This is a genomic window from Candidatus Caccoplasma merdavium (genome assembly GCA_018715595.1).
In the GTDB taxonomy this organism is placed as follows: Bacteria; Bacteroidota; Bacteroidia; order Bacteroidales; family UBA11471; genus Caccoplasma; species Caccoplasma merdavium.
The window spans coordinates 1-57,671 of sequence record DVLI01000022.1 but is presented as its reverse complement, the minus strand read 5'-3'; the positions used below and the strand labels follow the sequence as shown (position 1 = coordinate 57,671).

The following is a 57,671-nucleotide window of genomic DNA, read 5'->3' as shown; positions in this document are numbered from 1 at the left end:
GGTTTTAGATTTCGCGTAAACGATAAACGATTACCAGGGAAACCGGATATACTGTTACCTAAATATAAATCCGTTATTTTTGTTAATGGATGTTTCTGGCATGGACATGAGAATTGTAAAGCTGCTACTCTTCCAAGTTCAAATGTTGATTATTGGAGAAATAAAATATCGTCAAATGTTGAACGAGATAAAAAACAGCAAATGCAATTAGAACAAATGGGATATAAAGTGTTTGTTATATGGCAATGTCAATTAAATTCAAAAGAGCAAGAAGATACTCTGCAAAATTTAGTAGAAGAATTAACAGTTAAAGATTGTATTTCCCACCAATAATAGATAATTTTGTAGTGTAAAGAGTTATTTGATAGTTATACACGGCAAATCACAGAATTTCGCTTGATTTCCAAATCGTTACCACTGTTTATCGAATACTCCGTTAAATGTTTATTCTTCAAACGATTGTGTCAAACCGTTGAAAATCTAAAATAAAAAGGAAAGGGAGACTAAATAAAACCGCTGAACCAATGCACGCACACGATGAAGTTACCGCAGCAGGGCGCCTTTCCCCGCAACGCAACCTTGGTGCTGTATGTAACAAATAATTGGTTCATGTGCATTCTGATTGACGGGGCAAAGATAGAACAGTTTTGTATATTTTGCAAATAAATATTCATAAAAACCTCTAAAAGGCGGTAGCTGAAACCGTGAGGCTAAACAGTTTTGGACATAAAGAGAATTTTTCGCGGGTCACCGAGATAAAAAAGGAGAAAAAAACTTCGGACTTTTCAAAACTCAGGAAGAGGGGAAACGAGCACCGCACAAACAAAAGCGAAAATCCACGAAACTTGCAGCTGTTCTGCCAAACGACATGCACCCATCGATGGAGTCCATAGAAAAAGAGGATTACCGGCGCATGGCACGCTCCCGCTTGTCATGCGAAAAAGAAAAAGGCTCGCCTCTTTGGAAGCGAGCCTTGCGATTAGAGCGGAAGGAGGGGGATTCGAACCCCCGGTACCCATTCGGGTACGTCAGTTTAGCAAACTGGTGGTTTCAGCCACTCACCCATCCTTCCCTTCGGATTACTCTGTGAGGAGCTTCCCTGCCGTAATCGGTGTGCAAATGTACGCCACAAATTTGTTTTCTGCAAATATTTTCGCGACAAAATATTGCCGAATGGCGTTTTCGCGATAAAAATAATTATCTTTGCCTTTGAGAATTTTCTTAATTCAAGCAACACCATGACAATAACCCGTTCAAAAAAAGGGACTTTACGTCTTTACCTCGCCATCGCGCTGCTCGTCATCATCAACATAGGCATTATCGCCGGCTGCATCGTCATAAAACGCTACCGTTTCGACTCTTTCTCCCCAAAAGAGATTACCGTATATGTCGGGAATGAATTTACCCTCGACTCGATTGTCGCCCAAATCCAAGACAAGGTACCCCAGTCGAGCATCGACCGACTGCGCCGTCTCTCGCGCACCAAGGGTTTCCCGCCCTATGTCTTTACCGGTGCTTACCGCATTCCCGAAGACTTGAACGTCGTGGAGGTCTATGACCTGCTCATCGCCGGCAATGCCTCTCCGGTGCGCATCACCTTTCATAACCTGCGCACGAAGGAAGACTTCGCACGCGTGATGTCGCGCCAACTCATGCTATCGGCCGACGAGCTGCTGGCGGTCATGAACGACGAAGCCTATTGCTCCGAAAAGGGTTTTACGCCCGACAACATTCCCGCCATGCTCCTGCCCGACACCTATGATGTGTATTGGAACATTTCGGCCAAGAGTCTGCTCGACCGCATGGAACGCGAATATGAACGGTATTGGACCGACGAACGTCGCGAGAAAGCGCGTAAAGCGGGCCTCAGCCCCATAGAGGTCGCCACACTCGCCTCGATTGTCGAAGAGGAGACCAATATCGCCGACGAGATGCCTATCATTGCGGGGCTCTACATCAACCGGTTGAGAAAGCGCATTCCCCTGCAAGCCGACCCTACCATCAAATTTGCCATCGGTGACTTCGGCATCAAACGCATACTCAGGAAGCACCTGCGCATCGACTCGCCCTACAACACCTACAAAAACTACGGCCTCCCTCCTGGCCCCATACGCATTGCCTCGAAACGAGCCATTGAAGCGGTCCTCAACTACGACAAGAACAACTACATCTACATGTGTGCCAAAGAAGACATGTCGGGGCGCCACAACTTTGCCGCCACGCTGGCCGAGCACAACTACAACGCCCGCCTCTACCACAAGGCGTTGAACGAATTGAGAATCATGAAATAAATTCCGACCTGCACCCTACTCCCTCATAGCCATCTTGCAACGGTGAGGGAAAAGGCAAGCATTGCGTTGCCATTCTTCGCGAAAGTCCGGAAAAAACGACACCGCACAATCTCAAAAAAACGACTCTTACCGGGCAAGAGGAGTTCACGATTCAACAATGTAAACACCTCAAAAACTTGGGCTTGGGAGCCATTTTACAAAACAGGGGAAATCGGTTTTTCAAAAATGGAGCAAAAAAAAAATTGATTGTCTCACGACAACCAATCTTTGTTAACCTTAAATTTAATACCATGAAAAACACGAAGCAAATATAGCAACTATTTTTCAATCGTGTTCATTCGCGGCATAAATTCGTTTCTTATTTTTACTTAATTAAGAAATTAACTTAATCAAAACTTGAAATTCAACATTTCTTAACCAATACCTCTCCGTAAAAAGGCACTTTCTTCCAGAAAAACGGCGCAGTAAGCATCACGCCATGCGATGCTTGTAATCTTCATAGGTATATTCGCGCCATATCGTGAGCTTGTCGTCGGCGCCCCAAAGAGCCAGGGACGGGTGCGAGATGCCGTTGAACATCGTCGTCTTCACAATCGTATAGTGTATCATGTCTTCAAAGACTATGCGCTCACCCACCTGCAACTCGTGGTCGAACGACCAATCGCCCATATAATCGCCACTGAGGCAGGAATTTCCGCCCAAGCGGTAAGTCGGTTTGCCGGGAGTGGGTTCGAGAGCCCCGCGCACGACAGGTTTGTAAGGCATTTCGAGACAGTCGGGCATGTGACAGGTAAACGACACATCGAGAATAGCGGTGCGAATGCCTGCATTCTCGACAATATCGAGGACCGTTGCCACCAGCACGCCCGTCTGCCAGGCAAACGCGCTGCCGGGTTCGAGAATGATGTCGAGGTGAGGATAGCGACGCTTGAAGTCGCGCAACAGCGACACCAAGTGCTCCACGTCATACCCCTGCCGGGTCATAAGGTGACCGCCGCCCATGTTGAGCCACTTCAAACGGGGAAAGAGATGCCCGAAACGCTGCTCGACCCGCTGCAAGGTTTTTTCCAAGTCATACGATGACGATTCGCACAGCGTATGGAAATGGAGACCTTCGATGCCCTCGGGCAAGGTATCGCCCAGGAGTGCAGCCGTCACGCCGAGTCGGCTTCCGGGAGCACAAGGGTTGTAAAGGGCGGTTTCGACATCGGAATACTCGGGATTGATGCGCAATCCGCAAGAGACCTTGTGCGCCGAAGCCTGCACCGCGGGATAATGGTGGTGGAACTGCGACAGCGAATTGAAGGTGATGTGGCTGCTGTACGAGAGTATTTCGGGAAATTCCTTGTCGCTGTATGCCGGGGCATAGGTATGTGCCGGCGACCCCATCTCTTCGTAGGCAAGGCGAGCCTCAAAGAGCGAACTGGCCGTGGAGGAAGGGATATACTCCCGTACTATGGGGAATGCCTTCCACAAAGCAAAAGCCTTGAATGCCAAAATAATATCGACGCCGGCGCGGTCTTTGACCGAACGGATAAGAGAAAGGTTGCGACGGAACAACTGTTCGTCGAGGACATAGCAGGGTGAGGGTACTTGGTGAATATCCATCATAGCCGTGAGATTATTTGAGTATGGTAAATTTGGCAAATTTCAACAGGAGATGTTTCTGTCCCACATGGTCGAAATCGACCGTGATTTTGCGATTGTCGCCTTCGCCCGAGATGGCCGAGACTTGCCCTTCGCCGAAACGGTCGTGACGAATGCGCACCCCCACGGCCAAGCCGTCGGGGTCGCCGGCCGCGCTTGTCGCCGACGGAGCGACCGATGGTGCGGCCGAAGTCTCGATGCGCACCCACTTCGACGCAGCCGGCGGTGACGATGGCGTCATCGTCACGGTGGGGTTTGTGGGTCGGGAGTCGGCAGCGGCGTATGACGGTGTGACGCGCGAAGAGGCATATCCGTATTCACGGGTCGACGAACTGTGGGCTGCGCCATCGGGCAGAATGAGATAGGCCGGATCGATGTCGCGGATAAACCGGCTGGGAGGCGATGCCGTAGGCTTGCCGTTGCGGTAACGCGAGGCGGCATAGGAGAGCAGGCAGGTCTCTTCGGCCCGCGTGATGGCCACATAGAGCAGGCGGCGTTCCTCTTCGAGCTCACGGGCAGTGCCCATCGCCATGGCGGCCGGGAACAACTCCTCTTCGAGGCCGACGACAAAGACATGTCGGAACTCCAAACCCTTGGAGGCATGCACGGTCATCAACGTCACCCGATTGTCGTCGCCCGAATCGTCACTATCCTGGTCGGTTGCCAGCGACACTTCGGCCAGGAAGTCGGTAAGAGAGGCCGACTCACGCCCCTCTTCACGCCGGGAGGAGCAAAAATCCTGTATGCCGTTGAGGAGCTCTTGCACATTTTCCTGACGGCTCACGTTCTCGGGCGAATGGTCGGCATAGATATCGGCCATGATTCCCGAACGACGCACCACGGCATCGGCCAGGTCATAGGCTGTGGAGGTCTCGTTGAGCGCCACGAAAGAGCGTATCAGCTCGGCAAAAGCCATCAACTTGTTCTGTGTCGAGGCATTCACGGCAAGAGCATACTCTACGGGGCGGCTCACGACGTCCCACAACGACACCGCGTGCGTCTCGGCACAAGCCATGATTTTTGCCACCGTGGTATTGCCTATGCCTCGGGCCGGATAGTTGATGACCCGTTTGAGAGCCTCCTCGTCGGCCGGATTCACCGTCAGGCGGAAATAGGCCACGACATCTTTTATCTCCTTGCGTTGGTAGAACGACTGGCCACCGTAGATGCGGTAAGGGATATTCCGCTTGCGCAACGCCTCCTCGAAGATGCGCGACTGGGAATTGGTGCGATAAAGTATGGCAAAGTCGGAGTAATCCGATGCCGTAGCCACCCGCATCGTGGCAATGCGGTTGGCGATGAGGTAGCCCTCCTCGAAGTCGGAATAGGCGCTGAGAACGGGTATCTTGGTCCCGACGGCGTTGTGCGAAAAAATATGTTTGGGTATCTGCTCCTTGTTCTTGGCGATGAGGCTGTTGGCAGCGGCGACAATCGTCTGGGTGGAGCGATAGTTCTGTTCGAGCTTGAAGATTCTGAAATCGGGATACTCCTTTTGCAGATTGAGAATGTTGCTGATGTTGGCCCCGCGAAAAGAGTAGATGCTCTGCGCATCGTCACCCACGACACAGAGGTGGTGATGACTCTTCACCAACTGGTTGACAATAAGGTGCTGGGCAAAGTTGGTATCTTGGTACTCGTCGACCAGGACATATCCGAACTGGTTCTGATAAAATTCCAGCACGTCGGGATTGTCGCGGAAAAGGATATTGGTATAGAGCAACAGGTCGTCGAAGTCCATGGCGCCGGCCCGGGCACAACGGTTCCAATAGGTCTTGTAGATGTCGCGAATGAGCGGGCGTTTCGATCGCACGTCGGCCTCATACAAGGCGGCGTTGGCAGCATAAGCCGAGGGGGTCACCAGCGCATTCTTGGCATTGGAGATAATGGCCTGCACGGTCGATGGCTTGTATATTTTATCATCGAGCATCATCTCCTTGATGATGGTCTTGATGAGGCTGCGGGAGTCGGCCTGGTCATATATCGTGAAATCGCGATTGAAGCCGATGCGCTCGGCATGGGTGCGCAGAATGCGGGAAAATATCGAGTGAAAGGTGCCCATCCACAACCGGGCGGCGGTAGCTCCGCCTACGACGGAGGCAATGCGCTCCTTCATCTCACGAGCCGCCTTGTTGGTAAACGTGAGGGCCAATATCTGATAAGGGCTGTAATTGCCCGAAGCCAACAAATAGGCTATTTTGTAGGTCAGCACACGGGTCTTGCCCGACCCTGCACCGGCAATGACCAACGAGGGGCCGTCGTTGTAAAGGACCGCTTCGCGCTGCTGGTCGTTGAGTTCCTGCAAAAAATTTTCTTCCACGCCTCTGTCTTTCGTTTGTTTCCCGACAAAGGTAAGGAGAATGGGCGAAAAAAACTATTCCGGCCGAGAACTTTCTTCTTCTCCGGGAGTTTTATCCATTGAAAAGTTTTTCCCGGAAAAAATGAATCTCCTGCGAACTTTTTCATGCCGAGTGATGTTTTACTCATGAAGCAAGACAAACAGAGATTTAAGGTATAGTGGCGCGTGAGCGTAGCTTCTCTAGCACTTAATAAGCATAATGTGATGAATTCAGAGTCGGGAGTCTGCGCGAGCAGATTCCCGATTCGCCTTTTATCCCCCCACGCCGGCCGAACCGGAAACAAATGCCGTCGCAGAAAAGAGCGGTGGCAAAAGATATTTCCCGATTTCAATTTCTCTACAAAATTTATTCGTTACATTTGTATGAACCGGTGTGTCGGCTTGTTGCGTCCCGCACGCCAATCACCCCTGACAACTACACGATTATGAAGATATTGATTATCGAAGACGAACCTTCCCTGCGCGAAATCATGACACGCGCCCTGCGGGAAGAAGGGTATGTGGTAGAATGCGCACCGACCTATTTCGAGGCCGATGCAAAAATTGCCGGATACAGCTACGACTGCATCTTGCTCGACATCATGCTGCCCGACGGTAACGGATTGAAACTGCTCGAACAACTGAAAGCCTTGCGCAAGCGCGACAACGTGATTATCATTTCGGCCCGCGACTCCCTCGACGACAAAATTCTCGGGCTCGAACTCGGTGCCGACGATTACCTGCCGAAACCATTCCACACGGCCGAGCTCAAAGCCCGTATCAAGAGCGTCGTGCGCCGCAGCCGCAACGATGGCCGTCTCGAAATAACCTTGGGCAACGTCGTGCTCGACCCCGAGAGTTGCCGCGTGAGAATCGACGGGAAAGAAGTGGAACTCTTGAAGAAAGAGTTCGACATATTGCGATTCTTCATGCAACGGCCCAACCATGTGGTAGACAAGTCGATTCTCGCCGAAGCCGTGTGGGGCGACCACGCCGACCAGGCCGACAACTTCCACTTCGTCTACGCCCAGATGAAAAACCTCCGCCGCAAACTCTCGGAAGCAGGTGCCGACATCGAAATAAAATCGGTCTACGGATTCGGCTACAAACTCACGCCCCCCGAAACAGCATAAACTCCCCTTCCCCGCCATGAAACTAATCTACCGCGTCGCACTGCGACTTTCGATTTTCCTGCTTCCCCTGATGGCCTTATGGGCCGTACTGTTTTATATCACGATGGTCGACGAAATCAACGACGAAGCCGACGACACTCTCGAAGACTACTCCGAGATGATTATCATACGCATGCTGGCCGGCCGAGAACTTCCGCCACTCAACAGCGGGTCGAACAACAGCTACTCGATTGTGCCCGTCGATGAATTTTATGTCGACACCCACCCCCGCATCAACTATTACGACGCCGAAGTGTATATTCCCGAAAAGGAAGAGACCGAACCGGCACGCATTCTCACGACCATTTTCCAAGATGCCGGCGGGAACTATTACGAACTGAAAGTGGCCACGCCCACTTTTGAAAAAGAAGATTTGCTCCGTGCCATTTTTTTCTGGGTCGTAATTCTCTATCTGTTGCTGCTCACCACCACGCTTATACTTACGATGTGGGTCTTCCATCGCAGTATGCGACCCTTGTATGAACTCTTGCAATGGCTCGACCACTACCGGCCGGGACAGAAAAACAGCCGGGTCCCCAACAATACCCGAATCAAGGAATTTTCGAAACTCAATACCGCAGCGCAGGAGGCCGTAGACCGGGTCGAAAATGTCGTCGAGCAACAGAAACAATTCATCGGCAACGCCTCGCATGAGTTGCAGACCCCGCTCGCCGTTCTCGGTTCTCGCATCGAATGGATGCTCGACAAAACCGAACCCAACGAGATGCAAGCCGAAGAATTGCTCAAAATGCAACGTTCGCTCAGCCACATCGTGCGCCTGAACAAGACGCTGCTACTGCTCACCAAAATCGAAAACGGGCAATTTCCCGAAAGCCGCCCCATTGCTTTGGGCTCTTTCATCGAAGAGCAAGCCGAACTATATAATGAGATATATGCCGACCGCGGACTTTCCTGCGAAACGGACATTCAGGAAGATTTCACGGTGGAAATGAATGAATCACTGGCATCGACACTCACCAACAACCTGTTGAAGAACGCCTTCGTGCACTCCGAGCCCGGCAGCAAAATCGCCATCATCGTACGGCCGCGCAAACTCTCGGTCAGCAACGACGGGTCCCAACCGCTCGACGCCGACCGCATCTTCGACCGTTTCTTCCAAGGGGAAAAGAAAGAAGGATCGACCGGCCTCGGTCTCGCGCTTGTAAAGGCAGTCTGCAAATATTACCATCTGGGACTCGAATACCGATTCGACAACGGCCGCCACTGTTTTTCGGTAACTTGGCCATAAACCGAAAAAAAAATTTCGATTTTTTCTCGAAAAAGTCGATTATTTCAAATTCATTTCAAAATCGGGTTAGACATTTGTATCAGAAAACAACAAGAACACATGTCCAACCTCTTAAAACCAACCATTATGAAAAAGTTAATGATTCTTGCCGCCATCTTGTTCTCTTTGGGTACAATCACCGCCAAAGCCGACAACGACCGCATGATTACCGTCAACCAACTGCCGCAAAATGCACAGACCTTCATCAAGCAACACTTCCCCAATGAAAAAGTGGCCTACGCCAAATACGAACGGGAATTCCTCGAAAGCACCTATGAAGTGGTCTTCACCAGCAGCGCAAAAATCGAATTCTACAAAAACGGCGACTGGAAAGAAATCGATTGCAAGTACAGCACCGTTCCCGCCGCCATCGTTCCTGCCCAGATTGCCTCCTATGTAAAACAAAACTGGCCCGAAGCCTCGATTGTGAAAATAGACCGCGACAAACGCGACTATGAAGTGAAACTGACCAACCGTCTCGAACTGACGTTCGACCTCAACTTCAACCTTATCGAAATCGACGACTAACCACCACCTAATCCCCCAAGCCATGAAACCCCTCCTTTACATCACCTTTGCCCTCTGCACCTTGCCGATACTTTGCAGTTGCGACAAGGAAGAGAACGGCCAACTCACCACCGACGAAGCAAGAAACACGCTGAAAAGCATGTATCCATCGGCCAAAAGCATCTCCTGGGAGATAAAAAACGGCTACATTGTTGCCGACTTCAATGCCCCCTCATCGGGGAGAGAGGTTGAACACTCAGCCTGGTTCGACCGCAGCGGACGATGGTACATGACCGAGACCGACATACCCTTCTCGTCTTTGCCCGAAGCCGTAAAAACGGCCTATCAACAAAGTGCTTATGCCGAATGGGTGGTCGATGACGTCGACATGATAGAACGGGAAAACTACGAGACCCTCTATGTCATCGAAGCCGAGAGCCGCTCCGCGGGAAACGACACCGATGTCGACCTCTACTATTCGGCCGACGGTATCCTCATCAAGGCACTGACCGATGCCGACAATGACAACGACTACGGCGACCTCATCACGTCATCGCTCAACGAGAGCCTCAGAGCCTTTATCGAAAACCGCTACCCGGGAGCCCGCATTCTCGAAATCGATGTCGAAAGCCGACGGACCGAGGTCGAAATCATCGACGGGAATGTGTGTCGCGAAGTGATATTCGACACCTCGAACGTGTGGATACGCACCGAGACCGAAACGACGTTGCGAAATATCCCCGCAACCGTGCAACAAGCCCTCGACAATTCAATATACGCCGGCTATCTCATCGATGACGTTTACCACATCGAAACCGAAAGTGGGGAGCATTACCTCTTCGAACTCGAAAACAACGGTCGTGAAATAAATGTCGGCATCGATATGCGAGGAAACATTCTTTGAGTATCGCATCTCATTCACCGCAAAGAGACCCGCCAATCGTGGCGGGTCTCTTTTTCCTGCATACCGTCAGCGCGGGAAAAAGAGCGACAACTTGTTTTTTGGGAACACGGATTGGGGGTTTCAAAACAAAAAGCATTATCTTTGAAAGATTTAATTTTACTCCGACATGAAAAAATGGATTGCACTGGGCGTTGTCGCCGTATTGGCATTGACGCTGATTCTCAGTTGTCCCTCGACCGAAGACCACCGCGAGGCGATGAAAGAGATACTCAAAGAGTCGCTCAACCAAAGCGACAACCTGCTCATCTCGATGCTGGGCGGCTATGTGCTCGATGCCGTGGCCGACGAGGTGGTATCGGGCAAAAATTTCTTCTTCGCTTCGGCCGGATACATCGAGTACGAAGGGGAGAAACAGTTGGCCAGCATCGGCTTGCTGGGGCATGTGTTTGTACTCTTCGACCAGGAAGACATCGATAAACTGCTCGAAGAGTTGTAACCTCATGGAAGGAGGAAAAATCATCGACGTGTATCGCGGCGACTTGTGGGAATGCCAACTGCTCGAATCGATACTGCTCGATGCCGGTATCGACTGCTTCCCACGCAACAACGCACACACCCCTTACGGCCCCATAACCTCGAAGGAGGCCGCCGTCATCGTGATGACAAAACAAGAATACGAAACCCGCGCCGATGCCTTATTGCAAAAACACGGATACATCAAATAATCCCTTGCCCCTATACCGGCAACGCCGTTTCCCTGTCGGAGAAACGGCGTTGCTATTTTTACAGAATCCGTCCGGTGTAGCTTACTCCATGAGTTTGCGATAACGGGGACGATGCGGCTCAACGTCGCCGAGACGCTTGCGCTTGTTCTCTTCGTATTCGGTATAGGAACCCTCGAAGAAGAAAACCTCGGAATTCCCTTCGAAAGCCAGAATGTGGGTGCAGATGCGGTCGAGGAACCAACGGTCGTGCGATACGACGACGGCACAGCCGGCGAAGTTTTCAAGACCCTCTTCCAGGGCACGCAGGGTATTGACGTCGATATCGTTGGTCGGCTCGTCGAGCAACAGCACATTCCCTTCTTCTTTGAGCGCCAGGGCCAGATGCAGGCGGTTGCGCTCTCCGCCCGAAAGGACGCCGCACTTCTTTTCCTGGTCGGCTCCGGTGAAGTTGAACCGCGAGAGATAAGCGCGGGCATTCATCTCTCGACCGCCCATGCGGAAGGTTTCCTGGCCGCCCGAAACGACCTGGTAGACCGACTTCTCGGGGTCGATGGCCTTGTGGGTCTGGTCGACATAGGCAATCTTCACGGTCTCGCCCACCTCGAAAGTTCCTTTGTCGGCCTTCTCCTGTCCCATGATGAGGCGGAAGAGGGTAGTTTTCCCGGCACCGTTGGGACCTATCACGCCGACAATGCCGTTGGGGGGCAACATGAAATTGAGGTTGTCGAAGAGAAGTTTGTCGCCATAGGCTTTGGCCACGCCTTTGGCCTCGATGACTTTGTTGCCCAATCGCGGGCCGTTGGGAATATAGATTTCGAGTTTTTCCTCACGCGCCTTCTGGTCTTCGTTCAAGAGTTTGTCGTAGGAATTGAGACGAGCCTTTCCTTTGGCCTGACGGGCCTTGGGAGCCATGCGCACCCACTCCAATTCGCGTTCGAGTGTTTTGCGACGCTTGCTGGCCTGTTTCTCTTCCATCTCCATGCGTTTGGTCTTCTGTTCGAGCCACGAGGTGTAGTTGCCCTTCCAGGGAATACCCTCTCCGCGATCGAGTTCGAGAATCCAGCCGGCCACATGGTCGAGGAAGTATCGGTCGTGGGTGATGGCGATGACCGTCCCGGCGTATTGCTGCAAGTGCTGTTCGAGCCAATCGATCGACTCGGCATCGAGGTGGTTGGTGGGCTCGTCGAGCAGCAAGATGTCGGGTTGCTGCAAGAGCAGGCGGCAAAGGGCCACGCGGCGGCGTTCGCCACCGGAGAGGAATTTGATTTGCTGCTCTTCGGGCGGACAGCGCAAGGCGTCCATGGCCCGTTCGAGCTTGTTGTCGATGTTCCAGGCATCCCAGGCGTCGATTTTGTCTTGAAGCTCGGCCTGACGCGCCATGAGGGCGTCCATCTTATCGGGGTCGTCGAGCACTTCGGGGTCGCCGAATTTCATGTTCACCGCTTCATACTCGGCCAAGAGGTCGAGCACAGGCTGTACGCCTTCTTGCACCACCTCCTTGACGGTTTTCTCGGGGTCGAGTTTCGGGTCTTGTTCGAGATAGCCCACACTGTAACCGGGAGAGAAAACGACTTCGCCCTGATAGGAGTTGTCGAGACCGGCGATGATTTTGAGCAAAGTCGACTTTCCGGCTCCGTTGAGACCGATGATACCTATTTTTGCTCCGTAAAAGAACGAGAGGTAGATGTCTTTCAATACCTGTTTCTGAGGGGGATAGATTTTGCTTACCCCCACCATCGAGAAGATAATTTTCTTGTCGTCTGCCATAAATGTGGTTCTTGTTTCGTATCGGAGTTTTCAGCGTTTGGAGCTGACAGCTTTGGTGCGATAGTCGCAATAGGCTTTTCCCCGAATGATGTTATTGAGTTTCGATTTGATGAGTTGCTTGCGAATCGGCGAGAGATAGTCGATGAAGAGTTTGCCGTCGAGATGGTCATACTCGTGCTGGATAACGCGGGCCACATAGCCTTCAAAGACTTCGGTATGCTCGACAAAGTTCTCGTCGCAATAGCGTATGGAGAGTTTTTCCTGACGCACGACCGGCTCATGGATTCCGGGCAGGCTCAGGCAACCTTCTTCGCGGGAGATGGTCTCGCCTTCGGTGGCTATGATGTGGGCATTGATCATCGCCTTGCGGTAGTTCTTGTATTCGGGCCATGTATCGGACAGGGGGTCGAGGTTGATGACCAGCACCCGTATGTCGAGGCCGATTTGCGGAGCGGCCAGTCCTACACCTTCGGCACTGTCCATCGTCTCGAACATGTCGTCGACAAGTTTTTTCAGGCCGGGATAATCGGGCGTGATGTCGGTGGCAACCTTACGCAACACCGGCTGCCCGTAGAGGTAAATAGGTAATATCATAATTTGTCTTTAAAAGATTTACTTTCCATATAATCTTGCAAGATTATGGTCGCACTGATTTCATCGACCAAAGCCTTGTCGCGACGAGCCTTCTGCTTCAATCCGCCGTCGATCATGGCCCGATGCGCCAATGCCGAAGTGAAGCGCTCGTCGAAAAACTCGATGGGCATCTCGGGCAGGGCCTTGTGCAACTTGGCCACGAAAGGCTTGATGTAAGTCATGCTTTCCGACGGCGTGTTGTCGAGCCGCCGAGGCAACCCCACGACAATGCGCTCGACCGGCTCCCGCCGCACATAATCGAGAATAAACGATAATGCTTCGTGGGTTGCTACCGTACATAATCCGTTAGCAATCAACTGCAAGGTATCGGTGACAGCTATGCCCGTGCGCTTGCGTCCGAAATCTATCGACATGATGCGAGCCATAATGAGGGACAAAGATAAGAATTTTTGCAACAACCTTGTATTCTGAGGGTCGGGAATATGGTTTATCGCCGAAAACCAAAGACTTCGACAATCGGTCAAGAAACAAAAAAGACAGTAACAGTATCAAAAATTTCAGCCACCGAACTACCAGCATCTTATATCTTTGCAGCGTAAAAACATTTTGCCATGAAAAAATACTACATCTTCCTGTATTTGTGCATGCTATCGTTGTCGATTCCTACTTGGGGAACGGCACAAGTGGCACAGACCGAGAAACTCGGACGTGGTGTCGTAGCTGTGAACATGTCGACGAGCGAAGGCCAGAAAAAGGCCGGCATCTTCCTCAGCTGGCGTTTCCTCGACACCGATGACAAAACCACCGCATTCAACGTCTATCGTGACGGGACGCTCCTTACCCCCACTCCTCTCACCACGGTGACCAACTTCACCGATACCGAGGGCACCACCTCTTCGAAATACGTTGTCGAGACACTGGTCAACGGACAAGTTGCCGAGAGCAACACGGTCGAAGAGATTTGGCCCACCATCTACAAGGAGATACCCCTCGACCGTCCTGCTGCCGGAGTAACGCCACCTTATACCTGTACCCGCAACAAAGAAACCGTAAGTTTCCCCAACGGTGAAAACTACACCTACTCTCCCAACGATTGCAGCGCCGGTGATGTCGACGGCGACGGCGAATATGAAATCATCGTGAAGTGGGACCCCTCGAACTCACAAGACAACTCCATAGCCGGTTACACAGGTAATGTAATCCTCGATTGCTATAAACTCGACGGGACCAAACTGTGGCGCATCGATTTGGGTCAAAATATCCGCGCCGGAGCCCACTATACCCAATTCATGGTCTATGACCTCGACGGTGACGGCAAGGCCGAGGTAGCCTGCAAGACAGCCCCCGGCACCATCGACGGAACAGGCAAACATGTGCTCATGGGCAACGACGACCCCGGCAAAGACTATCGCAACTCGTCGGGATATATCCTTTCAGGCCCGGAATACCTCACCGTGTTCAACGGTGAAACGGGAGCCGAAATGGCTACCGTCTCTTACAACCCTCCCCGCGGAAGCGTAAGCTCGTGGGGCGACAGTTACGGCAACCGGGTAGACCGTTTCCTGGCCTGCATCGCTTACCTCGACGGCATTCACCCGAGCCTCGTCATGTGCCGCGGATATTACACCCGCGCCGTACTCGTAGCTTATGACTTCGACGGCACCAACCTCACCCAACGCTGGATACACGACTCGGCGACCAACGGAAAAGGTGCCTACGGACAGGGCAACCACAACCTCTCGGTGGGTGATGTCGATGACGACGGGTACGACGAAATCGTCTACGGTGCTTGTGCCATCGACCACGACGGAACATTGATGTACCGCACCGGCATGGGTCACGGTGACGCCATACACCTCTCCGACCTCGACCCCGACCTCGACGGGCTCGAGCTGTTTACCCCTCACGAAGACAAATCGGCACAATACGGCTTTGACATTCACGAAGCCGGAACGGGTAAAATCATCTACGGCGAATATACCGGCAGCGACGTGGGCCGTGGCATCGCCGCCGACATCGACCCGACCAGCCGCGGTTTTGAATTTTGGTCGACGGCCAACGGCAACATCTACGATTGCCACGGTAACGTACTTTATACCAAAAACCGTCCCTCGGCCAACTTCCGCATTTACTGGGACGGCGACTTGCAAGACGAACTTCTCGACGGCGACCGCATCGACAAATGGGACGCCGCCACGGGAAAAGCCAACCGCATCTTCACGCTTTATAACTACGCCGGCGCATCGTCGTGCAACAGCACCAAAAAGACCCCTTGCCTGCAAGCCGACCTCTTCGGCGACTGGCGCGAAGAGGTAATTCTGTGGAATAGCTCGACCAGCTCGTCACTGGTCGTATTCACCACGACATACGCCTCGGACTACCGCATGGTGACCCCGATGCAGGATCACGTTTACCGCATGGGTGTTGCCTGGCAGAACGTGGCCTACAACCAACCTCCCCACCTGGGCTATTACATCGGCGACGGTACCGACCCGACAGCTGCCCGCCTCTCTAAAATCGGAGAAGGAAATCTGGTACAGAATGTCGAAATTGAAGAACCGATTGCCGAAATTCAATACATGTGGTTCAATGCCGAGAACGTAGCTGTCGAAGGCAACCTGCCCTCGGGCGTTACAGCCAGCATCGACAAAGAGAAATCGACCATAACCATCAGCGGCATACCCGAAGAGATTGGAGAATTCAAATACGCCATCACCACACAAGGCGGTACCACCGACATCTCACTGCCGGGAACCATCACGGTACGCGCAGCCGAAGTCCTCACCGAAGTAGCCAATTTCCATTTCGACGAGACCACCGGCACGACAGCCAAAAACGAAATCTCGGGCGAAGCCTCAGCCAGCAACCTCAACCCTGCATGGGTAAGCGGCGTATCGGGCAATGCCATCTCGTTCGAAGGCCAAAGCGGTTACATGGTACAGCCTCACTACGATGCCCTCTCGATGAGCAAAGGCTCCTTCTCCATCGCCTTGTGGTTCAAGTCGGCGGGAGCCAGCGGCATCGACTGGTACCTCTTCCACAAAGGAAGCCACACGGCCGGCGCTGTTGCCACGGCTACCGGTAAATGGATTGGTATCCAATACAAGAACAACAACCTCACCTTCGGTATCGACGATAACACCACCAAGACCAACCTCGACGTACCGGCTTCGGACTACTTCGACAACAACTGGCACTTCCTTACCTGCGTGCGCGACTCGGCCAACAAAGTCATCACCATGTATATCGACGGTGCGCTTGTCGGAACCAAAGATGATGCCACGGGCGACATCTTCGAAACCGAAGACATGGTCATCGGCAACTGCAACGTCAACTTCAACACGCCGTTCCAAGGCGCCATCGACGAACTGGTCATCTACACCGGAGCCCTGAGCGCACCCAAAGTGAAGAGACTCTATGAAGAGCAACGTCCTACCGGCATCGACGAAACGACCGTCATGAGTGTTACCGAACGTATCAACGTCTTCCCGACCGTCTTCAACGACGAAGTGACCGTCACCCTCAACGGCGTATCGAACGAAGTGGTAGAATTTACCCTCTATGGAGCCAGCGGTTCGGTTGTCTACAACCGCAGCCTCCTCATCGAAGGTGCAACACCGCTCAACATCAGTGGTCTCAACGAGTTGCCGCAAGGCTACTACACACTGACCATCACCACCTCGGAGGGAACCTTCTCGCGCAAACTCATCAAAGAATAATTCCACGCTTCCTGAAACTCAAAGCTCTGCCCCCAACGGGCAGAGCTTTTTTATTTTTTCATAACGGTTGTAAAACAGAAAAAACATTATCTTTGCCCATAACTACCGCGAAAGTCCTTACAAAAAAGAATTGCCCTTCCCGGCCGGGAAAAACACAAAGGTAGTTTCGACACCGTTTTCTTGCCCCATCGAGAAAACCTGTCGAATATGAAAGATTGTTTATCCATCACACTATACATCAAACATAAAACTCTGTATTCATGAAAAAAACACGATTGAGGATAAAAATCCTTCTCTCTTTCCTTTTGATGGCGGCATGGCAACCCATCGGCGCGCAAATGCCTCAACAGGAAGTTCTTAATCGCGGTGTCGTGGCCGTGAAGACCAGTAGCGGAGTGTTTGTCAGCTGGCGTTACCTCGGGACCGACAGTCCCTCGGCCGCTTTCAACATCTATCGCGATGGCGAAAAGCTCAACAGCGAACCCATCACTACATCGACCAATTATGTCGACGCCGGCGGTACGCTCTCCTCGACCTATGTCGTAAAGCGGGTCGATTATGGCAGTGAGACCGACGCATCGGAAGAAACCGGCGTATGGGACACTTTCTATAAAAAAATAAAACTGCAACATCCGCCCTCGGGTGTCACACCACCTTATACCGTGACCAATAGTGGCAATGAAGAGAATTATCCCAACGGCCAATTCTATTCTTACACCCCCAATGATTGTAGCGCAGGCGATGTCGATGGAGACGGTGAATATGAAATCATTGTCAAATGGGATCCCAGCAACTCACGGGATAATTCATTCTACGGCTACACCGGCGAAGTATATCTCGATTGCTACAAAATGGACGGCACGCAACTGTGGCGCATCAACCTGGGTCGGAATATCCGCGCAGGGGCCCACTATACCCAATTCATGGTCTATGACCTCGACGGCGACGGGAAAGCCGAAGTGGCTTGTAAAACCGCTCCCGGCACCATCGACGGGCAAGGGAAAGCCGTGCTCATGGGCGACGACACCGAAGACCTCGACTTCCGCAACTCGCGAGGCATGGTCATCACCGGCACAGAATACCTCACGGTCTTCAACGGCGAGACCGGAGCCGAAATAACCTCCGTCTCCTATGACCCTCCGCGCGGAAGTGTGACTTCGTGGGGAGGCGACAGCTATGGCAACCGCTCGGAGCGCTACCTGGCCTGCATCGCCTACCTCGACGGCCTGCGCCCCAGCCTCGTCATGTGCCGCGGTTACTACGAACGTACCGCACTGGCCGCCTACAACTTCGACGGGAAAGAGCTGACCCAACTGTGGCTGCACGACTCCAAATCTCCCGGGCAAGGGGCCTATGGACAAGGGAATCATAACCTTTCGGTGGGCGACGTCGACCAAGATGGTTGCGACGAAATCGTCTACGGGTCTTGTGCCATCGACCAAGACGGCACGTTGCTCTATCGCACGGGACTGGGACATGGCGATGCCATACACCTTACCGATTTTGACCCCGACCTGCCCGGTCTCGAACTTTTTACACCACATGAAGAGTCGACAGCAAAATATGGCATGGACCTCCATCGAGCCGGAACAGGCGAAATCATCTTCGGCCAATATGCCGGTAAAGATGTAGGTCGTGGCGGAGCAGGCGATATCGACCCCAACTACCGCGGTGTCGAGTTTTGGACAAGCGAATGCGGCGTACGCGATTGCAAAGGCAATTCGATAGGTGGCAGCCGGCCGGCCATGAACTTCCGCATATATTGGGACGATGACCTCCAAGACGAATTATATGAAAATACAACCATAACAAAATGGGATCCCGACAGGAAAAAAGCCTCGACTTTGCTCGAACTTTCGGGATATGAATGGACGGCTTCATGCAACAGCACCAAAGCGACCCCATGTCTCCAAGCCGATTTGCTGGGAGACTGGCGGGAAGAAATTATTCTGTGGAGCCGGAACGATTCGGCCTCGTTGGTGATATTTACCACAACCACGCCCACCGAGTACCGCATACCCACCCTTATGCACGACCATGTGTACCGCATGGGCATCGCCTGGCAAAATGTGGCTTATAACCAACCACCCCACCTGAGCTATTACATCGGCGACGGTGAAATAGAGTATGCCCGACTCTCGAAAATAAGCCGTGGCGAACGCGAACAGACAGTAGGCATCTATATGCCCATCGACACCCTCACATTCCGGTGGGACCGTTGCGACGGCGTGGAACTCAACGGCAAGCTTCCGGCCGGCATATCTTCGACATACGACGAAGCCAGCCACACCATATCGTTCTTCGGCACCCCGACCGTAGCCGGGAAATATACCATCGAACTGAGCACCTATGGCAATCCCGTAAACAACCCGTCCGAGACCATTACCTTCGACATAATCGGCGAAGACAAGATAACGACCGTAGCCCAATATCACTTCGATGAAACAGTGGGGACGTCGGCTGCCAACACCGTTTACGGTCAGGCCACAGCCGAGGGGTTCACACCCGGGTGGGGCAACGGCTACATCGGCAACGCCATTGACTGGTCGGCCATCACGGCCGAATCGAGCCGACTCGTACAACCGACATACGCCGAACTCAATACCTTGGCCGACCAATCTTTCACCATCGCCCTGTGGGTGAAAGGCGAGAAAGCCAATCAATGCTTGCTGGACATCGAAGGGGACAATGGCTCATATATCCGCATCGAAGGAGATAATCTGTTACGGTTCACCATATGTGACGGTACAAATGAAAGCCAGCTATCGGTACGCATCATGCCCAACTTGTTCAATAACGACTGGAACCAACTTATCTGCATCAGAGACCGTGAAGAGGGAAAACTCAATTTGTACCTCAACGGCGAACGTCGGGCTCAAACCGATGATAAATGCGGGAATATCGAAATATCGTCCATTACCATCGGCAACCGGGAAGAAAATGGGACATATCTCCCCTTCCGCGGCATGATGGACGAACTCCGCATCTCGACCGGAGCCATGAACGAGCGCCAAGTAAAGGAGTATTACAACGACCCCACCGCCGGAATCAACAACATCGAAGTCGGCAACAACGGCATGAAAGTATATCCCACCCACTTCACCCATGAAGTGCAAATCGACTTCAACGGCGACCTGATTGGTGCAACCACCATCACGCTGTGCAACAATGCCGGTAGTGTCGTATTTGAACGGGAATATCACCTCAACGGGCTGCCGAGACTCATCATCGGAGGTTTCGACGGACTGCCGCAGGGCGCATACATCTTGCGCATCGCCAACGGCAACTCGGTCGAAAGCTACAAACTCTTCAAGCAATAGACAATCCCAGATCCTTCTTTCTGCAAGAATCCCCCGCCCTCACAATCGGGGGATTCTTATTTTCGACCCGCACGGTTCACCAACAAATCGACAAACGGTTCATCATTTTTCCCTCGGTAACATTCACGGCCAGGACAACAAGCCGTATAAAGACTCCGACACGTTACAACCCGAGATATAGAGCGAACTAATTCCACCATTCATGGCATAATATGCCGGAACAAAAAAATCCCGGCCCTGCGAGGGTCGGGATTCTTTTTGTTTTAGAGCATGTTTTATTTCAACGTAAACGACCCTTTGGTGCGTATATCGGTCGATGAGGAACCGATATAAAGGGTGAATTTGCCGGGCTCGGCCACCCATTCATGACGGGCATCGTCGAAATATTTGAGGTCGTCGGCCGTAATCGTGAACGTGACGGTTTTCTCCTCGCCGGGATTCAAGGCTATTTTGTCGAAGGCTTTCAACTCCTTTTGCGGACGGGGCAACGACGACTTGTTATCACCGACATAGAGTTGCACCACCTCTTTACCGGGCAGACTGCCGGTATTCTTCACCGGGACGGTAACCGTTATCGAGCCGTCGGCCGTCATGTCTGTCGACGAGAGAGCGGCTTTGCCGTATGTAAAAGTGGTATAACTCAATCCATGGCCGAAGGAGAAGAGTGCCGGAATTTTTTTCGTGTCGTGCCAGCGGTACCCGACAAGAATATCCTCCTTGTAAACCACATGCAGGCTATCGCCGGGGTAACAAAGGGCATCGAAAGAGTGCGCCCCATTGTCGGTCAACTTCACCGGGAACGAAATCGGGAGTTTTCCGCTGGGATTCACCGTGCCGCTCAACACGTCGGCAAGGGCATGGCCGGCTTCGGAGCCGAGATACCACGCTTGCACGATGGCGGGAATCTCATCGACCCACTTCATCTCCACGGCATTTCCGCTGATGAGCACCAGCACGAGGTTGGGATTGACCTTGGCCAGTTCGGGAATGAGACGGTCCTGACCGAACGGCAAACTATATTGTACCCGGTCTCCGGCCTCACAATCCTGTTCGTGGTTTTTGTTGAGACCCCCGACAAAAATCACCAAATCGGCATCGGCAGCCAACTCGACAGCCTTGCGGTAGAGCGAGTCGGTATCGACACGCGGCTTGTCGACCTTGCCATAGCGGGGACGGCCGGCGGCATATCCCTGCGTGTAGACAATCTTGTCGCCATAGCGTTCGGCAAGACCTTGCAGGGGCGAAATTTCGTGTTTCACTTTCAACTCCGACGAGCCGCCGCCCTCGGTGAGCCGGCGTGTGGCGTTGTCACCAACCACCAAAATCTTTTCATACCGCGAAGGGTCAATGGGAAGAAGTGCCGGCTGTTGCCGCTTCACCGGGTCGTTTTTCAGAAGCACGATTCCTTCGGTACCGATTTGACGCGCCGCGTCGAAATGGGCTTCGGAAGCAAAGGAGCCCCACGGACGATTGCGGTTCATGGCCGTGCGGAATATCAGACGCAAGATGCGGGCGGCCTTGTCATCGACCGTCGAAACCGGATAGGCACCCGATTGCAAGCCTGCCAAATAGTTGCGTGCCAAATAATAATTGTCGTAGGCAAAATTGCGACCCGAGGTGAGACCGTCGGTATAGGTTCCCATCTCGATGTCGAGGCCGTTGAAAACCGCCTCGCGGGTATCGTGGGCTCCGCCCCAGTCGGTCACGACACAACCGTCGAAGGCCCATTCGCCTTTGAGTATGCGATTGAGCAGCAAGTCGTTGTGGCAGGCATGCTCACCACGCACTTTGTTGTATGAGCCCATGATGCTCCATGCACCACCTTCCTGCACGGCGGCCTTGAAGGCCGGCAGATATATTTCATACAAAGCCCTGTCGCTCAGTTCCACATCGATGTGACCGCGCCATTTCTCCTGGTTGTTGAGGGCAAAGTGCTTCACACAAGCCGCCACGCCGTTTTTCTGCAACTCCTGCACATAAGGCACAACCATCACCGAGGCCAAACAGGGGTCTTCGCCCAAATATTCGAAGTTGCGGCCGTTGAGCGGAGTGCGGTAGATGTTGCAGCCGGGTCCCAAGAGAATGTCTTTCTCGCGATAACGGGCCTCTTCGCCGATGTTCTTGCCATAAAGAGCCGACATCTCGGGGTTCCAAGTGGCAGCCAGGCAGGTCAAGGCCGGGAAGGCCGTGCAGGAGTCATTGGTAAAGCCGGCATTTCCCCAACTGTCCCACTGTATCTCTTCGCGCACCCCGTGGGGGCCGTCGCTCATCCATATCTCGGGAATGCCGAGTCGGGGCACACCGTGCGAACTGAATTTACTTTGTGCCGTGCACAACTTGACTTTCTCTTCGAGGGTCATGCGCGACAAGGCGTCTTGCACACGCACTTCGATGGGTTGGCTTTCGTCGAGATAGAGCGGCTGCCGGTTCTGAGCCACCGCCACCGCCGAGAACAACGAAAGGGTGAAAAGAAACAGTTTTTTCATGATAAAAAGGGTTTATTTCAATTTCAACTCGATTTTTTGTCCGGAATAGTCGACCGTGTAATCGGGCGTGCGATTGGGGTCATAAGCCGCCGGCGCATCGGGCTTAACGACCACCACATGCAACGTGCGGCGCAGAGGCATTCCCGCATAGGCACCCTGTTGCGCTCCGACGGTCAGCACACCCGAAGCCTCATCATAGGAGAAGGGTATTTGCAAGTAGGCTCCCTTCTCGTAGTTATAATTGGTATTCTCGTCTTCGTAAAGCGTGAAGCGGGCATCACGGCCGGTATAGAGGTAAAGCGTGAGCGTATCGGCCGGATACTGGTCGCTATACTGCATTTCCCGACCGAAGGGCACAATCGAACCTTCGCGCACAAAGAGCGGCATTTGGGCATAGGGTGCCGAGACGGCATAACGCTGACCGCCGACGATATGTGCACCCGAATAAAAGTCGTACCACCCGGTACCGGCGGGAAATGTCACTTCGCGCGAACGGGCTCCGTAGGTGTAGACGGGGCAAACCATGAAGGCCGGCCCGAACATATATTGGTCGCCGACGTTCCACACCGCCGTATCAGAGGGGAAGTCCATCACCAAGGGGCGCATAATGGTGTAGTCGTCGTGCCAGGTCATGCCGGCCAACGTGTAGATGTAGGGCATGAGGGCATAACGCAGGCGGGTATAATAGGCAATCGTGCGGTAAGCCTCATGGCCTTCGGGGGCGATGTTGTAGATTTCGCGATAGGGATACTGCCCGTGCGAACGGAAGATGGGGACAAATGCGCCGAACTGGAACCAGCGGGCATTCAACTCGCGCCACTCTTTGAGGTCGGCATTTTCCCGGCCGGTCTTGTTGAAATACTTGAATCCCGCCTCATAGCGTTTTTCGACACAGAAACCGCCAATATCCATCGACCAATAGGGAATGCCGCTGATGGAGAAATTGAGACCGGCCGAAATCTGAGCCTTCATGTCTTCCCAACGGGTGGCAATGTCTCCGCTCCAAGTGGCGGTCGAGTAGCGTTGCAAGCCGGCAAACCCCGAACGGGTCAACAAGAAGACGCGACGGTCGGGCTCGACCGCACGCTGGCCGTTGTAAATGGCATCGGCATTCATCAGGGCGTAGGCGTTGAAATACTGGGTCGAAGGGCCCAGGGAGGTGGGGCCGCAAAGCGCTTTGCGATAGTCCATATCGGTGCAGTCGCGCACGTTGGGTTCACTGGCGTCCATCCACCAGGCATCGATGCCCAACGGATAGAGGTGCTCCTGCATCTGTCGCCAAAACAGTTTGCGGGCACCGGGCGAGTAGGCATCGTAGAAAGAGCCGATGTAACCGGGGCCTATCCAGTCGCGGATACTGTCTTTGATGGCCTGTTGGTATATCCAGCCGTGACGGTCGAACTCCTTGTAATGCTCGGTGGTCATATAGAATTTGGGCCACACCGAAATCATCATGCGGGCATGCTGTGCATGTATCGAATCGACCATGGCGCGCGGCTCGGGGAAGCGGGCGGCATCAAATTCGTGGCTGCCCCAGGCATCTTCGGGCCAATAGCTCCAATCGAGGACGATATTGTCGATGGGTATCTCCCGGCGGCGGAACTCGTCGAGCGCGGCCAATATTTCCTTCTGCGTCTTATACCGTTCGCGGCTCTGCCAGAAACCCATCGCCCACCGCGGCATGACCTGTGCCTTGCCGGTAAGGCGGCGGTATGCGGCAATCACCTCATCGGCATTGTTGCCGGCCATGTAATAATAATCGAGGGCCTCGCTCATTTCGCTATACCACGAGAGCCGGTTCTGCTCGGTCGGGTCGACAGGGCTCAACGCCCGCAAGCCGAGGTAGGAAACGCCTCCATCGGGAGCCCACTCGATGCGTATGGGCACACGCTCGCCGGCCGTGAGGCGGGTCGTGAACTTATAGCTGTTGGGATTCCATGCCGTGCGCCAACGTTCGGGCACGAGCAATTCACCATCGATATAGATTTTTACATATCCGGCATAATAGAGCAAAAAGCGATAATCGCCCGTCTCGCGGGCGGCTATCTCCCCCGTATAGAGGACACGAGCGCCGTTGAGCGGGAAATCCTGCGGCAAATCGAGAATGGTTTTCTGGTCTTCATAATATATGCGACTCTCGCGGCGAGTCAACGGCTGCACCTTTTTGTTCATGGCATCGGGACGATAGAGTGCCGTCAGCGCGCCGTATTTTCCATCGGCATCGTAGAGGTCGAAAAGGTCTCCCAGCTGGGCATATTCGCGACTGTCGCCCCACTTGCAGAGGGAATAGGTGTCGAACAGGAGCCCGTAGTTCTTGTTGGAGAGAATGAACGGTACCGACACTTTGGTGTTGTACTGGAAGAGAGACTCGTTCTTGCCCTTGTAGTTGAACTCATCGGACTGGTGCTGTCCCAATCCATAAAACGCCTCATCGGCCGGAGACTCGAACTGCTGGCGATAGCTGTATGCCGATACGCCGTCGACCGTGATGGGCGAGAATGTCTTGCCGCCACCGCAACGCTCACGCAGGCGAACGGCGCCCGTGGTATCGGCAAAAGAGACCTCACCGGTTGTCAGGTCGACCGAAGCCCGTACCTCGCGGGTCGACAAAGTAAGGGTGCCTTCGTGCTCGGAGAGTGAGAAAGGGGTTTTGGTAAAAGCCTCGGGCAGAACGACCAAACTTTTGTCTTTGGGTAATTTGCGACCGGGAACCGCGGTCACCCGAATGATGCTCTCATCGACAACTTGCAGGCGCAGGAGACGAGCCGTCGTGTCGTTCCGGGCAGGAAGGGTCACTACGACACCGTTGGATATTTTTTTATACGAGGTTGCTCCCGACGTGAGGACAAACATAAAAAGCAACGTAAATAAGAGCGTGTGTTTCATGCGGTATTTTTTTCGTAGACAATTAATGATTGCAAATGTAACAAAAAAATATCACATGCAAACGGCGGCGTGCTCCGATATTAGGTCAGATGCAGGTGGGGGATTTGTCAAAATTATCGGTAAAAAAGATGAATTAGTCAAATATTCTTTCTATTTTTGCTCGATATAACATCGATTCAATATTATGAAAAAAACAATCTTTTTAGGATTCATCGCTGTTGCCATGATGATAGGTGCCAGCTCGTGCAAGTCGAAAGAAAGCGCATACAAGGCTGCATATATGAAAGCACAAGAGAAAGAGGCCGTCGAAGAAGTCCCGGTCGAGAATGAAGTCGTTACGACACAAGCCCCGGTAAAAGAGCGGGTGAGCAACGAACGCATATCGGTCGTCGATGACGACGCCAATATGCTGAAACTGTATAACGTCGTCGTGGGCAGTTTTTCGGTACGGACCAATGCCTCGTCACTGAAAGAGCGCCTCAAAGAAGACGGTTATGGTGCTTTCCTGGCACGCAACAATCAAATGATGTACCGCGTGATTGCCGGCAGCTTCGATACCCGGAAAGAGGCCGAAGAGCTGCGCGATGCCATCAAGCTGAAATATTCGCCCGAGTTCAACGACGCCTGGCTGCTCATCAACCAATAGTAAAAAGTCAACCACTCTTTCTTCACGCATTTTGACCTTATCGCGTCAAAATGCGTTTTTTAACTTCAATCGCCCATGTGGAAAAAATGGGTGGGGTTCGACCCCGCAACAATGAAAATTCGCACCGAGATAATGGCCGGCATTACCTCGTTTCTTGCCATGTCGTATATCTTGGCTGTCAATCCGGCAATACTCTCGGAGACAGGAATGGACAAGGGAGCCTTGTTCACCACCACGGCCTGCGCGGCCGTCATAGGCACGATGTGCATGGCCCTGTGGGCCAAAATGCCGTTTGCCCTGGCACCGGGCATGGGGCTGAACGCTTTCTTTACCTACACCGTATGCCTGCAAATGGGTAACTCCTGGCAATTTGCCCTCACGGCGGTATTTATCGAAGGCATCATCTTCATCATACTCACCCTCACCAAGTTGAGGCAAGCCATCGTCAATGCCATACCTCCTACCCTGCGACAAGCCATCGGGGTGGGCATCGGGTTGTTCATCGCATTTATAGGGCTCATCAACTGCCGCATCGTCGTTCCCCACGAAACCACCATCGTCACCATCGGGCATCTGACCGGCGGCGATGCCTTACTGGGACTGATAGGTCTCACCATCACCTCCATACTGGCCATAAAAAAAGTGCAGGGCGGGTTGCTCATCGGCATTCTCCTCACAACGCTCATCGGCATTCCGATGGGAATCACCCACTACAACGGCATCATCAACCTGCCGCCATCGATAGAGCCCATCTTCATGCAGTTTGAATTTTCGGAGATATTCACCCTGAAAATGGTCATTGTGGTCTTCACCTTCCTGTTCATCGACATGTTCGACACCCTCGGTACCATCATCGGGGTCTTCAACAGAGCCGGCATGACGGTCAACGGACGCATTCCCCGGTTGAAAGAGGCATTCATGTCCGATGCCATAGGCACCACCTGCGGCGCCATGCTGGGCACCAGCACGGTAACGGTATTTGTCGAGAGCGCCAGCGGCATCTCCCAGGGCGGACGCTCGGGACTGACGGCATTCACGACGGCAACCTGCTTTGCCTTGGCCCTGCTGTTCTCCCCCTTCTTCCTGTCCATACCGGCTCCGGCCACCGGTGCCGTGCTTATCCTGGTGGGGTTGTCCATGGCGTCGTCGATGACCAGCATCGACTTCTCAGACCTGAGCGAAGCGATTCCCGCCTTCATCTGCATTCTCATCATTCCGTTTGCATACAGCATCTCCGAAGGAATCATTCTGAGCATGATAAGTTATGTGGTCATAAACCTGCTCAGCGGGAAACGGCATAAAATTTCGGTACCAATGTATATCCTGACCGCCATACTGCTATTGAAATTTGCTCTTTAATCTCTTAATTTTTGGAACGAATGGAACTACTTATCGCACACCGACCCGAAACCTGCCGCTTTGAGACCGTGGTCGACGGACTCATCGCCTATGTCGAATACCGCCGCGAGGACAATGTCCTCGACGTCATACACACCATCGTCCCGTCGGCACTCGAAGGGCGGGGCATCGCCTCGCGACTCGTGGGGGCAGCCTACGACTACGCCCGTGAAGAAGGGCTCACATTCAAGGCTACCTGCTCATACGCCATCGCGTGGCTGCAACGCAAAAAAAATTCAGGACAATAAAAACCGACATGAAAACAAAAATTCTGTATATCATCGCCGCCACATGGATATCGGCTACCCTTTATGCGAAAGAGCCCGTGAAGGTGGCCTGCGTCGGCAACAGCATCACCTATGGCTACGGGCTCGAAAACCGCGAGAGGGAGTGCTATCCTTCGGTATTGGGCGAAATGCTGGGCGAAGGTTATGAAGTGAGAAATTTCGGCATCAACTCCCGCACGTTGCTGTATAAAGGTGATTTGCCGTATGTGAAGGAAAAGATATTCAGGAAAGCCCTCGACTTCCGCCCCGACATCGTCATCATCAAACTGGGGACCAACGACATCAAGCCGCACAACTGGGAACATGGCGCCGACTTCGCACACGACTTGGCGGCACTCGTCGACTCGTTCCGCCACGAAGGCAGCCCGCGCATCTACCTTTGCTACCCGGCCACCGTCTACGGCACCCGTTGGGGCATCAACGACAGCACCCTTGTGCACGGAGTGATTCCCGCCATCAAAAAAACCGCCCGCAAGAAACGGGTCAAGACCATCGACCTGCACACCCCTACCCAAAACATGACGGAGCATTTTCCCGACGGAGTGCACCCCGATGCTGCCGGGGCCCGCATATTGGCCCGGAAGGTATTTGAAGCTATCACATCACGTCATCAAAAATAAACCCACCTTATGAAAACACGCTCCTTCCTTACTTTTCTGTTGGCATGTTGCCTGCTTGTACCCACAGCCGAAGCCAAGAAAAGAGTCAAGATTCCCACTGAGAAAGAGATGGCCGCCTACCTGCTGGTCTATTTCAAGGACGACACGCACAGCCTCCACATGGCATTGAGCGCCGACGGCTACTCGTTTACCGATGTCAACAACGGGCAGCCCGTCGTTGCGGGCGATACCATCGCCGAGCAACACGGCATACGCGACCCGCACATCATGCGCGGACCCGACGGAGCCTTCTACCTGGCCATGACCGACCTCCACATCTATGCACAAGAGGCCGGATACCGCACCACCCAATGGGAACGCGACGGCAAGACCTACGGCTGGGGCAACAACCGTTCGATGGTATTGATGCGTTCGACCGACCTCATACATTGGACACACTCCTGTTTCAGGCTCGACACCGCATTTCCCGGCTATGAAGACATAGGTTGCGCCTGGGCTCCCCAAACCATCTACGACCCCGAAGAGGGCAAGCTGATGATATACTTCACCATGCGTCACCGCAACGAGCGCTGTGAACTCTACTACGCCTACACCGACGATGCTTTCACCCGCCTGATTACCGAGCCGAAACGGCTCTTCAACTACCCCAAGGAATTTTCCTACATCGACGGTGACATCACAAAAGTCGGAGACAAATACCATCTCTATTATGTGGCCCAGGAAGGGTGCGCAGGAATCCGTCATGCGGTCTCCGACTCGATACACAGCGGGTATGTCTACGAAGAGGGTTGGTACGACTCCGAGCCGAGAGGTTGTGAAGCGCCCAATGTCTGGAAACGCATCGGAGAAGACCGCTGGGTGCTGATGTATGACATATACAGCCTCAAACCCCACAACTTCGGATTCAGGGAAACAAGTGACTTCAAGACCTTCACCGACTTGGGTCATTTCAACAAGGGGGTAATGAAAGCGACCAACTTCTCGATACCCAAACACGGAGCGGTCATTCACCTCACCGCCAAGGAGGCTCGACGGCTGGCCCGTCACTGGGGGTGCGACATGAAATTCCGATGAGGCGTTATCACGCGTAAAGAAACAGCGGGGGCTGCATGTCTCATGGCATGCAGCCCCCGTCGCGTATTGCTAATTGTGTTGCCGATATTCGTTGGGCGTGAGACCCACGCTCTTCTTGAACATGCGGCTGAAATGCTGCGGATACTGAAATCCCAGGCTGTATGCAATCTCGCTCACACTCTGCGAGGGGTCGCAAAGACGCTCCTTGGCCGTCGCTATGAGCAGTTGCTGTATATACTCTTGCGCCGACCGACCCGTCTCCTTCTTGACCAAATCGCCGAAATAATTGGCCGAGAGGAAAAGTTTGTCGGCAAAATATTTCACCGAGGGCAATCCCGACTCGGCCGGTTCTCCCGAGCGGAAATAATCGCGCAACAAACGTTCGAACTTGACAATGACATCTTTGTTTTCATTGCTGCGGGTAATAAATTGCCGGTCATAAAAACGCATGCAGTAGTTGAGCAACAACTCGATGTTGGAGACAATGAGCATGCGGCTGTGTTTGTCGATGGCATGTTGCAACTCGGCCGCGATGTTGTGCAAGCACTCCATGACGACGCCGCGTTCCTGCTCGGAGATGTGCAGGGCTTCATTCACCTCATAAGAGAAAAAGGTGTAATCGTCGATGTGCCGTCCCAACGAAGTGCCCCTGATGAGGTCGGGGTGAAACACCAAAGCCCACCCTTTGGGTTGCACCTTCGTATCATGGTTCTCAATGCCATAGACCTGACCCGGAGCCAAGAACACGAGCGTGCCCTCTTGATAATCGTAATAATGGCGGCCATAGCGCATGTCGCCGCACTTGATATCTTTGAGAAAAACGGCATAGAATCCATAAGAAAGGCGCGACGAAAACATCGGCTCGCATTTCGACCAGTCGACGACACTCACCAAGGGGTTGAGCGTTTCGACCCCCATGAGGTCGTTGTATTCAAAAACATGGTTGATTTTCTCGATTTCGCTCATAAGTATCAGAATTTTACAGAACAAAGATAACCTATTTTCCCGGCATCGGAAACGGGTGGACGCCAAATCGGTAAAAAAGGTAGTGGAAACCGTAATCTGTCTACATCGAGGCGGGAACGACACCGACATCTCAGCCGACCATCGGCAGGAGAAAAAGTGGCGGAACAAGGTGCAACGTGCAACATAATTTCAGATTCTGCAACGTCTCTCATTATTATTTTATAAAACGAAGGATATTCTTTGGAATGATAACTTAGAATTTTCTATCTTTGAACAATCGTGGCGACGAATTGAAAAACGAATCCAGGTTTTAAAGAATGTAAAAAAAGCAGATTCATATTAAACCTTATCGGAGTATAGCGTCTAAATTCATAAAATTTTTTTTGACAAAAACCATGAATAAAAGATTACGGACAGGCCTCATCACACTCATCATAGCCGGCCTCGCAGGATTTGGAGTTTACAAGTTTTATCCGTTAGGCAGCCAGGAAAAGGAGAGCGACACTCCCATATCGAAACCCTCCCGAAAAAGCCTCAACGTCACGGCATACGTCATCAAGCCCGAGACCCTGAGCGAGGAGAGGAATGTCACCGGCGACCTGCTGCCCGACGAAGAGGTAAACCTCTCTTTCGAGACATCAGGCAAAATCACCTCCATCAATTTCAAAGAAGGTTCGTTTGTGAACAAAGGCGACTTGTTGGCCAAGGTGAATGACGCACCGCTGCAAGCCCAGTTGCGCAAACTCGAAGTGCAACTGCAACTGGCCGAAGACCGGGTGTACCGGCAAAACGCCCTTCTCGAAAGAGAGGCCGTGAGTAAAGAAGCCTATGAACAGGTGCAAACCGACCTGGCCACCCTGCAAGCCGAAATCGACATCGTAAAGGCCAACATCGCACTGACCGAGCTGAAAGCGCCGTTCGACGGCATCATCGGTCTGCGTCAAGTGAGCGAAGGAGCTTATGCCACCCCGTCCACCCCCATCGCCACCCTCACCAAAATCAGCCCGCTGAAAATCGAATTCTCGATACCCGAGAAATATGCCGGACTCATCAAGAACGGCACCAGTTTTGAATTTACCGTCGACGGATTCATGCAACCCTTCAAGGCGCATGTATATGCCTCCGACTCACGCCTCGACTCCGAAACCCACACCTTTACCATGCGTGCCACCTACCCCAACAGCAACGGCATGCTCTACCCGGGACGTTTCGTCCACATCAAGCTGAAAACACAAGAGGTAAAACAGGCCATTGCCATACCTTCCGATGCCATCGTTCCCGAAATGGGTATCGACAAAGTGTTCCTTTACAAATCGGGAAAAGCCCAACCGGTTGAAATCGAAAAAGGATTGCGTACCGAAGCCAAAGTGCAAGTTCTCCGGGGCCTCAACATAGGCGATACCATTATCACCTCGGGCACGCTGCAACTGCGTACGGGCCTTAACGTCACCTTGCAAAACATCGAATAAGAAGGACATCTGCCATGAACATCTCGGAACTCAGCATCAAACGGCCAGTATTAGCCACCGTATTGACCCTGATTATCATACTGTTCGGTATCATCGGATACCAAAGTTTGGGCGTCAGGGAATATCCTTCGGTCGATAATCCCATTATCTCGGTCACCTGTTCTTACTCGGGTGCCAACGCAGACGTAATCGAAAACCAAATCACCGAGCCCCTCGAACAAAACATCAACGGTATTCCCGGCATTCGTTCCCTGTCGAGTGTGAGCCGCCAAGGCCAGAGCCGCATCACCGTCGAATTTGAACTGTCGGTCGACCTCGAAACGGCCGCCAACGACGTGCGCGACAAGGTATCGCGCGCCCAACGTTATCTGCCCGACGACTGCGACCCGCCCACCGTGTCAAAGGCCGATGCCGACGCCACCCCGATCCTCATGGTGGCCATTCAGAGCGACAAGCGCTCCCTGCTCGAACTGAGTGAGATCGCCGACCTCACGGTAAAGGAGCAACTGCAAACCATCTCCGACGTGAGCAGCGTATCGATATGGGGTGAGAAACGCTACTCGATGCGCCTGTGGCTCGACCCGGCCAAGATGGCGGGATATGGAGTCACCCCCATGGACGTGAAAAACGCCATCGACAAAGAAAACATCGAGCTCCCCTCGGGCAGTATCGAGGGCAACACGACCGAATTGACCATACGCACACTGGGACTGATGCACACGGCCGAGGAATTTAACAGCCTCATCATCAAACGGAGCGACAACCGCATTATCCGTTTCCGCGACATCGGAACGGCCGACATCGAAGCCCAGGACTTGAAGAGCTACATGAAAATGAACGGCGTGCCGATGGTCGGCGTCGTGGTCATTCCCCAACCGGGTGCCAACCACATCGAAATCGCCGATGCTGTGTATGAACGCATGGCGTCGATGCAAAAGGACCTGCCCGATGATGTGAAATACAGTTACGGCTTCGACAACACGAAATTTATCCGCGCCTCCATCAATGAGGTCGAAAGCACCGTCTATGAAGCCTTCATTCTCGTCATCATCATCATCTTCCTCTTCCTCCGCGACTGGCGGGTCACGTTGGTGCCATGCGTGGTCATTCCGGTATCCCTCATCGGCGCCTTCTTCGTCATGTACTTGGCCGGATTCTCCATCAACGTGCTATCGATGCTGGCCGTGGTGCTGGCAGTGGGCCTTGTGGTCGACGATGCCATCGTGATGACCGAGAACATCTATATCCGCATAGAACGGGGCATGTCGCCCAAAGAGGCGGGCATCGAAGGCTCGAAAGAGATTTTCTTCGCCGTCATATCGACGACCATCACCCTGGTGGCCGTATTCTTCCCCATCGTGTTCATGGAAGGAACGACGGGGCGGCTCTTCCGCGAGTTCAGCATCGTGGTATCGGGAGCCGTCCTCATATCGGCCTTTGCGGCGCTCACCTTCACCCCCATGCTGGCCACCAAGTTGCTCAAACGGCAAGAAAAGAAAAACTGGTTCTACCGCAAGACCGAGCCCTTCTTCGTGGGCATGAACCACTACTACTCCCGCTCGCTCGACATCTTCTTGCGGCACCGCTACCTGGCCTTGCCCATCATCATTGTCATGCTGGGTATCATCGGCTACCTGTGGATAAACATTCCGTCGGAAATGGCGCCGCTCGAAGACCGTTCGCGCATCACCATCAACACCCGCGGTCCCGAAGGCGTGACTTATGAATTCATGCGCGACTACACCGAAGAGATAAATCTCCTGGCCGACTCGATTGTGCCCGATGCCACGGCTATCACGGCGCGTGTGTCGAGCGGAAGCGGAAACGTCGAAATCATGTTGAAAGACATCAAAGACCGCGACTACACGCAAATGCAGGTGGCCGAGGAACTCTCCAAGGCCGTGCAGACAAAAACCAAGGCCCGCGCGTTTGTGCAACAGCAATCGACCTTCGGCGGACGCCGGGGCAGCATGCCGGTGCAATATGTCATACAGGCGGCCAACCTCGAAAAACTGCAAGAGGTACTGCCGGTCTTCATGACCAAGGTTTATGAAAACCCGGTATTCCAAATGGCCGACGTCGACTTGAAGTTCAGCAAGCCCGAGGCCCGCATCGAAATAGACCGTGAAAAAGCCAACGTACTGGGCGTTACCACCCGAGACATCGCCCAAACGCTGCAATACGGATTGAGCGGCCAGCGCATGGGATATTTCTACATGAACGGGAAGCAATATGAGATTCTCGGCGAAATCAACCGCCAGCAACGCAACAAGCCGGTCGACCTGAAATCGCTCTACATTCGCAACAGCAACGGCGACATGATACAACTCGACAACCTCATCACGCTCGTAGAGGGCACGGCTCCTCCCCAACTCTACCGTTACAACCGCTTCGTGTCGGCTACGGTGTCGGCCGGATTGGCCGAGGGGAAAACCATCGGCCAAGGCCTCGACGAGATGGACAAGATTGCCGCCGAAACACTCGACGACACCTTCCGCACCGCCTTGACGGGAGACTCGAAGGAGTACCGCGAAAGTTCGTCGAGCCTGATGTTTGCCTTTATTTTGGCGCTGGTCCTGATATACCTGATACTGGCCGCCCAATTCGAGAGCTTCAAAGACCCGTTCATCATCATGCTCACCGTGCCGCTGGCCATCTGCGGTGCCCTCGTGTTCATGTTTTTCAGTGACCAGACGATGAACATTTTCAGCCAGATCGGTATCATCATGCTCATCGGGCTGGTTGCCAAGAACGGTATCTTGATTGTGGAATTTGCCAACCAGCGGCAAGAAAGCGGCATCGACAAACATTTGGCCATCAGAGAAGCCTCGATACAACGACTGCGTCCCATTCTCATGACCAGCGCCGCTACGATCCTCGGCCTGCTCCCGCTCGCTTATGCCAGCGGTGAAGGAGCCAACGGCCGCGTTGCCATGGGTATCGCCGTAGTAGGCGGAATGCTCATCTCGACCTTCATGACCATGTATATCGTACCTGCCATCTACACCTATATATCCACCCCACGCAAACATACCCCCGAAGAATGAGAACCTTATCCTTCATAACCTTATGGCTGGGTCTTTCCCTGGCCGTGCAGGGACAAGAGCCCTACTCGCTGAAATCGTGCATCGAGACCGGCCTCGAACAGAACTATTCGCTGCGCATCGTGCGCAACGAGGAGCAAATGGCCCGAAACAACGCCACTCGCGGCAATGCCGGCATGCTGCCGACGGTCGACCTGACGGCCGGATACAACGGAAATGTCGACAACACAAAGAGCATTCCCCGCACCGAGGGTGCAACGGAACATAACACCGGGTTGTACGCCGGCAACGTGAATGTGGGGATCGACTTGAACTGGACCATCTTCGACGGCTTCTCCATCATCACCGAGTATCAAATACTCAAAGAGCTCGAAAAACAGGGCGAAACCCTCACACGCATCGCCATAGAGGATTACATCGCACAACTCTCGTCGGAATATTACAACTATATCCAACAGGAGATTCGTCTCAAAAACTTCCTCTACGCCGTGTCGCTCTCGAAAGAGCGTCTGCGCATCGTCGAAGAGCGATACCAAATCGGCAACTTCTCACGGCTCGACCTGCTGCAAGCGCGTGTCGACTTCAATGCCGACAGTGCCCAATACATGAAACAACAGGAGACCTTGCACAGTTCCCGCATTCGACTCAACGAATTGATGGCCATCGCCGACATGAGCAATCCTATCGCCGTTGTCGACACGGTCATCGATGTCAATACGATGCTCGTCTTTGAAGAGCTATGGACCTCGACCCTGCAAACCAACGCCTCCCTGCTCAAAGCCGAGCAAGACAAGACCATTGCCAACCTCGACTTGAAGAAGGTCTTCTCGCGCAACTATCCCTATGTGCGCCTCAACGCCGGATATGGATATACCCTCAACACCTACGACCGCACCAATACGACACTAAGGCGCAACAACCTGGGCGCCAACTTCGGCATCACGCTCGGCTTCAATATTTATGACGGGAACCGTCGCCGCGAGATACGGAACGCCCGCATCGCCGCCCAAAATGCCGAACTGCAACAAAAAGACATCGTGCAGTCGTTGCGCGCCGACATCAGCAACCTGTGGCAAGCCTACAAAAACAACATCGAAGTGCTGAATCTCGAACGCGAAAACCTCACGGCCGCCAAAGAAAACTATCTCATTGCCCGTGAACGATATATCTTGGGCAACTTGTCGGGTATAGAACTGCGCGAAGCGCAAAAGAGCCTGCTCGATGCCGAAGAACGTATCCTCACGGCCGAATACGACACCAAACTGTGCGAAATATCGTTGCTGCAAATCAGCGGTAAAATTACCGACTACCTACTATAAACGCAGCAAAAAAGCGAGACGGGAACTCAACCTATTCGACTTTTCAAGCACCCACAAATCCCGCCAAAGTGGTTTACAAAAGCACAACGACGGAGAGGTGTTACACAATAGCCGTAAAATGGGTATGAATATCTGTAATCTGTTTTATAAAGGATTGTAGATGAGGGTCTATCTTTGTACCTATAATCTTTAAATCCATTCCTCATGAAAAAGATATTATCCATACTCACAGCAACAGCAGCCATAGCGACCAACCTCGACATGCAGGCTCGCTCGCTGGTCGTGTACTTTTCTCACAGCGGGAACACCCGCATCGTGGCCGAAAAAATCCAAGAACTCACCCAGGCCGATATTTTCGAGATTGTTCCCGAGAATGAGTACCCGGCCGACTATCAAGCGGTCGTAGACCAGGCCCGCAACGAAATCAAAGCCGGAGCAAGACCGGCCCTACAAGAGTCGGACCTGGACCTGACGCCCTATGACACCCTCTTTGTCGGCTCTCCGTGCTGGTGGAGCACGATAGCCCCTCCCGTGGCCACATTCCTCACGACTCACGACTTCGCAGGGAAAACCATCGTACCCTTCATGACACACGAAGGGAGCCGCATGGGGCATAGCGAAAGCGACATCAGGGATTTGTGCCCCAAAGCCACGTTACTGCCCGGCTTGCCGATACGGGGGAGCGAAGCCGGCAAAGCCGATGCCGCCATCAAGAAATGGTTACAAACCCATGACCTCCTTAAAAAATAAAATCCCGTTATGTTACGAAAAATCCGAATCCTTGCAGCCCTCATCTGTTTCCTGCTCATCACGCTTCTGTTTCTCGACTTCACGGGCAGCCTGCATGCGTGGTTTGGGTGGCTGGCAAAAATACAGTTCCTGCCGGCTCTGCTGGCGATGAACGTCGTCATCGTCCTGGGGCTCGTCGTCCTGACATTGCTCTTCGGGAGGGCCTATTGTTCGGTTATCTGCCCGTTGGGCGTGTTCCAAGACATCGTGTCGGGGCTGCACAGCCGTCGGGGAAAGGGAAAATACCGCTTCTCACACTCACCCGCCCTGTCGTGGTTGAGATATGGCGTGTTGGCGATTTTCATTATTGCCCTTCTTGCCGGCATCTCATCATTCGTGGCGCTGCTTGCCCCATACAGTTCCTACGGACGCATCGCCCAGAATCTTTTCGCCCCCATCTACGGCTGGTGCAACAATGTCTTGGCATACTTTGCCGAACGTATCGACAGCTATGCTTTCTACACCACCGACGTGTGGCTGAGGAATCTGCCGACGTTCCTCATGGCGCTCGCCACCTTCATCATCATCGCCATACTGGCCTGGCGCAACGGCCGCACCTATTGCAACACCATCTGCCCCGTCGGCACGGTACTGGGCGTGCTGTCGCGTTTTGCCTGGCTGCGTCCGCGCATCGACACTTCGAAATGTAACCGGTGCGGATTGTGTGCCCGCAGTTGCAAAGCCGCCTGCATCGACGCCAAAGAACACCGCATCGATTACAGCCGTTGCGTCGACTGCATGGACTGCATCGAGGCATGCAGCAAAGGCGCCATCTACTATGGGCGGGCCAAGAAAGAGGTCGCGGCATCACCCGCAGCGGGCAGCGATGCGCCGACTTCGCGCCGACAGTTCCTCATAACGGCCGGCGTGCTGATGGCCGGTGCCGTGGAAGCCCAGGAAAAGAAAATCGACGGCGGCCTCGCTCCCATCATCGACAAGAAGATACCCTCACGGGCAACCCCTTTGGTGCCGCCGGGAGCCGGAAGTCTCCAAAACCTGCGGCAGCATTGCACCGCCTGCCAGCTCTGCGTGTCGGTGTGCCCCACACAGGTACTGCGTCCGTCGGGCGACCTGTCGACCTTCATGCAACCCGAGATGTCGTATGAACGCGGATATTGCCGTCCCGAATGCACGAAATGCTCGGAAGTGTGCCCCACCGGAGCCATACATCTGATAACCCGCGAAGAGAAATCGGCCACAAAAATCGGCCATGCCGTCGTGGTGCGAGAAAACTGCATTCCGCTCACCGACGGAGTCTCCTGCGGCAACTGTGCCCGCCACTGCCCCACCGGAGCCATACAGATGGTAAAAGAGACCGTCGAGGGGAAAGAGGTGGAACTGCCGGTCGTCAACACCGAAAAATGCATCGGTTGCGGAGCCTGCGAAAACCTGTGCCCGAGCCGGCCATTCAGCGCCATCTATGTCGAGGGAGTAGAACAACACCGTATCATCTAATGCCGCACCATCATGGACAAGAATCATAACGACAAAAAGGGAAACATCAACCGCCGCGACTTCCTCAAAATCATGGGAGCCGGTACCATCACCGCCACGGCGGCCCTCTACGGCTGTGGCAACGGAAACACCCCCGGGAAAGATTCCCTGCCCGAGGGCGGCATGACCTACCGACAGGACGGCCACGGCAACAACATCTCGCTGCTGGGGTACGGCTGCATGCGATGGCCCAGCCGCAAGAACGCCGAAGGGCGCAACGTGCTCGACCAGGAGACCATCAACCAGCTGGTCGACTATGCCATTGCCCACGGCGTGAACTACTTCGACACATCTCCCAGCTACTGCCGGGGAGAGTCGGAAAAGGCCACCGGCATCGCCCTGAGCCGCTACCCGCGCGACAAATATTTCATCGCCACCAAGTTGTCGAACTTCTCTCCCTCGACATGGAGCCGGGAAGCCTCAATGCAAATGTATCACAACTCCTTCAAGGAGCTGCAAGTCGACTACATCGACTATATGCTGCTGCACGGAGTGGGCATGGGCAATGACGGCATGAAAGAGTTTGAATCGCGCTATATCGACAACGGCATGCTCGAATTCCTGCTCGAAGAGCGCAAGGCCGGCCGTATCCGCAATCTCGGATTTTCCTATCACGGCGACATCAAGGTCTTTGACTACCTGCTCTCGCGACACGATTACTACCAATGGGATTTTGTGCAAATACAGCTCAACTATCTCGACTGGCACCACGCCAAAGAAATCAACCGTCGCAACACCAACGCCGAATATCTATACCAGGAACTCGAAAAGCGGCATATCCCCGCCATCATCATGGAACCGTTACTGGGCGGCCGCCTCTCAAAGGTACACGACCACATCGTGGCCCGCTTCAAGAAACGGGAACCCAACCGCAGCGTTGCTTCCTGGGCCTTCCGCTTCGCGGGGTCGTTCCCGGGCGTATTGACCGTATTGAGCGGCATGACCTACATGGACCACCTGCAAGACAACCTGAGCTCGTTCTCCCCCTTGCAACCGCTCTCGGAAGAAGAATTCAAGTTCCTCTACGACACGGCCAACCTCATGATGCAGTATCCCTCGATTCCCTGCAACGATTGCAAATATTGCATGCCTTGCCCCTACGGCATCGACATACCCGGCATCTTGCTGCACTACAACAAATGCGTGAACGAAGGATATATTCCCGAAAGCTCCCAAGCCGAGAATTACCGCGAAGCGCGGCGTGCGTTCCTCGTGGGTTACGACCGCAGTGTACCCCGCCTGCGCCAAGCCTCACACTGCATTGGCTGCCGGCAATGCGAGCCCGAATGTCCCCAAAATATCGCCATTGCGCAAGAAATGCAACGCATCGACCGCTTTGTCGAGAACTTAAAACAGGGAAATGTGTTTTAATAATCGTATGGAACAACTCATCGAACAACTGCATGAGGGCGGTTATTCCTGCGTCATCAGACAGGGCAACACGACCCGCACCTTCACACAACGGGGGGTGAACGACCTCTATATGCTCGTAAACGAAGCGCCCGGATTCCTGCATGGTGCCGTAATGGCCGACAAAGTGGTGGGGAAAGGTGCGGCGGCCCTCATGGCCATCGGCGGGATAAAGGAGCTCTATGCCGACGTCATCAGCGAGAGTGCTTATGAGATGCTCACGCGTGTCGGCATAAAAGTCGCTTATGGGCAGAAAGTCGCCTACATCATCAACCGCACCCACACCGACCGCTGTCCGCTCGAAAAGTTGTGCGCCGACGCAGGCACTCCGCAAGAATGCCTGCCGCTCATCGACACTTTTGTAAAAAACATGAATCTGCATACCCATGCGTAACCCGATTCTCGTGTGCCTGCTCATGCTGGTGAATCTCCCCACGGCCTCGTCGATGGTCGACACGCTTTCTCTCTCAAAGGGTGTCGACATCGACGAAGTAGTCATTACCGGCACCCGCAGCGAGACCGACAGCCGAAGGCTCCCGTCGACCGTGACGGTCATCGGCCGCGACATGATTGAGAACAGCCATGAATCGTCCCTGCTCCCCGTTCTCAACGCACATGTGCCGGGACTGTTCGCCACGAGCCGGGGTATCCTGGGTTATGGCGTATCGACCGGGGCAGCCGGAGGCATGAGCCTGCGCGGCATCGGCAACAGTCCGACATCGGGACTGCTGGTACTCATCGACGGGCACCCGCAATACATGGGGCTCATGGGGCACCCGATTGCCGACGCCTATCAATCGGTAATCGCCGAGAAAGTGGAGGTCGTGAGAGGGCCGGCTTCGATGCTCTATGGCTCAAACGCCATGGGCGGTGTCATCAACATCGTAACCCGGCAAGCAGACGAAGGTTCGCACACCCGACTCAGAGCGGGATACGGCTCATTCAACACCTTGACGAGCGAGGTGATCAACCAGACGAAAGCAAAAGATTTCGGCAGCACGGTCTCGGCTTTCTACAACCGCACCGACGGTCACCGCCGCGACATGGGTTTCGAACAGATGGGAGGCAGCGTCAAACTTTCATACACGCTGTCGTCGGCTTGGGAAACAGGCGCCGACCTGAACCTGACACATTTCAACGCCTCCAATCCCGGACCGGTATCGGCTCCGCGCATCGACAACGATTCGCACATCACCCGGGGAGTGACCTCGCTTTATGTCCAAAACCGTTACGAGAAAACCTCGGGTAGCGTGACGGCTTTTTACAACTGGGGCCGCCACCGTATCAACGACGGTTATGTGCAAGGCGGCACGCCGCTGGACTATCGGTTCAACTCCAAAGACCACATGGCCGGCCTATCGGCATACCAGAACGTCCGTCTCTTCGAGGGGAACCTTACCACCTTGGGCGTTGATTACCAACACTTCGGCGGCAAAGCGTGGAATCGCTTTCCGGCCACCGACTCCCGTCAAATGCTGGTTGACAAAAACATCGACGACATCGCCGGGTATGTCGACATGCGACAGGACATCACACAACGGCTCACGCTCGACGCCGGTGTGCGATTTGACCATAATTCCCATGTGGGGAACGAGTGGGTTCCCCAAGGCGGCATCTCGTTGCATCTACCACGCCACATCGAGATGAAAGCGGTGGTAGGCAAAGGATTCCGCAATCCCACGATAAGAGAAATGTATATGTTCCCGCCGCAAAATCCCGATTTGCAACCCGAGCGGGTGATCAACTACGAAATCGCCTTCTCGCAACACATTCCGCAGGAACGGCTTTCCTATGGCGTCAACCTCTTCTACCTCACCGGCAGCAACCTGATACAAACCGTGCGCGTACCCAACGGTACCCTCAACGTCAATACCGGGAATATCGAGAACATGGGAATCGAATGCGAAGTCCAGTGGCAAATCTCCCCGTCATGGAGAGCCTCGGCACAATACAGCTGGCTGCACATGGAACGACCGCTGCTGGCTTCGCCCGAGCATAAAGCCTGCGCAACGGTCGGTTACAGCGACGACCGCTGGTCGGTATCGAGCGATGTGCAATATGTGCACGGCCTCTACACGTCGCTCGACACACCGGAGCGTGAAAATTTCCTGTTGTGGAATCTGTGTGCCCGTTATCGGATATTCCGTTTTTTAACTATATTTGCCAAAGGGGAAAACCTGCTGGCACAAAAATATGAGATAAACGAAGGCTACCCCATGCCTCGGGCCACCTGCATGGGCGGGTTCGATATTCAATTTTAAAATCATATAACTATGCAAACATCAACTGTCAGACTCTATTCTCTCCCCTACGGCCAAGCCAAGACCTACGGCATCGCCCTGCTCTTCGTGGCCGGGAACATCATTCTGCCGCAACTCTTCCATCTGCTCCCGCAAGGAGGGCTCATCTGGTTGCCCATCTACTTCTTCACCCTGATAGCCGCCTATAAATACGGCTGGAAGGCCGGTCTGCTCACCGCCGTGCTTTCGCCAGTCATCAACAGCCTGCTCTTCGGCATGCCGGCCGCTGCGGCTCTGCCCGCCATACTGTTGAAATCGGCATGCCTCGCCATCGTCGCCGGACTCACGGCCGCCCGCTTCCACAAAGCCACCCTCCTGCTCCTTGCGGCGGTCGTGGTGGCTTACCAGGCCATCGGGTTCATCGGCGAATGGGCAATTACCGGCAGCGCCTACCTGGCCGCACAGGATTTGCGTATGGGCATTCCCGGCATGCTCCTGCAAGTTTTCGGCGGATACGCTTGTATTAACTATATAATTCGGAAATAATGAACACATTGTTGCTAATTGGAGGTATCGGTATGCAAGAAATTCTCGTTATCGCCCTCATCGTGCTGCTGCTCTTCGGCGGCAAAAAGATTCCCGAGCTGATGAAAGGCATCGGAAAAGGCGTCCGCAGTTTCAAGGACGGAGTAAACGGCATCGAGAAAGACCCCGATAACAACGACAACGCTCCTCAAAAACCGAAAGAGGACGACCAACCGAAATGAGCCACCCGACAACAGACACGCCACAAAGTTTCTGGGAACATCTCGATGACCTGAGGGCTTGCCTCATAAAGGTGGTTGTCGTTGTCATCGCACTGGGCATCACGGCATTTGTCTTCAAAGAGCCGTTGTTTGCCGTGATTCTCGGCCCGCAGAAGAATGACTTCATTACCTATCGGCTCCTCGACAAACTGGCCGGTTTGTGGGGCGAGACGACAAAGCCTTTCACGGTAGAGCTCATCAACACCGGTCTGGCCCGGCAGTTCACGGCACACATGACGGCCGCCATGTATGCCGCGGTGCTCTGCGCATCGCCCTACATACTCTACCAACTCTTCCGGTTCGTCTCCCCTGCGCTCTATGTCAACGAACGGAAGTATGTCGTGCGTGCCGTCACATACAGCTACCTGCTCTTCATGGCCGGAGTACTGCTCAGCTACTTCCTCATCTTCCCGCTCACGTTCAGGTTCCTCGGCACATACCAGGTAAGCCCCGATGTAGAAAACCTCATCAGCCTCCAATCTTACATGGAGACGATGATGACCATCACGCTGATGATGGGTGTCGTGTTTGAAATACCCATTCTCTGCTGGCTCTTCGCCCGACTGGGTATCCTCACGACCGAGTTCATGCAGAAATACCGGCGCCATGCCATCGTGGTGATACTGGTTGTTGCCGCCATCATCACCCCGACGAGCGATGTCTTCACGCTCTCCATCGTCGCGCTTCCCATCTACCTGCTCTATGAATGGAGCATCTTTATCGTCAAACACACAATCAAAACAGAACCCAAACAATGAAAAACATACTGATTTTCTCATCAAGCCCTCGACGGGGCGGAAACTCCGACACCCTGTGTGACCGCTTCATGGCCGGAAGCCTCGACAAAGGGCACCATGTCGAGAAAATTTTTCTCGCCGACAAACACATCAACTACTGCACCGGGTGCAGCGTATGCAGCCTCTATGGGAAACCCTGCCCGCAAAAAGACGACGTTGCAGAGCTCGTCGAGAAGATGATTCAGGCCGATGTCATCGTGCTGGCGACGCCGGTCTACTTCTACACGATGAGCGGGCAGATGAAGACATTCATCGACCGTTGCTGCGCCCGCTACACCGAAATCAGCAACAAGGAATTTTATTTCATCGCCACGGCGGCCGAGGGAGAAAAGCAACTCTTGGAACGCACGTTCGACAGCCTGCGCGGCTTCACCGACTGCCTCGAAGGAGCCGTCGAGAAAGGGTGCCTCTACGGTTGCGGCGTTTGGAAAATGAGCGACATCGACGGGACACCCCTCCTCGACGAAGCCTACCGCATGGGTGCCAACGTGTAAGATGACCACAAGTGTTTTCGGAAAGGAGATTTTCCTTGCCTCTCAAATGCCGACAAGTACAGCTACTCATTTTTCCACAGCACTTCGACAGGGAACGGCACCGTATCGGGCACCACAACAGGCAGGACACAAGAGACCTACACCTCGGCATTGAGCGTAAACATCGACTCGCTCTACTATTTCTCGGTAACGGCCCTACCTGCCGAGAATGCCCCCTATATCAACTCTTCCACAACCACGGTGCGGGTAATCGTCGGCAACGAATAAGGAAACACCCGCTTATCTCCTATCACACCACGGGGGATTGTCTTGCAGGACAATCCCCCGTGGTGTTTATTTCCCCCTCCCTTATTCATCAAACCCATATCCTGTTCTGAGCGTGGAATCTTTCCCCGACAGCAAGTATAAATTTCGTTTTCGCGGCCAACAGACTTTTCCAAAAAGCGTCATATAGGACATTCTTGCCTACAAATAGGCGTATAGACTCACACCGGCCGAGACTACCTTTGCCGTATCATTTTATAGAACCATCACACAATGAAAGCATCACCCACACTACTGTTACTCATCGGCTTGCTGCCTTTTACGGGCTGCCAAGCTCCCCAACAGGACACACAACTGAAAAGAAGCGTAGAATTGACCACGCCAACTCCGCTTCTGCCCTACTCGCTCAAATCCTTCACAGGCATCGTAGAAGAAGCCCAGGAGATAAACCTGGGGTTCAAAACGGCAGGACAAATCGAACGTATCGTTGTCAAAGAAGGTGACCGCGTGGAAAAAGGCCAACTGTTGGCCTGTCTCGACGACTCCGACTACACCCTGGGCATCAAAGCCTTGGAGATACAGCACGAACAATTAAGCCATGAAGTGGCCCGGCTCGAACAACTTTATGAAAACAACAGCTTGGCCGGGAACGATTACGAGAAAGCCAAAGCCGGTCTCGAACAAGTCGGCGTGCAATTACAAATCAACCGCAACAAATGCAATTACACCCGACTCCATGCCCCGGTCGGCGGATATGTGCAGAGCATCAACTTTGAAGAGGCCGAAATGGTCGATGCCGGAACCCCTTTCATCACGCTGCTCGACACCCACCGGCTCGATGTGACATTGGACATTCCGGCATCGCTCTATGCACAACGCAAACTCATCGAGCGCATTTCATGCCGGCAACTCCATGCCTCGGGAGAAGAGTTGCCCTTGAAATTGGTCGGCATCACGCCCAAAGCCGACGGCAACCAACTCTATAAAATGAGACTGACCTTCGAAACCCTTCCCGCCGAAGAAATAACACCGGGATTGAACGTCGAGGTCATTATCCGGCTCAGTAATCCCGACGCAGCAGGGACCCATACATTGCCTCTGCACGCCTTGTTTTACAACAACGGCGAAACCTGCGTGTGGGTCATCAATGACGACTCTACCGTGTCGCGCCGCAGCCTTGTCGTCGACGGCACCGATGAGACAGGCAGGGCTATCGTCGTCAAAGGTCTCGACGGGGACGAACGCATCGTGAATGCCGGCGTCAATACGTTGCAAGAACACGACAAAGTGCGTATTCTCGAACACAATTCTCAAACCAACGTAGGAGGGGTACTGTAATGAAAATAACCGAATTTTTTATCAAACGGCCCACCCTCTTCTGGTCGCTCATGGCGGGTATTTTGTTGGCGGGTGTTTTGGCATTCATGGCAATGCCCAAACTCGAAGACCCTGCCGTTGCCACCAAACAGGCCATGGTCGTGATACCTTGGCCCGGAGCAAATGCGCATGAGGTAGAGTTGAACGCGGCCCAGGTCATGGAAGACGAATTGCGCGCCCTGCCCAATGTGCATAAGATAAAGAGCGAATGCCAAAACGGCGCAGCCATAATTACCGTCGAATTCAAGATGACCGTACTGCTCGATGAACTCGAACAACACTTCGACCTGCTGCGACGCAAGGTGAACGATGCCAAGGCAATGCTCCCGGCCGGTTGCTACGACCCGGTCGTCATCGACGACATGATGGACGTGTATGGCATCTTCTACGCCCTGACTGCCGACGGATATGAATATCCCGAGATGTACAAATACGCCAAATTCATCAGACGAGAACTCCTGGGTGTAAACGGGGTAAAACGGGTCATCATCGCCGGGAACCGCGAAGAAACCATCAACTTGACTTTTTCCAAAGAGACCCTCGCCCGCAACGGTCTTATCCCCACACAAGTCATGATGGCCTTGCAAAATGCCGGCAAACCCATCGATGCCGGCAGCTATCAACAGGAAGGCGACCGCATTCCGCTACGCATCGACGGTGCCATCTCGAACGAAGACGACATACGCGACCTCCTCATCACGACGGCCGATGGGAAACAGTTGCGTCTGGGCGACCTGGCAACGGTCGAACGCACCTATGCCGAGCCCCAACGCAACGGATTCTTTGTCGACGGGAGACCGGCCATCGCCATCTGCATCGCCCTCGAAAACGATGCCATCGTCCCCGATGTAGGCAAAGCCGTCGATGCCCGACTGGCCGAAGTGATGCAACAGGTACCTGTGGGCATGGAGACCGAAAAGATATTTTTCCAGCCCGACCTGGTAGATGCCGCCATCGGCTCATTCATGCTCAATCTGTTGGAGTCGGTGCTCATTGTCATCTTGGTACTTGTCTTCACCATGGGATTCCGCAGCGGCCTCATCATCGGCGTGGGGCTCGTCCTCACCATCGCCGTCTCCTTCCCCATACTACTGGCATGCGGCACCACGCTGCAACGCATTTCGCTGGGAGCCTTCATCGTAGCCATGGGTATGCTCGTCGACAACGCCATCGTCATCATGGACGGCATTCTCATCGACAAGAAACGCGGTTTCGGCCCTAAGACCTACCTCTATCGCATCGGGCAGAACACCGCCCTACCGCTATTGGGAGCCACGATTATCGCCGCCGCCACGTTTATCTGCATCTACCTCTCACCCGACTCGGCCGGCGAATATGCCAAAGACCTGTTCCTCGTACTTTGCGTGAGTCTCTTGGCCAGTTGGGTATTGGCCCTCATACAAGTACCCATGTGTGCCAAATCGTGGCTTTCCCCTCGGGAGAAAGCCCCAAGCAAAGAGGGTTGCCTGAACTCTCCCGTCCACCGTTTTGTGCGTCATAGCATCGCCACCCTCATCGAGTACAAAAAAACAACCATCGCAACAGCGGTGTGCGTATTGCTGCTTTCGGCCTACGGCATGACAAAGGTGAAAAACCTGTTTTTCCCCGATTTCGACTACGACCAGTTTGTCATCGAATACTTCTTGCCGGCGCAAAGCAGCCCCGATGACGTAAAAGAAGACCTTCTCGAAATAAGCCGCACACTCAAAACCAAAGAGGGTATCGTGCGGGTATCGGCCAGCATGGGCAGCGCCCCGGCGCACTACTGTCTCGTAAGACCCATGACCTCGGGCGGAGACTGTTACGGCGAACTGATTGTCGATTGCGAAGACTACGACGTCGTCGTCGAATCGATACCTGTCATTCTCGACGAACTGCGCAGCCTATATCCCGATGCCTATATCCGGGCACGCAAATACAACTTCTCGATTTCGACCTCCCACACGGTAGAGGTGGAATTTGCCGGTCCCGACCCGGCCGTGCTGCGCGACCTGAGCCGCCAGGCCGAGGAAATCATGCGGCACAGCCCCTATATCGACCCCTACTCGGTCGAGAACAACTGGAAAGCCAAAGGCAAGACGTTGGTGGCCGAGTATGTGCAACAAGACGCCTTGCGCGCGGGCATCAGCCGGAGCGACATCGGAAATGCCCTGTTGGCCGCCACCGACGGTCTGCCGGTGGGTGTCATCTACGAACAAGACCGCATACTGCCCGTTCGCCTGCTGGTACGCAATGACGACGGGAGCCGCATTTCGTCCTTGGGCGACATTCCCGTATGGAGCATGATGAATGTGCGCATTGACGAAAATGAGGTGATGAATGCACTCACCGGGGGAACCGGACTCAACGAATTGCACGACAACATGGTGCGCAGCACCCCGCTCAGCAACGTCGCCCCCGACATGCGTCTCGATTGGGAAGAGAGTTGTGTGATGCGCCTCAACGGCAAACGGGTCATCGAAGCTCAGTGCGACCCCAACTATGCACTCTTCGACGCAACCCCGGCCAAAGCCGTGTCAAGCATCAAGGACGAGATAGAGGCTATTTCCCTCCCCGACGGATATGAAATGCGTTGGGTGGGAGAAGGTGAATTGCAACACGATGCGATATTGAATTTGTTGAAATACGTTCCTATCACCATATTCCTTATCTTGGGCATCTTATTGCTGCTCTTCAACAGTTGGAAAAAAGTAGGGCTCATTCTTCTCTGCCTGCCGTTTGTCCTGTGTGGAATCGTTCCCTCGCTCTATTTCCTGCGCCAGCCCTTCACGTTCATGGCCATCATCGGCATGATGGGTCTCATGGGTATGATGGTAAAAAATGCCATCGTGCTCGTCGATGAAATCAACCGGCTCATCACCGAGGAACACCAGCACCCCTATCATGCCGTAGTAGAAGCCACTGTGTCCCGCGTTCGCCCCGTACTCATGGCCTCGCTCACCACCATCGTGGGCATGATACCCCTCATCGGTGACCCCATGTACGGCTCGATGGCCATCACCATCATGGGCGGTCTCACGGTGGGAACCATCATCACCCTTATCCTCCTCCCGCTCTTTTACACGGCATTGTTCCACATCAAAAAACCTTGTGCATGAAAACCTCTATTTCCATAATCCGCTTCCAAAACCGATTGGCCAAAAGATGGCTGCTGGCCATCGCGACCACGGCTCTGCCTCTTGCGACAAACAGCCAGACGCCGCTCTCACTCAGCCTGTCCGAATGCCGGGAAATGGCCCTGACGCATAACGAAGAGCTGCAAAAGGCCGATAACAACCTGCGCAAGGCCGAGCTCGACAAAGCCATCGCCCTCACCTCTTACCTACCGTCTATCGACGGAAGCGCCGTGGGAGCCTACATCGTCGAAGACATCGACATCATGGGCATGAAAATGCAGATGAAAGGCACTTACATGGCGGGACTCTCCCTCACACAACCCCTCTATGCCGGCGGCAAAATCATCGCCGGCAACAAACTGGCCCGCATCGGAGCCGAATGTGCCGACGAAACCCGGCGCAAGACCCGCATGCAAGTCATTGCCGATGCCGACAATGCCTACTGGACCTTCCTGGCCACCACACGCAAGATTGCCATGCTCGAAAGCTATTGCCGGCAAATCGACACGCTCTACCGCACAACCGAAGTGAGCGTGCAAGCACAGATGGCCACACCCAACGATTTGTTACGCATCAAGGCCAAACGCAGCGAAATCAACTATCAGTTGCAAAAAGCCCGCAACGGTGTCAATCTTTGTCGATTGGCCCTGTGCCATATTATCGGAGCTGACCTTGAAACCCCGATAACGGCCATCGACACGGTTATCGCCATCACACCACCCCTTGGCCTCGATGCCGACATTTCACAACGTCCCGAGTTGATACTGCTGCAAAAACAGGTCGAAGCTCAACAGCAACAGATAAAAATGACCCGCGCCGAGATGCTTCCCACGGCGGGACTCAGCATTGGATACACCTATTACGGGAATATCAAATTGCAAGGAATAACCACCGACCCCACGGGAAACCCCATTCCTTACACGCAGAAATTCGAAGACGGATTTACCGTTGGCATGGTATCGGTATCGATTCCCATTTTACACTGGGGAGCCAACTTCAAAAAAATAAAACAATCGAGGCTCCAACTGCGCAACGCCGAACTCGACTTGTCGCAAAACCGGCGGCTGCTCTCCATCGAAGCGCAACAGGCCCGACAAAACCTCTCCGAAGGTTATGCCATGATAGAGACCGCCGACCTGGGGTGCCAACAAGCCCGCGAGAACCTGCGTGTCATGCAAGACCGGTATCGCCAGCACATGTCGAGCCTCACCGACTTGCTCGACGCCCAATCGCAATGGCAACAAGCCGAGAGCAACCTCATCGAAGCCCAAACGCAATACAAAATCTACGAAACCGAATTCCGCCGCACCACCGGGCGATTGGAATAAATACCAGCCAAAGAGGCGGCCGATGCCGCCTCTTTGGCTTTAATCCCCCCTACCCGTTTCCCGCCCAACCACACGCGTTTCTTCACGATTTCGCATTACGGGGAAGACAGAAACAGACCGACATCGATAGTCTAAATCGCGCTCTCACAAGGAGAAACAACGGCAGACGGCCACGAATCGCCCTCCTTATCCATTCCTGATGGGATTTTTCATTGAATTTCTCAATCAATATTCATAACTTGCAGCCTCAAAAAAACGCATTCGCGCCGACATCGGAAACCGCGACACACGCTCCGCCCCGAAGCCGGCACTTATAAAAATCATTCAACGGAAAAACATGAAAACCAAACTTTTGAGTACGCTGCTACTTGCGAGCCTCTACTTGGCAAGTTGCCAAAGTTCCGACGAACAGACCCATATCTCATCGGTATTCGTTCCCGCACAACCATCATACGCCGACAGCACCATGTGGCACATCGCCTTGAACGACACCGGCACAGGAGCCGACGTGTTCTACATCGTCTCGACATGGGAATATGACTGGTACACCAACGAAGGCATCGTATCGCACCATGCCGACCCGTCGAAACCCGAACACCGCGCCGACATGGACATCGAGATAAGCCAAGTCGCCCAATACATGGCCGACGGCAACAACTTCTACGCCCCGTTCTACCGGCACATCACGCTCGACTCGTGGGCCACGCTCAACGAAGACACGATAAACCGCCGTTACCGCGACGTGGCATTTGTCGACGTGCAGAACGCCTTCGACTATTACCTGACACACTACAACAACGGCCGGCCGTTTATTCTCGCGGGATTCAGCCAAGGAGGCAAGTCGGTGGTCGAACTGCTGAAAACCCTGTCCGAAGAGACCCGCACCCGGCTGGTCGCCGCCTATGTGCTCGGCTATAAAGTCACCCCCGACGACGTAGCACAGGCCCCGTGGATTATCGCCGCCCAAGACTCGACCGACACGGGTGTCACCATCTGCTACAATTCCGTCTCCGACGTGAAATATGTAAAACCGGTGACAAGCGTGCCCAATGTCATGTGCATCAACCCGGTCAACTGGCGCACCGATGCCACGCCGGCACAGCTCCACGACAGCATCACGGTAACCCTATCGCCCGAATACAAGGTGCTCGTGCTCGACGGATACGACGGCAGCAGCCTGCCCAACATTCTCGACATACTCAACGTAGGCGACTACCACGGCATAGAACCCTGGCTATACAGCGAATGCCTCCACCGCAACTTCAAACAGCGCATCGACGCCTACCGCGAAAATAGAGGAAATTAGTGCGAAGAATTTTCCGTGAAAATAATAGGATAAAACGCAGAATAAAGCGAATTTGAGCATTCTCACTGACGGTCAGAGAGTTTGGCTTCGGGTGGCACGGAATGACATAAGGGCGGAAAAACGGATTTGGGCGGATTGCAGCAACAGATGCATTTCCAAACCATTACCCGACACCGGATGCACATTTAACGCCAACAGACTCTATTTCTGTGTTCTGCGTAGGTTTACATTCTGCCTTTACAACTCCCATAAACTAATTTTGCACCAAACAAAAAGAATGATTATGCGGAGCACTTTCAAGACGGTCTTCTATGTAAACGGAAGCAAGGAAAAGAACGGAATTGTCCCCATCATGGGACGGGTTACAATCAACGGGACTATCGCACAGTTCAGTTGCAAACAGCGCATTTCCAAGGGACTTTGGGATGCCAAAGGCAACAGGGCGAAAGGCAAGAGCCGTGAGGCGGTGGCGGTGAACTATGCGCTTGACAACATCAAGGCGCAGATAACGAAGCACTACCAGCGGCTTTCCGACCGTGAGGCGTTTGTCACGGCTGAAATGGTACGCAACGCCTACCAGGGTATCGGCACGGAGTATGAAACATTGTTACGAGCCTTTGACAAGGAGAACGAGGCGTTTGCCAAACGGGTGGGCAAAGACCGCTCCAAACGTACGTACCAAAAGTATCTGACCGTCCGCAAATACGTGGCGGAATTTATAAAGAAGCAATACAAACGGACGGACATGGCGATGAACGAATTGACGGAGGATTTCATCCGTGACTACTGCCTGTACCTGCGAAAGAGGTCGGGCTGGCGCAATCGTCCGTGTGGATATACTCCATACCGTTGAAACACATCGTCACCACGGCGCACTACAATGGCAAGATACCGAGAAACCCGTTTGCGATGTACCACGTTGACCCCGACCACAAGGAACGAGGCTTTCTCACGGAAGATGAAATTCAGGCGTTGAGTACAATCAGTCTGGACAATCCCAACTTCGCATTGGCGAGGGATTTGTTCCTTTTCGGGTGCTGGACGGGCATTTCGTTCACTGACATCAAGAATCTGACCACCGACAACATCGTTGAGATGAATGGCGCATCATGGATTGTGTCGAAACGCCAAAAGACGGGCGTACCGTTCCAAATCAAGCTGATGGACATCCCCATGCAGATTATCAGGCGTTACGAACCGTTCAGGACTGACAAGCGGCTTTTCAATGTCGGCTCACTTGACACGGTGAACAAACGCATCAAGGCTGTGGCGAAGAGATGCGGGATAGAGAAGCCGATTTCATTCCACTCCTATCGTAGAACATTCGCTACGCTGCAAGCGGCTGCCGGAACAGACATCCGTACCATACAAAGCATGATGGCTCACAAGAGTATAACCACAACCCAAAGGTACATGAAAGTAGTGGATAGCAACAAGCGTGAAGCCAGCAAGAAAATCACCCTGATGCGGAAAGACTGACAGGCATTTTGACCACCTGTTTTAGCGGATATAGTTTGATTTTGAGCGAAAAATCGGACTATATCCGTAATTTTTGTGTAAAATAGGACGATTATAACTCATTATTTATCAGTATCTGGAATAACGCACATAACTTTGGCGTACAGTAATTCCAAATAGTGATAGAAGATGACAAATACAGAACAAATCCGAACTAAGAAAATAAGTTTTATCCTTGCGCTATCCGTCATCATTTTTGCGGCCATAGCCACTTATTTTACCCTTTGCCATGACATCAACATCATGCGCATAACAACTCCTGTAATTCTCGGACTGGCGATGTCCATCATATTGTGTGGAGTCCTGCAGAAATTTTTCTATAATTGGCTGACGAAAAATCACATCCACTTCTCTTTTGGCGAACAATCCTCCCCTGTTATAGAATCAGAGAGCACCACAGAGCCTGTTTGTATTGCCGAAACACCGCCTACCGAACAACCGGCAGATTCTTCTGAACAGGAGTATTCTCCATCCCCACAGTCAAATCAAGAACCTGTCGTCCCTGATTGTTCCAATGAATCTCATTTGGAAAAGTATGATTCCATTCTGGAAGAACTCAAAGAGAAAGAACTGAAAAGACAAGTAAAGGTTATGGATGCGATTCGGGAATATGTAACCATCAAGACTGCCCCCTATCTCTCCAAAGAGGCTATAGCGACTCTCATTTCCAACATTGAGTACATGGCTTGTGATCAGCCGGAACTCTATAAACCGATTCGTTCCAATATTGACAATCCGCTACGGTCACCGGGACTTCGTCATCTGGCATGGAATGTAGGTGAACGATTGAGAGTACCATTGGCGAAAAGAGCCGTCTTTATCAAAGCATCATTTCCATACGAACTTGAAAGCGCGAGTCATGAATATCTCAGACTTAATTTGCGGGATCAGGTAGCAAGTCAGATTCCAATTGATGTACCTGAAAAGGGAGACTATCGCTTCCATTTGGAAACAGATAACGATGAGTCGTAACAAAAAACGTATGCAGATGAAATAATTAATCCGGTCTGTATTGTTCTGCAAAGCTTCATTGGGTTGGTTCGCAGCATGTTAAACGATTAAAAAGTTATAATATGAAAACAGACCAACTTACATTCAATGACTTGCCGGCAGTAGTCGGTGAACTTTGCGACCGGATAGCAAGCATGGAAAATCTGCTGACAGAAAAACTGTCCAAGCAGCATGAAGCCAAAGAAAACACGCACGTCCCCATGACCGTGCAGGAAGCTTGCGCCTATCTCAAAATGCCGTTATCGACCTTTTATTACAAGGTCAAAAAAGATGATATTCCAGTCATCAAGCAAGGGAAACATCTATACATTTACCGGGATGAACTGGACAAATGGCTGGAATCCTCCCGAAAGAATCCGGCTCCGCAAACTTTTGAGGAAGAGAACGAAGCCATGCTCGCTTCCCATCGCCGTAAACCTAACCTTAAAAACTGGTAATGATGGAGAAGACGGACGAAACGATACCTTCACGTGAGGAACTGGCAGTTTTTATAGAGGAAGCAGCCGTGAGCGTCACGAATAGCTATGAAGAGGCTCCGGCGGTGTTGATGGTGGATGATGCTGTTATAGGCACATTGGGGAATTTCAGCGCTTCCATCGGGAAAGCCAAAAGCAAGAAGACTTTCAACGTTTCGGCCATTGCCGCATCAGCATTGAGTGGCCGCACTGTTCTTCGTTACCGTTCCATGTTCCCCGAGAACAAGAGGAAGATTCTGTATATTGACACGGAGCAGGGACGCCATCATTGTCAACAGGTACTGAAGCGCATCCTGCGTTTGGCGGAAATGCCGGATGACAAGGTGCCGGAAAATCTGGTCATGTTGTCTCTGCGCAAGTTTGCACCAAGAGTGCGCCTGTTGATAGTCGAAGAAGCTATCGGCACCACACCTGATTTGGGTCTGGTCATTATAGATGGCATCCGTGATTTCCTTTACGACATCAATTCATCCAGTGAATCTACCGAAGTTATCTCGAAATTCATGCAGTGGACGGACGACAAACAAATTCATATCCATACTGTCCTGCATCAGAACAAGAATGATGAACATGCGCGTGGTCACATCGGCACGGAACTCAACAACAAGGCGGAAACCATACTGCAGGTAGAAGTGGACAAAGATGACAAAGCCATAAGCGTGGTCGAGGCCGTTCACATCCGGGACCGGGACTTTGAACCTTTCGCTTTCCGCATAAACGAAGACGTCCTGCCCGAACTGGTAGAACCATATCTGTCCAAAGAGAAGAAGAGCGGGCGACCAACCAAAGAACCGTTCGATCCGCAGAGGGAGATTCCTGAGCCTGTACATCGTGCTGCAGTGGCTGCCGCTTTTGCCAATGGCAATATCGGCAGCTATGATGACTACCTGGAACGTCTGAAGGAAGCTTACGTATTGCATAATGTAAAGCTCGGCTACAACAAGGCGGTCAAAGTAGCCACCTTTCTTGGCAACAAGCAGATGGTCATAAAGGAGGGGAAAAATTATATTCTCAATCCAGAATACCATTACTGAGTACAACTTTACTTTATTGCAGGGGCGTATATATTAGAATAAAGCAAAGTCGGCAGGAAATCATCATGTGGATACTCATTTTCTCCCCTCTTTTAGTGGATAATATTATCCTGCATTTCCTTGTCCAAGTGCCAATTCATTATACGCATCCGATATGGCTTGCGGGGAAGGATAAACAGGTAACTGTTTCGAGATATGCCAAGGTATAACCTCACTGCGTTACGGTTGTACATTGGCGCTCTTGACTGCTCAGTTCCTTCGCCAGTACGGTACTCGCAAGCTCGCACCTTTTCAACCATTATAACAACGATTCAAATGAAAGAAGATATTGTCAATACACCAGCTTCCCCGAAAGAAACAAGAAGCGTCTTTGTCGGGGCAAAAGTCACTCCCAGCCAGAGAGACCATATAAAATCACTGGCCGAACAATGCGGCATGACCGTAAGCGACTACATATTGTCATGTGCGTATAACTTCAAGCCCAAAGCGAGGCTCACGAAAGAAGAGGCGGCACTGCTTCAGAATCTGGACAATTGTCGGTCTGATCTCGTAAAATATACCTCCGCACTTCACGGAATGTCCACAAAGCAGCGGATGGTAATGTTCAATCAGATTCCGTTCATGGTCGGCTGGCTCGGAGAACTTTCCAATGTTGCCGAAGGCGTCTGCCAATTCCTGGAAGCCGTAAAGGAGAAAAACAGAATTCCGTCCAACCCTCAATCAGAAGAAAAATGATTGCAAAAGCCAAAGCCATATCTTACGGTATTAATGACCTTCGTTATATTACTGGCGAATCAAAGCACAAGAAGCATCCGGAAAAAATATATCGGGTATTTGACAATCTGTTGCCCCCGGATCTGGACGCTATGGGAATATGGAACTCCATGCAGTTGACCCTTTCCCAGCATCGGCCGATCAAGAATTCCATAATCAGAATAGAGTTGAGTCCATCGCCTGAGCATACCAGTTTCTATGACATTGAGGACTGGCAAAAGCTCTGGCACGAGTTCGCCGAAGAGTTCGACAAACAAACGATTACCGGCAAGGACGGGAAAGTCCGTTCCAGCCCGACCAATCTGGCAAACAGCAAATACACGGTTTACCTGCACATGGAATCCAAAGGGAAAGTTCCCCATCTACACGCCGCAATTTGCCGCTTTGATGAAAACGGAAACATCAACAATGACCATAACATTCATCTTCGGGCACAACGTGCAGCCGAACGAGTTGCAGTGAAACGTGGCTGGAAGACTGCGGAAGAAATCCGAAGTCGCAACATTCCGGAAGTAAGCAGAGAGTGTATGGAGGTATTGAGAACCATGCCATCGTGGTCATGGGAAGAATACAAGAAGGCACTTGCCCGGAGAGGCTATTCCGTATATGAACGGAAAGATAAGAAAGATATTCTCCGTGGATATGCGATCCTCAAAGGAAATGCCAAATACAAGGCTTCCGAATTGGGAGTGGCCCGTAACCTGATGATTTCCAAACTTCCCCGAACCTGGCAAAAACTCCACTATCGGGAGAGGCTTGCCGCTCAGGTCAATACTTCTCAAATCCATCGGCCGGAACCTGTTAAAAGATCGACAGCCGATATGGACTATACTTACTATCGTTCCGGATCGGTGTCCTATACGCTTTCTTCCCATAGCGGAACGGAACAGCGTTTCTATATCCCGGAGCGGGTACTTGACTATTTCAATGAAGAGTTCGACTACCGGGAGGTTGCCAACAGCAGCGAGCTGAC

Annotated in this window: 44 protein-coding genes, 1 tRNA gene and 1 pseudogene (1 of these 46 running past the window's edge); 37 read left to right on the top strand and 9 right to left on the bottom strand. The window is 52.9% G+C overall.

The window, feature by feature from the left end; genetic code table 11:
- A protein-coding gene (gene vsr, locus IAD09_07725; protein ID HIT82107.1) for a DNA mismatch endonuclease Vsr crosses the window boundary here: on the top strand, positions 1-333 show its 3' portion. Its footprint begins 105 nt before the window's first position; the window shows 333 of its 438 coding nt (coding positions 106-438); its start codon lies beyond the left edge, outside the window; its stop codon occupies positions 331-333.
- Positions 334-985: 652 nt separating this feature from the next.
- Here the strand turns inward: vsr and IAD09_07720 are convergent.
- Positions 986-1,072, bottom strand: a tRNA-Ser gene (locus IAD09_07720).
- Between the two features lie 166 nt (positions 1,073-1,238).
- On the opposite strand from IAD09_07720, the gene mltG reads away from it, so the two are divergent.
- The gene (mltG, locus tag IAD09_07715) at positions 1,239-2,291 is read left to right on the top strand and encodes an endolytic transglycosylase MltG (GenBank protein HIT82106.1); all 1,053 of its coding nucleotides are present in this window, start codon (positions 1,239-1,241) and stop codon (positions 2,289-2,291) included.
- Between the two features lie 471 nt (positions 2,292-2,762).
- Here the strand turns inward: mltG and nspC are convergent, their stop codons facing one another.
- Positions 2,763-3,902, bottom strand: a complete 1,140-nt coding sequence (gene nspC, locus IAD09_07710) for a carboxynorspermidine decarboxylase (protein HIT82105.1) — start codon at positions 3,900-3,902, stop codon at positions 2,763-2,765.
- Between the two features lie 10 nt (positions 3,903-3,912).
- Positions 3,913-6,255, bottom strand: coding sequence for a UvrD-helicase domain-containing protein (locus tag IAD09_07705; GenBank protein ID HIT82104.1), 2,343 nt, complete (start codon positions 6,253-6,255; stop codon positions 3,913-3,915).
- Between the two features lie 464 nt (positions 6,256-6,719).
- Between IAD09_07705 and IAD09_07700 the strand changes: the two genes are divergently transcribed.
- From IAD09_07700 to IAD09_07675, 6 genes are all read left to right on the top strand, one after another.
- A complete protein-coding gene (locus IAD09_07700; GenBank protein HIT82103.1) occupies positions 6,720-7,406 on the top strand; it encodes a response regulator transcription factor in 687 nt (228 codons plus the stop codon).
- Positions 7,407-7,422: 16 nt separating this feature from the next.
- Complete coding sequence (locus IAD09_07695) at positions 7,423-8,694, top strand: HAMP domain-containing histidine kinase (protein ID HIT82102.1); 1,272 nt, start codon at positions 7,423-7,425, stop codon at positions 8,692-8,694.
- Between the two features lie 126 nt (positions 8,695-8,820).
- Entirely contained in the window at positions 8,821-9,261 is a 441-nt protein-coding gene (locus IAD09_07690) for a PepSY-like domain-containing protein (GenBank protein HIT82101.1), read from the top strand.
- Positions 9,262-9,283: 22 nt separating this feature from the next.
- On the top strand, positions 9,284-10,144 hold the full coding sequence (locus IAD09_07685; protein ID HIT82100.1) for a PepSY-like domain-containing protein: 861 nt from the start codon (positions 9,284-9,286) through the stop codon (positions 10,142-10,144).
- A gap of 166 nt (positions 10,145-10,310) precedes the next feature.
- Positions 10,311-10,640: a hypothetical protein gene (locus IAD09_07680; protein HIT82099.1), complete on the top strand. Its 330-nt coding sequence runs from the start codon at positions 10,311-10,313 to the stop codon at positions 10,638-10,640.
- A 4-nt stretch (positions 10,641-10,644) separates the two neighbouring features.
- The gene (locus IAD09_07675; GenBank protein ID HIT82098.1) at positions 10,645-10,869 is read left to right on the top strand and encodes a hypothetical protein; all 225 of its coding nucleotides are present in this window, start codon (positions 10,645-10,647) and stop codon (positions 10,867-10,869) included.
- Positions 10,870-10,950: 81 nt separating this feature from the next.
- Here the strand turns inward: IAD09_07675 and ettA are convergent, their stop codons facing one another.
- Genes ettA through ruvX form a run of 3 tightly spaced genes read right to left on the bottom strand, consistent with a single transcriptional unit; the run spans position 10,951 to position 13,655 of the window.
- Positions 10,951-12,636, bottom strand: coding sequence for an energy-dependent translational throttle protein EttA (ettA, locus tag IAD09_07670; GenBank protein HIT82097.1), 1,686 nt, complete (start codon positions 12,634-12,636; stop codon positions 10,951-10,953).
- A gap of 30 nt (positions 12,637-12,666) precedes the next feature.
- Positions 12,667-13,230: a peptide deformylase gene (locus IAD09_07665; GenBank protein HIT82096.1), complete on the bottom strand. Its 564-nt coding sequence runs from the start codon at positions 13,228-13,230 to the stop codon at positions 12,667-12,669.
- Complete coding sequence (gene ruvX, locus IAD09_07660; GenBank protein ID HIT82095.1) at positions 13,227-13,655, bottom strand: Holliday junction resolvase RuvX; 429 nt, start codon at positions 13,653-13,655, stop codon at positions 13,227-13,229. The genes IAD09_07665 and ruvX overlap by 4 nt, the downstream gene beginning before the upstream one ends.
- Before the next feature lie 186 nt (positions 13,656-13,841).
- Here ruvX and IAD09_07655 point away from each other — a divergent pair, with 186 nt between their 5' ends.
- The gene (locus IAD09_07655; protein HIT82094.1) at positions 13,842-16,949 is read left to right on the top strand and encodes a T9SS type A sorting domain-containing protein; all 3,108 of its coding nucleotides are present in this window, start codon (positions 13,842-13,844) and stop codon (positions 16,947-16,949) included.
- A gap of 260 nt (positions 16,950-17,209) precedes the next feature.
- Positions 17,210-20,269 (top strand): Por secretion system protein, encoded by a 3,060-nt coding sequence (locus IAD09_07650; GenBank protein HIT82093.1) that lies wholly within the window; start codon positions 17,210-17,212, stop codon positions 20,267-20,269.
- 275 nt (positions 20,270-20,544) lie between these two features.
- On the opposite strand, the gene IAD09_07645 is transcribed toward IAD09_07650, so the two are convergent.
- Complete coding sequence (locus tag IAD09_07645; GenBank protein ID HIT82092.1) at positions 20,545-22,755, bottom strand: glycoside hydrolase family 3 C-terminal domain-containing protein; 2,211 nt, start codon at positions 22,753-22,755, stop codon at positions 20,545-20,547.
- A gap of 12 nt (positions 22,756-22,767) precedes the next feature.
- The gene (locus tag IAD09_07640; GenBank protein HIT82091.1) at positions 22,768-25,641 is read right to left on the bottom strand and encodes a DUF5110 domain-containing protein; all 2,874 of its coding nucleotides are present in this window, start codon (positions 25,639-25,641) and stop codon (positions 22,768-22,770) included.
- 184 nt (positions 25,642-25,825) lie between these two features.
- Between IAD09_07640 and IAD09_07635 the strand changes: the two genes are divergently transcribed.
- From IAD09_07635 to IAD09_07615, 5 genes are all read left to right on the top strand, one after another.
- A complete protein-coding gene (locus tag IAD09_07635; protein HIT82090.1) occupies positions 25,826-26,287 on the top strand; it encodes an SPOR domain-containing protein in 462 nt (153 codons plus the stop codon).
- 75 nt (positions 26,288-26,362) lie between these two features.
- Entirely contained in the window at positions 26,363-27,646 is a 1,284-nt protein-coding gene (locus IAD09_07630; GenBank protein HIT82089.1) for an NCS2 family permease, read from the top strand.
- Between the two features lie 20 nt (positions 27,647-27,666).
- Positions 27,667-27,933 (top strand): N-acetyltransferase, encoded by a 267-nt coding sequence (locus IAD09_07625; protein ID HIT82088.1) that lies wholly within the window; start codon positions 27,667-27,669, stop codon positions 27,931-27,933.
- Positions 27,934-27,941: 8 nt separating this feature from the next.
- Positions 27,942-28,592 carry a hypothetical protein gene (locus IAD09_07620; protein ID HIT82087.1) on the top strand — a complete coding sequence of 217 codons (651 nt, stop codon included), beginning with the start codon at positions 27,942-27,944 and terminating at the stop codon, positions 28,590-28,592.
- Positions 28,593-28,601: 9 nt separating this feature from the next.
- Positions 28,602-29,666, top strand: a complete 1,065-nt coding sequence (locus IAD09_07615) for a glycoside hydrolase family 43 protein (GenBank protein ID HIT82086.1) — start codon at positions 28,602-28,604, stop codon at positions 29,664-29,666.
- A 69-nt stretch (positions 29,667-29,735) separates the two neighbouring features.
- Here IAD09_07615 and IAD09_07610 read toward each other — a convergent pair whose 3' ends face one another.
- Positions 29,736-30,632: an AraC family transcriptional regulator gene (locus tag IAD09_07610; GenBank protein ID HIT82085.1), complete on the bottom strand. Its 897-nt coding sequence runs from the start codon at positions 30,630-30,632 to the stop codon at positions 29,736-29,738.
- A 395-nt stretch (positions 30,633-31,027) separates the two neighbouring features.
- Here IAD09_07610 and IAD09_07605 point away from each other — a divergent pair, with 395 nt between their 5' ends.
- The 22 genes and pseudogenes from IAD09_07605 to IAD09_07500 form a co-directional block, all read left to right on the top strand.
- On the top strand, positions 31,028-32,101 hold the full coding sequence (locus tag IAD09_07605) for an efflux RND transporter periplasmic adaptor subunit (protein HIT82084.1): 1,074 nt from the start codon (positions 31,028-31,030) through the stop codon (positions 32,099-32,101).
- Positions 32,102-32,115: 14 nt separating this feature from the next.
- Entirely contained in the window at positions 32,116-35,148 is a 3,033-nt protein-coding gene (locus IAD09_07600; protein ID HIT82083.1) for an efflux RND transporter permease subunit, read from the top strand.
- A complete protein-coding gene (locus tag IAD09_07595; GenBank protein HIT82082.1) occupies positions 35,145-36,464 on the top strand; it encodes a TolC family protein in 1,320 nt (439 codons plus the stop codon). The genes IAD09_07600 and IAD09_07595 overlap by 4 nt, the downstream gene beginning before the upstream one ends.
- Before the next feature lie 204 nt (positions 36,465-36,668).
- Positions 36,669-37,214, top strand: a complete 546-nt coding sequence (locus tag IAD09_07590; GenBank protein HIT82081.1) for a flavodoxin — start codon at positions 36,669-36,671, stop codon at positions 37,212-37,214.
- 9 nt (positions 37,215-37,223) lie between these two features.
- A complete protein-coding gene (locus IAD09_07585; GenBank protein HIT82080.1) occupies positions 37,224-38,708 on the top strand; it encodes a 4Fe-4S binding protein in 1,485 nt (494 codons plus the stop codon).
- A gap of 12 nt (positions 38,709-38,720) precedes the next feature.
- Positions 38,721-40,118: an aldo/keto reductase gene (locus IAD09_07580; GenBank protein ID HIT82079.1), complete on the top strand. Its 1,398-nt coding sequence runs from the start codon at positions 38,721-38,723 to the stop codon at positions 40,116-40,118.
- Positions 40,119-40,125: 7 nt separating this feature from the next.
- On the top strand, positions 40,126-40,551 hold the full coding sequence (locus IAD09_07575; GenBank protein HIT82078.1) for a DUF1893 domain-containing protein: 426 nt from the start codon (positions 40,126-40,128) through the stop codon (positions 40,549-40,551).
- Positions 40,544-42,418 carry a TonB-dependent receptor gene (locus tag IAD09_07570; protein ID HIT82077.1) on the top strand — a complete coding sequence of 625 codons (1,875 nt, stop codon included), beginning with the start codon at positions 40,544-40,546 and terminating at the stop codon, positions 42,416-42,418. The genes IAD09_07575 and IAD09_07570 overlap by 8 nt, the downstream gene beginning before the upstream one ends.
- Before the next feature lie 12 nt (positions 42,419-42,430).
- Positions 42,431-42,943, top strand: a complete 513-nt coding sequence (locus IAD09_07565) for an ECF transporter S component (GenBank protein ID HIT82076.1) — start codon at positions 42,431-42,433, stop codon at positions 42,941-42,943.
- Positions 42,943-43,164: a twin-arginine translocase TatA/TatE family subunit gene (locus tag IAD09_07560; GenBank protein ID HIT82075.1), complete on the top strand. Its 222-nt coding sequence runs from the start codon at positions 42,943-42,945 to the stop codon at positions 43,162-43,164. The genes IAD09_07565 and IAD09_07560 overlap by 1 nt, the downstream gene beginning before the upstream one ends.
- Entirely contained in the window at positions 43,161-43,961 is an 801-nt protein-coding gene (gene tatC / locus IAD09_07555) for a twin-arginine translocase subunit TatC (GenBank protein ID HIT82074.1), read from the top strand. The genes IAD09_07560 and tatC overlap by 4 nt, the downstream gene beginning before the upstream one ends.
- Positions 43,958-44,494 (top strand): flavodoxin family protein, encoded by a 537-nt coding sequence (locus IAD09_07550; GenBank protein ID HIT82073.1) that lies wholly within the window; start codon positions 43,958-43,960, stop codon positions 44,492-44,494. Before tatC ends, IAD09_07550 begins: the two co-directional genes overlap by 4 nt.
- A 537-nt stretch (positions 44,495-45,031) precedes the next feature.
- Positions 45,032-46,096 carry an efflux RND transporter periplasmic adaptor subunit gene (locus tag IAD09_07545; protein HIT82072.1) on the top strand — a complete coding sequence of 355 codons (1,065 nt, stop codon included), beginning with the start codon at positions 45,032-45,034 and terminating at the stop codon, positions 46,094-46,096.
- Positions 46,096-49,233 (top strand): efflux RND transporter permease subunit, encoded by a 3,138-nt coding sequence (locus IAD09_07540; protein HIT82071.1) that lies wholly within the window; start codon positions 46,096-46,098, stop codon positions 49,231-49,233. Before IAD09_07545 ends, IAD09_07540 begins: the two co-directional genes overlap by 1 nt.
- Positions 49,230-50,579: a TolC family protein gene (locus IAD09_07535; GenBank protein HIT82070.1), complete on the top strand. Its 1,350-nt coding sequence runs from the start codon at positions 49,230-49,232 to the stop codon at positions 50,577-50,579. The genes IAD09_07540 and IAD09_07535 overlap by 4 nt, the downstream gene beginning before the upstream one ends.
- A 337-nt stretch (positions 50,580-50,916) precedes the next feature.
- A complete protein-coding gene (locus tag IAD09_07530; protein ID HIT82069.1) occupies positions 50,917-51,885 on the top strand; it encodes a DUF3089 domain-containing protein in 969 nt (322 codons plus the stop codon).
- A gap of 283 nt (positions 51,886-52,168) precedes the next feature.
- Positions 52,169-53,364, top strand: a pseudogene (locus tag IAD09_07525) (site-specific integrase).
- A 168-nt stretch (positions 53,365-53,532) separates the two neighbouring features.
- Complete coding sequence (locus tag IAD09_07520) at positions 53,533-54,375, top strand: hypothetical protein (GenBank protein HIT82068.1); 843 nt, start codon at positions 53,533-53,535, stop codon at positions 54,373-54,375.
- Between the two features lie 101 nt (positions 54,376-54,476).
- Positions 54,477-54,851 (top strand): helix-turn-helix domain-containing protein, encoded by a 375-nt coding sequence (locus tag IAD09_07515; protein HIT82067.1) that lies wholly within the window; start codon positions 54,477-54,479, stop codon positions 54,849-54,851.
- Between the two features lie 2 nt (positions 54,852-54,853).
- On the top strand, positions 54,854-55,924 hold the full coding sequence (locus IAD09_07510) for an AAA family ATPase (GenBank protein ID HIT82066.1): 1,071 nt from the start codon (positions 54,854-54,856) through the stop codon (positions 55,922-55,924).
- 315 nt (positions 55,925-56,239) lie between these two features.
- Positions 56,240-56,659: a metalloproteinase gene (locus IAD09_07505; GenBank protein HIT82065.1), complete on the top strand. Its 420-nt coding sequence runs from the start codon at positions 56,240-56,242 to the stop codon at positions 56,657-56,659.
- On the top strand, positions 56,656-57,671 hold a 1,016-nt coding region (locus tag IAD09_07500), incomplete at its 3' end, for a relaxase (protein HIT82064.1). The genes IAD09_07505 and IAD09_07500, both read left to right, overlap by 4 nt.

Excerpts from the sequence above, each read along its gene's own strand:
- IAD09_07685 (HIT82100.1), top strand. The coding sequence starts at position 9,284 with ATGAAACCCCTCCTTTACATCACCTTTGCCCTCTGCACCTTGCCGATA.
- IAD09_07675 (HIT82098.1), top strand. The coding sequence starts at position 10,645 with ATGGAAGGAGGAAAAATCATCGACGTGTATCGCGGCGACTTGTGGGAA.
- IAD09_07625 (HIT82088.1), top strand. The coding sequence starts at position 27,667 with ATGGAACTACTTATCGCACACCGACCCGAAACCTGCCGCTTTGAGACC.
- IAD09_07695 (HIT82102.1), top strand. The coding sequence starts at position 7,423 with ATGAAACTAATCTACCGCGTCGCACTGCGACTTTCGATTTTCCTGCTT.
- IAD09_07595 (HIT82082.1), top strand. The coding sequence starts at position 35,145 with ATGAGAACCTTATCCTTCATAACCTTATGGCTGGGTCTTTCCCTGGCC.
- IAD09_07585 (HIT82080.1), top strand. The coding sequence starts at position 37,224 with ATGTTACGAAAAATCCGAATCCTTGCAGCCCTCATCTGTTTCCTGCTC.
- IAD09_07550 (HIT82073.1), top strand. The coding sequence starts at position 43,958 with ATGAAAAACATACTGATTTTCTCATCAAGCCCTCGACGGGGCGGAAAC.
- IAD09_07505 (HIT82065.1), top strand. The coding sequence starts at position 56,240 with ATGAAAGAAGATATTGTCAATACACCAGCTTCCCCGAAAGAAACAAGA.
- IAD09_07630 (HIT82089.1), top strand. The coding sequence starts at position 26,363 with ATGTGGAAAAAATGGGTGGGGTTCGACCCCGCAACAATGAAAATTCGC.
- IAD09_07615 (HIT82086.1), top strand. The coding sequence starts at position 28,602 with ATGAAAACACGCTCCTTCCTTACTTTTCTGTTGGCATGTTGCCTGCTT.
- IAD09_07640 (HIT82091.1), bottom strand. The coding sequence starts at position 25,641 with ATGAAACACACGCTCTTATTTACGTTGCTTTTTATGTTTGTCCTCACG.
- IAD09_07575 (HIT82078.1), top strand. The coding sequence starts at position 40,126 with ATGGAACAACTCATCGAACAACTGCATGAGGGCGGTTATTCCTGCGTC.
- tatC (HIT82074.1), top strand. The coding sequence starts at position 43,161 with ATGAGCCACCCGACAACAGACACGCCACAAAGTTTCTGGGAACATCTC.
- IAD09_07580 (HIT82079.1), top strand. The coding sequence starts at position 38,721 with ATGGACAAGAATCATAACGACAAAAAGGGAAACATCAACCGCCGCGAC.
- IAD09_07510 (HIT82066.1), top strand. The coding sequence starts at position 54,854 with ATGGAGAAGACGGACGAAACGATACCTTCACGTGAGGAACTGGCAGTT.
- IAD09_07680 (HIT82099.1), top strand. The coding sequence starts at position 10,311 with ATGAAAAAATGGATTGCACTGGGCGTTGTCGCCGTATTGGCATTGACG.
- IAD09_07610 (HIT82085.1), bottom strand. The coding sequence starts at position 30,632 with ATGAGCGAAATCGAGAAAATCAACCATGTTTTTGAATACAACGACCTC.
- IAD09_07665 (HIT82096.1), bottom strand. The coding sequence starts at position 13,230 with ATGATATTACCTATTTACCTCTACGGGCAGCCGGTGTTGCGTAAGGTT.
- IAD09_07620 (HIT82087.1), top strand. The coding sequence starts at position 27,942 with ATGAAAACAAAAATTCTGTATATCATCGCCGCCACATGGATATCGGCT.
- IAD09_07565 (HIT82076.1), top strand. The coding sequence starts at position 42,431 with ATGCAAACATCAACTGTCAGACTCTATTCTCTCCCCTACGGCCAAGCC.
- IAD09_07515 (HIT82067.1), top strand. The coding sequence starts at position 54,477 with ATGAAAACAGACCAACTTACATTCAATGACTTGCCGGCAGTAGTCGGT.
- IAD09_07690 (HIT82101.1), top strand. The coding sequence starts at position 8,821 with ATGAAAAAGTTAATGATTCTTGCCGCCATCTTGTTCTCTTTGGGTACA.
- IAD09_07700 (HIT82103.1), top strand. The coding sequence starts at position 6,720 with ATGAAGATATTGATTATCGAAGACGAACCTTCCCTGCGCGAAATCATG.
- ruvX (HIT82095.1), bottom strand. The coding sequence starts at position 13,655 with ATGGCTCGCATCATGTCGATAGATTTCGGACGCAAGCGCACGGGCATA.
- mltG (HIT82106.1), top strand. The coding sequence starts at position 1,239 with ATGACAATAACCCGTTCAAAAAAAGGGACTTTACGTCTTTACCTCGCC.
- IAD09_07570 (HIT82077.1), top strand. The coding sequence starts at position 40,544 with ATGCGTAACCCGATTCTCGTGTGCCTGCTCATGCTGGTGAATCTCCCC.
- IAD09_07535 (HIT82070.1), top strand. The coding sequence starts at position 49,230 with ATGAAAACCTCTATTTCCATAATCCGCTTCCAAAACCGATTGGCCAAA.
- IAD09_07545 (HIT82072.1), top strand. The coding sequence starts at position 45,032 with ATGAAAGCATCACCCACACTACTGTTACTCATCGGCTTGCTGCCTTTT.
- ettA (HIT82097.1), bottom strand. The coding sequence starts at position 12,636 with ATGGCAGACGACAAGAAAATTATCTTCTCGATGGTGGGGGTAAGCAAA.
- IAD09_07560 (HIT82075.1), top strand. The coding sequence starts at position 42,943 with ATGAACACATTGTTGCTAATTGGAGGTATCGGTATGCAAGAAATTCTC.
- IAD09_07530 (HIT82069.1), top strand. The coding sequence starts at position 50,917 with ATGAAAACCAAACTTTTGAGTACGCTGCTACTTGCGAGCCTCTACTTG.
- IAD09_07540 (HIT82071.1), top strand. The coding sequence starts at position 46,096 with ATGAAAATAACCGAATTTTTTATCAAACGGCCCACCCTCTTCTGGTCG.
- IAD09_07520 (HIT82068.1), top strand. The coding sequence starts at position 53,533 with ATGACAAATACAGAACAAATCCGAACTAAGAAAATAAGTTTTATCCTT.
- IAD09_07635 (HIT82090.1), top strand. The coding sequence starts at position 25,826 with ATGAAAAAAACAATCTTTTTAGGATTCATCGCTGTTGCCATGATGATA.
- IAD09_07650 (HIT82093.1), top strand. The coding sequence starts at position 17,210 with ATGAAAAAAACACGATTGAGGATAAAAATCCTTCTCTCTTTCCTTTTG.
- IAD09_07645 (HIT82092.1), bottom strand. The coding sequence starts at position 22,755 with ATGAAAAAACTGTTTCTTTTCACCCTTTCGTTGTTCTCGGCGGTGGCG.
- IAD09_07600 (HIT82083.1), top strand. The coding sequence starts at position 32,116 with ATGAACATCTCGGAACTCAGCATCAAACGGCCAGTATTAGCCACCGTA.
- nspC (HIT82105.1), bottom strand. The coding sequence starts at position 3,902 with ATGATGGATATTCACCAAGTACCCTCACCCTGCTATGTCCTCGACGAA.
- IAD09_07605 (HIT82084.1), top strand. The coding sequence starts at position 31,028 with ATGAATAAAAGATTACGGACAGGCCTCATCACACTCATCATAGCCGGC.
- IAD09_07590 (HIT82081.1), top strand. The coding sequence starts at position 36,669 with ATGAAAAAGATATTATCCATACTCACAGCAACAGCAGCCATAGCGACC.
- IAD09_07655 (HIT82094.1), top strand. The coding sequence starts at position 13,842 with ATGAAAAAATACTACATCTTCCTGTATTTGTGCATGCTATCGTTGTCG.